This is a genomic window from Gordonia sp. VNK1, assembly GCF_040049135.1.
Taxonomy (GTDB): Bacteria; Actinomycetota; Actinomycetes; order Mycobacteriales; family Mycobacteriaceae; genus Gordonia; species Gordonia oleivorans.
Genome location: NZ_JBDZDJ010000013.1, coordinates 1 through 57,671, shown reverse-complemented (window position 1 = coordinate 57,671; position 57,671 = coordinate 1). Strand labels below are relative to the sequence as shown.

50 protein-coding genes (1 of these 50 running past the window's edge) are annotated in these 57,671 nt (G+C 67.4%); 28 read left to right on the top strand and 22 right to left on the bottom strand.

From position 1 onward, the window contains the following. Window positions 1–726, bottom strand: the 5' portion of a protein-coding gene (gene exaC, locus ABLE94_RS16550; protein ID WP_348805667.1) for an acetaldehyde dehydrogenase ExaC. The gene continues 798 nt to the left of window position 1, outside the view; the window shows 726 of its 1,524 coding nt (coding positions 1–726); the start codon lies at window positions 724–726; its stop codon lies beyond the left edge, outside the window. 483 nt (window positions 727–1,209) lie between these two features. On the opposite strand from exaC, the gene ABLE94_RS16545 reads away from it, so the two are divergent. Continuing rightward, complete coding sequence (locus ABLE94_RS16545) at window positions 1,210–1,419, top strand: hypothetical protein (RefSeq protein WP_348805668.1); 210 nt, start codon at window positions 1,210–1,212, stop codon at window positions 1,417–1,419. 4 nt (window positions 1,420–1,423) lie between these two features. Here the strand turns inward: ABLE94_RS16545 and ABLE94_RS16540 are convergent, their stop codons facing one another. Both ABLE94_RS16540 and ABLE94_RS16535 read right to left on the bottom strand, forming a co-directional pair. Beyond that, window positions 1,424–2,707, bottom strand: a complete 1,284-nt coding sequence (locus tag ABLE94_RS16540) for a GAF domain-containing protein (RefSeq protein WP_348805669.1) — start codon at window positions 2,705–2,707, stop codon at window positions 1,424–1,426. A gap of 90 nt (window positions 2,708–2,797) precedes the next feature. Further along, window positions 2,798–3,055, bottom strand: a complete 258-nt coding sequence (locus ABLE94_RS16535) for a hypothetical protein (RefSeq protein WP_348809296.1) — start codon at window positions 3,053–3,055, stop codon at window positions 2,798–2,800. Between the two features lie 115 nt (window positions 3,056–3,170). On the opposite strand from ABLE94_RS16535, the gene ABLE94_RS16530 reads away from it, so the two are divergent. From ABLE94_RS16530 to ABLE94_RS16480, 11 genes are all read left to right on the top strand, one after another. After that, entirely contained in the window at window positions 3,171–3,593 is a 423-nt protein-coding gene (locus ABLE94_RS16530; RefSeq protein ID WP_348809295.1) for a YccF domain-containing protein, read from the top strand. Between the two features lie 105 nt (window positions 3,594–3,698). Next, the gene (locus tag ABLE94_RS16525) at window positions 3,699–5,243 is read left to right on the top strand and encodes an NAD(P)/FAD-dependent oxidoreductase (protein WP_348809294.1); all 1,545 of its coding nucleotides are present in this window, start codon (window positions 3,699–3,701) and stop codon (window positions 5,241–5,243) included. After that, window positions 5,240–6,025 carry a DUF1365 domain-containing protein gene (locus ABLE94_RS16520; protein ID WP_348805673.1) on the top strand — a complete coding sequence of 262 codons (786 nt, stop codon included), beginning with the start codon at window positions 5,240–5,242 and terminating at the stop codon, window positions 6,023–6,025. The genes ABLE94_RS16525 and ABLE94_RS16520 overlap by 4 nt, the downstream gene beginning before the upstream one ends. Then, the gene (locus ABLE94_RS16515) at window positions 6,022–7,350 is read left to right on the top strand and encodes a class I SAM-dependent methyltransferase (protein WP_348809293.1); all 1,329 of its coding nucleotides are present in this window, start codon (window positions 6,022–6,024) and stop codon (window positions 7,348–7,350) included. Before ABLE94_RS16520 ends, ABLE94_RS16515 begins: the two co-directional genes overlap by 4 nt. Continuing rightward, the gene (locus ABLE94_RS16510; protein WP_348805675.1) at window positions 7,347–8,213 is read left to right on the top strand and encodes a DUF1295 domain-containing protein; all 867 of its coding nucleotides are present in this window, start codon (window positions 7,347–7,349) and stop codon (window positions 8,211–8,213) included. Before ABLE94_RS16515 ends, ABLE94_RS16510 begins: the two co-directional genes overlap by 4 nt. A gap of 158 nt (window positions 8,214–8,371) precedes the next feature. Next, window positions 8,372–8,944, top strand: coding sequence for an ECF RNA polymerase sigma factor SigK (sigK, locus tag ABLE94_RS16505; RefSeq protein ID WP_348809292.1), 573 nt, complete (start codon window positions 8,372–8,374; stop codon window positions 8,942–8,944). After that, window positions 8,937–9,707 carry an anti-sigma factor gene (locus ABLE94_RS16500; RefSeq protein ID WP_348809291.1) on the top strand — a complete coding sequence of 257 codons (771 nt, stop codon included), beginning with the start codon at window positions 8,937–8,939 and terminating at the stop codon, window positions 9,705–9,707. Before sigK ends, ABLE94_RS16500 begins: the two co-directional genes overlap by 8 nt. 401 nt (window positions 9,708–10,108) lie before the next feature. Beyond that, entirely contained in the window at window positions 10,109–11,608 is a 1,500-nt protein-coding gene (locus tag ABLE94_RS16495; protein ID WP_348809352.1) for an aldehyde dehydrogenase family protein, read from the top strand. Beyond that, a complete protein-coding gene (locus ABLE94_RS16490; RefSeq protein ID WP_348809290.1) occupies window positions 11,605–13,209 on the top strand; it encodes an APC family permease in 1,605 nt (534 codons plus the stop codon). The genes ABLE94_RS16495 and ABLE94_RS16490 overlap by 4 nt, the downstream gene beginning before the upstream one ends. 9 nt (window positions 13,210–13,218) lie before the next feature. Further along, entirely contained in the window at window positions 13,219–14,784 is a 1,566-nt protein-coding gene (locus tag ABLE94_RS16485; protein ID WP_348809289.1) for a GMC family oxidoreductase, read from the top strand. Window positions 14,785–14,788: 4 nt separating this feature from the next. Continuing rightward, window positions 14,789–16,654 carry a putative nucleotidyltransferase substrate binding domain-containing protein gene (locus ABLE94_RS16480; RefSeq protein WP_348809288.1) on the top strand — a complete coding sequence of 622 codons (1,866 nt, stop codon included), beginning with the start codon at window positions 14,789–14,791 and terminating at the stop codon, window positions 16,652–16,654. A gap of 8 nt (window positions 16,655–16,662) precedes the next feature. Here the strand turns inward: ABLE94_RS16480 and ABLE94_RS16475 are convergent, their stop codons facing one another. Together ABLE94_RS16475 and ABLE94_RS16470 are read right to left on the bottom strand one after the other, a co-directional pair. Further along, window positions 16,663–18,189, bottom strand: a complete 1,527-nt coding sequence (locus ABLE94_RS16475; RefSeq protein ID WP_348809287.1) for an ATP-dependent DNA ligase — start codon at window positions 18,187–18,189, stop codon at window positions 16,663–16,665. Continuing rightward, window positions 18,186–19,940, bottom strand: a complete 1,755-nt coding sequence (locus ABLE94_RS16470; protein WP_348809286.1) for a SulP family inorganic anion transporter — start codon at window positions 19,938–19,940, stop codon at window positions 18,186–18,188. The genes ABLE94_RS16475 and ABLE94_RS16470 overlap by 4 nt, the downstream gene beginning before the upstream one ends. 508 nt (window positions 19,941–20,448) lie before the next feature. Between ABLE94_RS16470 and ABLE94_RS16465 the strand changes: the two genes are divergently transcribed. Continuing rightward, window positions 20,449–21,711 carry an HNH endonuclease gene (locus ABLE94_RS16465; RefSeq protein ID WP_348805683.1) on the top strand — a complete coding sequence of 421 codons (1,263 nt, stop codon included), beginning with the start codon at window positions 20,449–20,451 and terminating at the stop codon, window positions 21,709–21,711. 355 nt (window positions 21,712–22,066) lie between these two features. On the opposite strand, the gene ABLE94_RS16460 is transcribed toward ABLE94_RS16465, so the two are convergent. Continuing rightward, window positions 22,067–23,449 (bottom strand): L-serine ammonia-lyase, encoded by a 1,383-nt coding sequence (locus ABLE94_RS16460; protein WP_348805684.1) that lies wholly within the window; start codon window positions 23,447–23,449, stop codon window positions 22,067–22,069. 424 nt (window positions 23,450–23,873) lie between these two features. Between ABLE94_RS16460 and ABLE94_RS16455 the strand changes: the two genes are divergently transcribed. From ABLE94_RS16455 to ABLE94_RS16410, 10 genes are all read left to right on the top strand, one after another. Beyond that, window positions 23,874–25,205 (top strand): aromatic ring-hydroxylating oxygenase subunit alpha, encoded by a 1,332-nt coding sequence (locus tag ABLE94_RS16455; protein WP_348805685.1) that lies wholly within the window; start codon window positions 23,874–23,876, stop codon window positions 25,203–25,205. Further along, window positions 25,202–26,248: an FAD-binding oxidoreductase gene (locus ABLE94_RS16450; protein WP_348805770.1), complete on the top strand. Its 1,047-nt coding sequence runs from the start codon at window positions 25,202–25,204 to the stop codon at window positions 26,246–26,248. The genes ABLE94_RS16455 and ABLE94_RS16450 overlap by 4 nt, the downstream gene beginning before the upstream one ends. A gap of 10 nt (window positions 26,249–26,258) precedes the next feature. After that, entirely contained in the window at window positions 26,259–27,593 is a 1,335-nt protein-coding gene (locus ABLE94_RS16445) for a sarcosine oxidase subunit beta family protein (RefSeq protein WP_348805686.1), read from the top strand. Between the two features lie 36 nt (window positions 27,594–27,629). Further along, on the top strand, window positions 27,630–27,911 hold the full coding sequence (locus ABLE94_RS16440; RefSeq protein WP_348805687.1) for a sarcosine oxidase subunit delta: 282 nt from the start codon (window positions 27,630–27,632) through the stop codon (window positions 27,909–27,911). Continuing rightward, a complete protein-coding gene (locus ABLE94_RS16435; protein ID WP_348805688.1) occupies window positions 27,908–30,724 on the top strand; it encodes an FAD-dependent oxidoreductase in 2,817 nt (938 codons plus the stop codon). The genes ABLE94_RS16440 and ABLE94_RS16435 overlap by 4 nt, the downstream gene beginning before the upstream one ends. After that, a complete protein-coding gene (locus ABLE94_RS16430) occupies window positions 30,717–31,322 on the top strand; it encodes a sarcosine oxidase subunit gamma (protein ID WP_348805689.1) in 606 nt (201 codons plus the stop codon). Before ABLE94_RS16435 ends, ABLE94_RS16430 begins: the two co-directional genes overlap by 8 nt. Further along, window positions 31,319–32,167 (top strand): formyltetrahydrofolate deformylase, encoded by an 849-nt coding sequence (purU, locus tag ABLE94_RS16425; protein WP_348805690.1) that lies wholly within the window; start codon window positions 31,319–31,321, stop codon window positions 32,165–32,167. Before ABLE94_RS16430 ends, purU begins: the two co-directional genes overlap by 4 nt. A gap of 235 nt (window positions 32,168–32,402) precedes the next feature. Beyond that, on the top strand, window positions 32,403–34,859 hold the full coding sequence (locus ABLE94_RS16420; protein WP_348805691.1) for a GcvT family protein: 2,457 nt from the start codon (window positions 32,403–32,405) through the stop codon (window positions 34,857–34,859). An 8-nt stretch (window positions 34,860–34,867) separates the two neighbouring features. Next, window positions 34,868–36,565, top strand: a complete 1,698-nt coding sequence (locus ABLE94_RS16415; RefSeq protein ID WP_348805692.1) for a BCCT family transporter — start codon at window positions 34,868–34,870, stop codon at window positions 36,563–36,565. 83 nt (window positions 36,566–36,648) lie between these two features. Continuing rightward, window positions 36,649–37,464, top strand: coding sequence for an IclR family transcriptional regulator (locus tag ABLE94_RS16410; RefSeq protein WP_425476224.1), 816 nt, complete (start codon window positions 36,649–36,651; stop codon window positions 37,462–37,464). A gap of 170 nt (window positions 37,465–37,634) precedes the next feature. Here the strand turns inward: ABLE94_RS16410 and ABLE94_RS16405 are convergent, their stop codons facing one another. The 7 genes from ABLE94_RS16405 to ABLE94_RS16375 form a co-directional block, all read right to left on the bottom strand. Further along, window positions 37,635–38,090 carry a DoxX family protein gene (locus ABLE94_RS16405; protein WP_348805694.1) on the bottom strand — a complete coding sequence of 152 codons (456 nt, stop codon included), beginning with the start codon at window positions 38,088–38,090 and terminating at the stop codon, window positions 37,635–37,637. A gap of 85 nt (window positions 38,091–38,175) precedes the next feature. Then, complete coding sequence (locus ABLE94_RS16400; protein WP_348805695.1) at window positions 38,176–38,805, bottom strand: MBL fold metallo-hydrolase; 630 nt, start codon at window positions 38,803–38,805, stop codon at window positions 38,176–38,178. Next, entirely contained in the window at window positions 38,802–39,896 is a 1,095-nt protein-coding gene (locus ABLE94_RS16395; RefSeq protein ID WP_348805696.1) for an S-(hydroxymethyl)mycothiol dehydrogenase, read from the bottom strand. The genes ABLE94_RS16400 and ABLE94_RS16395 overlap by 4 nt, the downstream gene beginning before the upstream one ends. Window positions 39,897–40,073: 177 nt before the next feature. Continuing rightward, window positions 40,074–41,342 carry a helix-turn-helix transcriptional regulator gene (locus ABLE94_RS16390; RefSeq protein ID WP_425476223.1) on the bottom strand — a complete coding sequence of 423 codons (1,269 nt, stop codon included), beginning with the start codon at window positions 41,340–41,342 and terminating at the stop codon, window positions 40,074–40,076. Between the two features lie 74 nt (window positions 41,343–41,416). Further along, a complete protein-coding gene (locus ABLE94_RS16385) occupies window positions 41,417–42,286 on the bottom strand; it encodes a Rho termination factor N-terminal domain-containing protein (RefSeq protein WP_348809285.1) in 870 nt (289 codons plus the stop codon). Then, window positions 42,264–43,388, bottom strand: a complete 1,125-nt coding sequence (locus ABLE94_RS16380; RefSeq protein ID WP_348809284.1) for an ABC transporter permease — start codon at window positions 43,386–43,388, stop codon at window positions 42,264–42,266. The genes ABLE94_RS16385 and ABLE94_RS16380 overlap by 23 nt, the downstream gene beginning before the upstream one ends. Further along, window positions 43,381–43,674 (bottom strand): DUF2218 domain-containing protein, encoded by a 294-nt coding sequence (locus tag ABLE94_RS16375; RefSeq protein WP_348809283.1) that lies wholly within the window; start codon window positions 43,672–43,674, stop codon window positions 43,381–43,383. Before ABLE94_RS16375 ends, ABLE94_RS16380 begins: the two co-directional genes overlap by 8 nt. A gap of 324 nt (window positions 43,675–43,998) precedes the next feature. Between ABLE94_RS16375 and ABLE94_RS16370 the strand changes: the two genes are divergently transcribed. Next, window positions 43,999–44,283, top strand: coding sequence for a DUF7218 family protein (locus ABLE94_RS16370; RefSeq protein WP_348809282.1), 285 nt, complete (start codon window positions 43,999–44,001; stop codon window positions 44,281–44,283). Here ABLE94_RS16370 and ABLE94_RS16365 read toward each other — a convergent pair. The 3 genes from ABLE94_RS16365 to ABLE94_RS16355 are packed head-to-tail and all read right to left on the bottom strand — an operon-like array spanning window position 44,258 to window position 46,278. After that, complete coding sequence (locus ABLE94_RS16365) at window positions 44,258–44,584, bottom strand: hypothetical protein (RefSeq protein ID WP_348809281.1); 327 nt, start codon at window positions 44,582–44,584, stop codon at window positions 44,258–44,260. The two genes, ABLE94_RS16370 and ABLE94_RS16365, sit on opposite strands and share 26 nt — an antisense overlap. Beyond that, window positions 44,581–45,078: a flavin reductase family protein gene (locus tag ABLE94_RS16360; RefSeq protein WP_348805705.1), complete on the bottom strand. Its 498-nt coding sequence runs from the start codon at window positions 45,076–45,078 to the stop codon at window positions 44,581–44,583. The genes ABLE94_RS16365 and ABLE94_RS16360 overlap by 4 nt, the downstream gene beginning before the upstream one ends. 33 nt (window positions 45,079–45,111) lie before the next feature. Further along, the gene (locus ABLE94_RS16355; RefSeq protein ID WP_348809280.1) at window positions 45,112–46,278 is read right to left on the bottom strand and encodes an LLM class flavin-dependent oxidoreductase; all 1,167 of its coding nucleotides are present in this window, start codon (window positions 46,276–46,278) and stop codon (window positions 45,112–45,114) included. Window positions 46,279–46,359: 81 nt separating this feature from the next. On the opposite strand from ABLE94_RS16355, the gene ABLE94_RS16350 reads away from it, so the two are divergent. Further along, window positions 46,360–47,229: a helix-turn-helix transcriptional regulator gene (locus ABLE94_RS16350; protein WP_348809279.1), complete on the top strand. Its 870-nt coding sequence runs from the start codon at window positions 46,360–46,362 to the stop codon at window positions 47,227–47,229. A 145-nt stretch (window positions 47,230–47,374) separates the two neighbouring features. Here the strand turns inward: ABLE94_RS16350 and ABLE94_RS16345 are convergent, their stop codons facing one another. Both ABLE94_RS16345 and ABLE94_RS16340 read right to left on the bottom strand, forming a co-directional pair. After that, window positions 47,375–48,181: a helix-turn-helix transcriptional regulator gene (locus ABLE94_RS16345; protein ID WP_348809278.1), complete on the bottom strand. Its 807-nt coding sequence runs from the start codon at window positions 48,179–48,181 to the stop codon at window positions 47,375–47,377. A 355-nt stretch (window positions 48,182–48,536) separates the two neighbouring features. Continuing rightward, window positions 48,537–49,187: a pyridoxamine 5'-phosphate oxidase family protein gene (locus tag ABLE94_RS16340; protein ID WP_348809277.1), complete on the bottom strand. Its 651-nt coding sequence runs from the start codon at window positions 49,185–49,187 to the stop codon at window positions 48,537–48,539. A gap of 142 nt (window positions 49,188–49,329) precedes the next feature. Here ABLE94_RS16340 and ABLE94_RS16335 point away from each other — a divergent pair, with 142 nt between their 5' ends. Together ABLE94_RS16335 and ABLE94_RS16330 are read left to right on the top strand one after the other, a co-directional pair. After that, window positions 49,330–49,881, top strand: coding sequence for a DinB family protein (locus ABLE94_RS16335; RefSeq protein WP_348809276.1), 552 nt, complete (start codon window positions 49,330–49,332; stop codon window positions 49,879–49,881). Window positions 49,882–50,107: 226 nt separating this feature from the next. Then, window positions 50,108–51,745: a DUF6777 domain-containing protein gene (locus ABLE94_RS16330; RefSeq protein ID WP_348809275.1), complete on the top strand. Its 1,638-nt coding sequence runs from the start codon at window positions 50,108–50,110 to the stop codon at window positions 51,743–51,745. Window positions 51,746–51,808: 63 nt separating this feature from the next. Here the strand turns inward: ABLE94_RS16330 and ABLE94_RS16325 are convergent, their stop codons facing one another. The 4 genes from ABLE94_RS16325 to ABLE94_RS16310 form a co-directional block, all read right to left on the bottom strand. Next, on the bottom strand, window positions 51,809–52,960 hold the full coding sequence (locus tag ABLE94_RS16325; RefSeq protein ID WP_348805771.1) for an N-acetylglucosamine-6-phosphate deacetylase: 1,152 nt from the start codon (window positions 52,958–52,960) through the stop codon (window positions 51,809–51,811). 26 nt (window positions 52,961–52,986) lie between these two features. Next, the gene (locus tag ABLE94_RS16320; protein WP_348805772.1) at window positions 52,987–54,006 is read right to left on the bottom strand and encodes an SIS domain-containing protein; all 1,020 of its coding nucleotides are present in this window, start codon (window positions 54,004–54,006) and stop codon (window positions 52,987–52,989) included. 118 nt (window positions 54,007–54,124) lie between these two features. Next, window positions 54,125–55,072 (bottom strand): N-acetylglucosamine kinase, encoded by a 948-nt coding sequence (locus ABLE94_RS16315; RefSeq protein ID WP_348805712.1) that lies wholly within the window; start codon window positions 55,070–55,072, stop codon window positions 54,125–54,127. Then, window positions 55,069–56,487: a sugar porter family MFS transporter gene (locus tag ABLE94_RS16310; protein WP_348809274.1), complete on the bottom strand. Its 1,419-nt coding sequence runs from the start codon at window positions 56,485–56,487 to the stop codon at window positions 55,069–55,071. The genes ABLE94_RS16315 and ABLE94_RS16310 overlap by 4 nt, the downstream gene beginning before the upstream one ends. A gap of 106 nt (window positions 56,488–56,593) precedes the next feature. Here ABLE94_RS16310 and ABLE94_RS16305 point away from each other — a divergent pair, with 106 nt between their 5' ends. Next, window positions 56,594–57,334, top strand: a complete 741-nt coding sequence (locus ABLE94_RS16305; RefSeq protein ID WP_348809273.1) for a GntR family transcriptional regulator — start codon at window positions 56,594–56,596, stop codon at window positions 57,332–57,334. The last annotated feature ends 337 nt before the right edge of the window (window positions 57,335–57,671 follow it).

Here is a 57,671-nt window from a genome sequence, read left to right as displayed (position 1 = left end):
CTCACCGGTGAAGGCGATCTTGCGGATGCGGTTGCTCGAGGCGAGCGGCTTGCCGGCCTCGACGCCGAAGCCGTTGACGATGTTGATGACACCGGCGGGCAGCAGGTCGGCGATGAGGCTCATCAGGTAGAGGATCGACGCCGGGGTCTGCTCGGCGGGCTTGAGGACGACGGCGTTGCCTGCGGCCAGCGCCGGGGCCAGCTTCCACACGGCCATCAGGATCGGGAAGTTCCACGGGATGATCTGGCCGACGACGCCGAGCGGCTCGTGGAAGTGGTAGGCGACGGTGTCCTCGTCGACCTCGGAGATCGAGCCCTCCTGGGCGCGCAGGGCGCCGGCGAAGTAGCGGAAGTGATCGATGGCCAGCGGGATGTCGGCGGCCAGGGTCTCACGGACGGCCTTGCCGTTGTCCCAGGTCTCGGCGACGGCGATCTTCTCGAGGTTCTCCTCGAGGCGGTCGGCGATGCGCAGCAGCACCAGCGAACGCTCGGCCACCGACACCTTGCCCCACTGCGGGGCGGCCTTGTGGGCGGCGTCGAGCGCGAGGTCGATGTCCTCGGCGGTGGAGCGGGCGACCTCGCAGAAGACCTTGCCGTCGACCGGTGAGGGATTCTCGAAGTACTGACCCTTGACCGGCGGGGTCCACTGGCCGCCGATCCAGTTGTCGTAGCGCGACTCAAAGCTCATCACCGATCCATCGGTTCCCGGCTTCGCGTAAACAGTCATGTGTCTCCAGCTCCTCAGTGCCAGTGTCGGGGTGTCACACGGCCGCTTGCCGCGGTGTGTGTGATCTGTTGCACACAGTAGGAGGCCTGTGGTTGCAGCCACGTTGCAGCGGCGTTCGCAACGTTGCATACCCTCATTTCCGCTGTTCACAGCCACCGCCGGAGGGCAATCCCGGGGTGTGGTCGCCGGCGTCGGCGACGACGTTGCAACGTTGCGGCACGAAGAATCGATCGGACGGGGCCGCGGGCCGGGCATGGCATGCGCGGCGGGTGGCGAACGGGGGACGACGACGTCCCCTGAGGAACTGAAATCCCTCTACCGAAGAGATGAACTTTCCGGTCCGGACAACTACTCCATCGCCGTGAGCTGCAACGATGGCAGCAATCACCCCAGAGCTGTTCGCGATGGCGCATGTTCTTGCGTCAGATGAAAGATGTCCGTGTACGAGAACATCCGCGTCAGGTATCCCGAGAGGTTTCCGCCATGAGCACCCCCCGCTCGTCGACCGATCGATCCGCGTCGCCGCTCGTCGGCGTACTGCTCGTTCTCGCATGCGTGGTGGCGGCGACGCTGATGGCCGTCATGCTGATCACCGCGGTCGACACGGAGATGACCCCCGACCGGCCGATCGTCCCGACGATGAATGCCGATCCGCAGCAGCCGGGTGACCCGGCGGCGACTCAGACCCCGTGACGACTCAGGCCCCGTAGCGCCGATCCAGCAGCCGGATCCGGCCGCCGACCACCGCGCGATCCGGGTGTCCCACCGGAAGCCGGTGCTCGAGCCGACGCCACGCGACCAGATCATCGCGACCATGCGTCGACGACGTCCACGTCCGCAGCGCACCCACCTCGCCCTCGGCGATCACCCGCGAACGCACGTCCTCGCGGATCTCCTCGAAGATCTCGGTGATGCCGGGGGCGGTCGATTCGACGAGCAGTCCGCCGCGGCCGAGGGCCTCGACGACGGCGCTCAGATCCCCACCGTCGGCGATCCGCCGGCGGATGTCACCGATGTCGGAGGTCATGTCGACGGTCAGACGGTACGGCCGCGACGACACCACATCGGTGCCCAGGTCACGCCGCAGCCGGGAGATCTCCGCGCGCACCGTCACCGGGTCGATCCCGTCACCGGCCAGCTGTATGGCCAGTTGTTCGGTGTTGAGCCCCTCCGGGTAGGCCTGCAGCAGGATCAGGATCTCGGCATGGCGTCGTGACAGGGTGCGCTCACCGGCGGCGTCGCCGTCCCGTCGCCATCGGTAGGTGTTGTCGCCGAGGACGGTCAGCCGCGCGCCCCCGCTCTCGGCCGGTGCGGCAAAGGTCGCCGGGTCGGCCAGGTTCACCGCACGCGACTGCAGTTCACGCTCCACCGCGGCGACGACGGAACGCACCGCCGCCAGCGCGAACGGTGCGGCCACCTCCCGGCCGCCGGTCACGTCGATGACGCCGATCACGTGCCCGGTCAGCGGGTCGTGCACCGGGGCCGCCGCACAGCTGTAGTCCTGCACCGCATCGGAGAAGTGTTCCGGCCCGATCACCTGCACACCCTTGTCGACGGCCAGGGCCAGACCGGGCGCGTTGGTCCCCACCACGTCCTCGCTCCACACCGAACCCTCGACGAAGTTGATCGTGGCGGCCCGGTCGCGGGCCTCGGTGCTGCCCTCCACCCACAGCAAGCGGCCGACCTGGTCGGTCAACGCCACCACGACGCCGGAATCGGCGATGTCGTCGAGCATCAGGTTCTGCACGAGCGGACGCACCGAGGTGATCGGATGGTCCTGGCGGTAGCGGGAGAACTCAGCCATCGTCATGGTGGCGCTGTCGTCGTCCTCGGGGAGAGGATCGACCGGATCGATGCCGCGATCACGGGACCGCGACCAGGATTCACGCACCACCGAACGCACCGCGTCCGTGGGCGGCGTGATCCCCGACAGAAAATCCTCGTAGGCACGCCGGATACGCGACGTCCCGAGTTCCGTCATAGTTCTTCTCTCGCTAGCACCTCTGTCGCCCCGATTATGCCAACTTCACTGTGAGGTGGGCTACACACCACGGTTTCGGCCGCCGATAAGTCACGGCAACCACCCGTTCCGGCGCGGATATCGGGCCCGGAGATGACTGTAAAGATAGGTGCTGACCAGCAATGCGGCAGCACATCCGACCGCGGGCCAGAGAAAACCGTTGTTCATCGACGACGATCCCATGGCCGCGACGGCCCAGCCGATCACCAGCACGATGGTCGCGATGGTGGCCAGCAGACGCACGACGAGCACGAAGGTCGTGATGATCCACCAGAGCGTGACACGGGCGGACTCCGCGGCGGGTGCCATGGCAGCAGCGTACCGAGGTCGAGGTACGCAGCCCCCTCTCTCGGGGAACCCGCGGCCCGCCCCGGCCCGGGTTCGAGGCTGCCCGATATGCCCTCTTGTCGAGCACAATGGAGGTATGCGCACCCTCCTGAACATCATCTGGCTGCTCTTCTGCGGTATCTGGATGGCCCTCGGCTACGTCGTCGCCGGCATCATCTGCTGCATCCTCATCATCACGATCCCCTTCGGAATCGCGTCCTTCCGCATCGCCAACTACGCCCTGTGGCCGTTCGGCCGCACCGTGGTCCGCAAGCCGACCGCCGGCGCGGCGTCGACGATCGGCAACATCATCTGGATCGTGTTCGCCGGACTGTGGCTGGCCATCGGCCACATCACCAGCGGTATCGCCATGTGCCTGACCATCATCGGCATCCCACTGGGCCTCGCCAGCTTCAAGATGGTGCCCGTCTCACTGCTGCCGCTCGGCGCCGAGATCGTCCCCGCCGACCAGGCGACACCCGGCTACATCGCACCACCCCCGCCGCCGGTCCGATACTGACCCGGGCGGTTGCCCGCCGAACCCTCCCACTCGACAGCACCGACCGCCAGGCACCGACCGCCCATCACGACCCATCCGAACGCGCTCCGGGTCCGAACATCGGGCATGACCTCCTTCGGTTCCGACGGGTCCCCGACGCCCCGCGTCCCACACCACCGGCCACGCGTCGCCGTGGTGGGCAGCGGCGTCGCCGGACTCACCGCCGCCTACCGACTGTCCGCGCACGCCTCGGTCACCCTGTTCGAGGCCGATGACCGGCTCGGCGGGCACGCCCACACCCATCTCGTCGACGTCCCGGCCACCGACGGGAGCCCGGCCACCACCCTGGCCGTCGACTCCGGATTCATCGTCCACAACGACCGCACCTACCCCACGCTGCAGGCGATGTTCGCCGAACTCGGTGTGCCGACCCAGGACACCGACATGTCGATGTCGGTGCACTCGGAGCTCACCGGCCTCGAATATGCGGGCGCATTGGGCGTATCGGGCCTGTTCCCCACCATGCGGACCCTCACCCGCGGCCGCTACCTGCGAATGCTCGGCGAGGTGGTCCGCTTTCATCGGGCGGCCCGCAAACTCCTCGACGATTCCGCTGCCGACGATTCCGCTGCCGACGGTTCGGCGGACGTGGCGCTCGCGGATTTCGTACGCCGCGAACGCTTCTCCGACTACTTCGTCGAGAACTTCCTGCTGCCGCTGGTCGCCGCGGTGTGGTCGTGTGATGCGCAGACCGCGGCGGAGTACCCGGCACGCTACCTGTTCACCTTCCTCGACCACCACGGCATGCTGACGGTGTTCGGCTCACCCACCTGGCGCACCGTCGTCGGCGGATCGGTCACCTACGTGAACGCGATCGCCGACCGGGTCGTCGCCCGTGGCGGACAGATCCGGCTCAACACCCCGGTGCGACGCATCGACGACCTCGCCGCGTCGATCGCCATCGCCACCGACGACGGCGAGTTGGAGATGTTCGACGCCGCCGTCGTCGCCACACATCCGCATCAGGCCCTGCGCGCTCTCGCCGCTCCCACACAGGACCAGCACAGCGTCCTCTCGGCGATCACCTACGACCCCAAACCGGCCGTGCTGCACACCGACATCTCGCTGCTTCCGCGCGCCCGGCGTGCGTGGGCGTCCTGGAACTACCAGATCCGCCCAGACTCGGTCAGCCCAGACTCGAGCAACCGAGACTCGAGCAACCCGGGCTCGAGCAACGCCGACTCGATCAGCGCTGCCCCGAACCCCACCCCGGACACCGTCGAACGCGCCGCGACCACCGTCCACGGCGACGCGCTCGATGGGTCCGGGGTGGCCGTCACCTACGATCTGACCCGGCTGATGCGGTTGCCGACCACCGCGCCGCGCATGCTGGTGACCCTCGGCCGCACCGATCTCGTCGACCCGGCGTCGGTGATCGCGGAGATGACGTACGAGCATCCGGTGTACACCACCGAATCGGTTGCCGCGCAGCGTCGTCTGGCGCAGATCAACACCGACCGGCTCGTGTTCGCCGGCGCCTACCACGGGTGGGGTTTCCACGAGGACGGTGCCGCATCCGGCGCGGGCGCCGCCGAACTCCTCATCGCCACGCTCGGCGAGAATGACCGTCGGGAAGCGAATCATCGCATGCTGCAACAGGACCCGACGTGAACGCCTATGCGGCCGCGCACGGGGCCCGGATCGTGGAAACCCGGATCACCCACACCCGCCGATCACCCCTGCACCATTCCTTCACCTATCGATCCTCGTCCTGGCTCATCGACGTCGACCGGCCACCCCGGTTCGACGGCCCCGGGGCATGGTTCGCCGAGTTCCGTCCGGCCGACCACTTTCCCGAACCGGTCGCCGACGGAGAATCGTTGCGCGAGAGGCTCAATGGTCATCTGTCCGGCGCCGGGGTCACCCCCGCCGACGGATCGGTGCTCGCACTGTTGTCGCCGCGGGTGGCGGGCTACGTGTTCAACCCGTTGAGCGTGTTCTGGTGTCACCGCGGCGACGGCAGCCTCGCGTATGTGGTGGCCGAGGTGCACAACACCTACGGCGAACGGCACTGCTACGTCGTCACACCCGACGACCACGGACGAGCCATGGTGGACAAGGAGTTCTATGTCTCACCGTTCCACGACGTGTCGGGCCACTACCGACTGCGGCTCCCCGAGCCCGATCCGTCCGGCCGGGTCGCCGTCTCGATCACGCTCGACCGCCCCGGCGCCGAGCCCTTCGTCGCCTCGTTGACCGGCCACGCCGTCCCGGTGACGCGGCGGACATTCCTTGCCGCACAACTGCGCACACCGTTGTCCCCGCTGGTGGTCTCGGCGCGGATCCGGTGGCAGGGCATCCGGCTCTGGGCGCGACGCCTGCCGATCAGGCCACGACCCGACCATGACCACACTTCGACCATCGCATCGACCGTGACGGAAGGACGCCGATGAGCACGCACATCCCGAACACCGATCACACCCACACTCACGATCTGACCCCCGAGGACGCCCACCGCTGGCCCGATGTGGCAGCGGTTCCGACCGGACGGGCGGCCCGCCTGCGCGGGCTGGCCGCGGGCCGGTTGTTCCGTTACGCCGCAGCCGATCTCGATGTCCGGATCGAGTATCCGGATGGCAGCCGCAACGGACGGTCCGCCCGTTCGGTGCAGCCCCGCATGATCCTGCGCCGACCCGACGATTTCGCGCGCCGGGTGGGCAGCGGCGGACTCATCGGTTTCGGTGAATCATTCATGGCCGGCGACTGGAGCACCGACGACCTCGTCGGCGTACTGACCCCCTTCGCGTCGCGGGTCGCGCGCCTGGTGCCGCGCCCACTGCAGGCCCTGCGGCCGCTGGTGCTGCCGAAACACCCTGCCGAGGAAGAGAACACGACGGCCAACACTCGGTCCAACATCGCCCGGCACTATGACCTGTCCAACGAGTTGTTCGCCACCTTCCTCGACGAGACGATGACGTACTCGAGTGCCCTGTTCGCCGATCCTGCAACCACCGATATCGACGATCTGCCCGCACCGGATTGGGCCGATCTGGCCGACGCCCAACGCCGCAAGGTGGACCGTCTCCTCGATCTCGCCGGCGTGGGAGAGGGCACCCGGCTCCTCGAGATCGGCACCGGCTGGGGCGAATTGTGCCTGCGCGCCGCCGCCCGCGGCGCCACCGTACGTTCGGTGACGCTGTCCTCCGAGCAACGCGATCTCGCGCTGCGTCGCGTCGCCGACGCCGGACTGGCCGACCGGGTACAGATCGATCTGCTCGACTACCGCCTCGTCGAGGGCACCTACGACGCGGTCGTGTCGGTGGAGATGATCGAAGCGGTCGGCGAAAAGTATTGGCCGACATATTTTTCCACCATCGACCGGCTGCTCGCACCGGGCGGGCGGGTGGCCATCCAGGCGATCACCATGCCACACGACCGCATGCGCGCCTCACGCCACACCTACACATGGGTGCACAAGTACATCTTCCCGGGCGGACAACTGACCTCCCTGAAGGCGTTGCGGTCGGTGACCGCCCAGCACACGTCGTTGCGGCTGACCGACACCATGGCGATGGGCACGCACTACGCGGAGACATTGCGGCTGTGGCGGGAACGCTTCACCGCCCGGCGACGTGAGGTCGCCGAACTCGGCTTCGACGCCACCTTCATGCGGATGTGGCAGTTCTATCTCGCCTACTCCGAGGCCGGTTTTCGGGCCGGGTATCTCGATGTGCATCAGCTGGTCTTCGCCCGGCCGGACCGGGGTGAACCGCGGTGACCGGCTGGGCGGGCTTCGGGATTCTCACCGCCTGTGCGCTGCTGCTCGTGGTGGTCCTGCAGGCGGTGACCTTCGCCATCGGCCATCGGATCGGGCGGTTCAACGTCGTCGACGTCACGTGGGGCCTCGGTTTCGTCGGGGTGGCCTGGCTGTCGCTGATCCTCGGTGGCGGCGACCCGGTCCGCCGATGGTTGCTGGCCGTCGGCGTGAGCGTATGGGGTCTGCGCCTGGCCTGGCACATGGTGGGCAAGTCCAAGGGCAAGGGGGAGGATCCCCGGTACCAGGAGATGCTGGAACGCTCCGGCGGCAACGGGCTGTGGGTGGTCGCCCGCAAGATCTTCGCCACCCAGGGTGCGGCGCAATGGTTTGTCTCCCTACCCATTCAGGTGTCGGCCGTCGCAGGTCCCACACCCGCCCCGGCCTGGATCGTGGCGGCGCTGGGCATCGTGGTCTTCCTCGTCGGACTGGGCTTCGAGGCGGTCGGCGACGCCCAGCTGCGGGCCTTCAAGGCCGATCCCGCCAACAAGGGCGCGATCATGGATCGCGGTCTGTGGGCGTGGACCCGTCACCCCAACTACTTCGGCGACGCATCGGTGTGGTGGGGCATCTGGCTGGTCGCCGCGAGTTCGGGTGCCATGACCACCGGAGCGACGGTGATCGGATGCCCGGGTGTGCTCACCGTGTTGTCACCGGTGGTGATGACCTACTTCCTGGTGTACGCGACCGGCGCCCGGCTCCTGGAGAAGTCGATGAGCCGCCGGCCCGGCTATCCCGAGTATCAAGCCCGCACGTCGTACTTCCTTCCCCGCCCACCGAGATCGCGGGGCGACGCATCCACCACGGCGACCCGGCCACGGCCATGATCTTCGGGGTACCGGCCACCGCGCCCGGACTGTGGGCGCCGAGCGGACCGGATTCGTTGAGGCGGCGACGGACACCCACTAGGGTGAGCCTCGATGAGCACAGACGCGAACGGCACCGGCGCGCGCTGCACCGGAGTCAACGGCCCCGGGGCACGGATGTGACCGCCCGCGACACCGACGGTGTGGCCGTGCTGTCGGATCTGCTGGCGCGCATCGCCGACGGTGACACCGCCGCCTTCGCCGAGTTCTACGACCTCACCGCGCGGCGGGTCTACGGCATGGTGCGGCGGGTGCTCCGGGATGCGGGATACAGCGAGGAGACCACGCAGGAGGTCTATCTGCAGGTGTGGCGTTCCGCGCACACCTTCGATCCCGCCGCCGGGTCGGCATTGAGCTGGCTGATCACCCTGGCCCATCGGCGGGCGGTCGACCGGGTCCGGTCGGAGACCGCCGCCACCCGACGCGACACCGACTACTCCGCGGCGGACTTCGTGCGGTCCTTCGACGTCGTCAGCGACGAGGTCGAAGGCCGGGAGGCGCGTGAACGCGTGCAGGGTTGCCTGGACGGCCTAACCGACCGCCAGCGGGAATCCGTGGCCCTGGCCTATTACAACGGTCTGACCTACCGCGAGGTGGCGGAGCTTCTTTCTGTGGCCCTGCCGACCATCAAGAGTCGTATCCGCGACGGCTTGACGCGTCTCCGCAACTGCTTGGGGGACAACGATGTCTGACGACGAACTCCTCGATCTGGCGCCGCTACTCGGCCTCGACGCGCTTTCGCCCGCCGAGGTCGACTCGGTACATCGACGCCGCGCGCGCGCCGATGCCGCCACCCGCGCCGAATTCGACCGTCGTGTCCGCGACACCAGGGAGGCGATGGCCTCGGTCAGTTCGGTCACCGAGACCGCCCCGCCCGCGGCGTTGCGCGAGCAGATCCTGGCCGCGACGCGGGCCGAGATGACCGTCGTGCGTCGCCCTGCCGAACCGGTCGCGGCCGAGGACACCGCGGACGTGCCGGCGTCCGAGGCGCGGGTGTACCCACTGACCCGGCGCCGCTGGGCATATGCGGCCGCCGCCGCTGCGGTGGCCGTCGCGGTCGGTGGGCTCGGATGGGCGATCGGCTCGGGCCTGTCCTCGGATACCACCCCGCAAACACCCACGGCCGAAAAGGTCTTCACCTCCGAGGACGTCCGCACCTCCTCGGGAGCGGTCGCCGGGGGACGGGCAACACTCACGTTCTCCGAATCCGCAGACGCCGGAGTTCTCGTGATGAACGATGTTCCACCGCCCCAGCCGGGTACGGTGTACCAGATGTGGCTGTTGAGTCCGGACGGTGCCACGTCGGCGGGCACCATGACGCAGGCCGACGTCGCGCCGTCGACCACCGCCGTGATCCCACACCTCGGCGACGCCACCTCGCTGGCCTTCACCGTGTCCCCACCCGGCGGCTCCACCGCGCCCGGCGACATCGTCGCCCAGTTGCCGCTGGGCTGAGGCGTGCCCGGCGCGCAGGTGTTCCCACTGGTCGAGTCGGCCCGGAACGCTGGCTGCCGCGTCGATCTCCGTCGAAACGGAGGACCGAGTCGAGACCCGGCGAGGTCGGGCCGGTACGCCACCCCACGTCCCGCCGATCACGGCCCCACGCTTGACAGGTCACCGCCCATTCCGCACACTTGTTGCAATAGATGCAGCTGGTTGCACAATACGCAACAGCCCATCGGGGGCAGCCCCGCATCCCGCACGACAGCACGACGCAGCGTCGCGTCATCTCTCTCCATCGCCAGTTATCCCCATCCCCAGTCCCGTTCCGCGCCGGGCCCACCGCCGGCGCAGAGATCAGGTGCCCTGTGACCGCATTCGGCTCGACGCCCCTTCCCACCGCCTTCGACTCACCGCTGCTGCCCGACGCCCACCTCCACATCGCCGGCCGATGGCGACACGCCGCCGACGCCGGCACCCGCGACGTCATCAATCCGGCCACCGGATCGGTGTTCACCCGTGTCGACGAGGCGACCCCCGCCGACGCCACCGCCGCGATCGCTTCCGCCCGAGCCACTTTCGACGACGGGGCGTGGCCGAACACACCGGTCACCGAACGAGCGGCCCTGTTGCGTCGCATTGCCGACCTGCTCGTAATCAACAAGGCCGAGATGGCCCGCATCGAAACCCTCGACACCGGGAAGACGCTGGTGGAGAGCGAGATCGACATGGACGACGTCGAGTCCGTGCTCCGCTACTACGCCGCACTCATCGAAACCGAATCCGACCGCGTCGTCGATGTCGGCGTCCCCGGCGTCATCAGCCGCGTCGTGCGCGAACCCATCGGCGTCTGCGTGATGATCGCACCCTGGAATTACCCACTGCTGCAGATCTCCTGGAAGATCGCACCCGCGCTGGCCGCCGGTGCCACCATGGTTGCCAAACCCAGTGAGGTGACCCCGCTGAGCACCATCGCCTTCGTGGAACTGTGTTCGCGCGCCGGGGTCCCACCCGGGGTGCTCAACCTCGTTCAGGGCGCGGGCTCCACGCTCGGCGACGCCCTCACCGACACCGACGACGTCGACTTCATCTCCTTCACCGGTGGACTGGCCACCGGCCGCATCATCTCCGAGGTCGCCGCCCGCCACGTCACCAAGGTGGCCGTCGAACTCGGCGGCAAGAATCCGCATATCGTCTTCCCCGACGCCGACTGGGAATCCTCCGTCGATCAGGTGCTGACCGGGGTGTTCCTGCACTCTGGCCAGGTGTGCTCGTCGGGCACCCGACTCATCGTCCACGCCTCGATCGCCGACGACTTCGTCGACGCACTCGTCGCCGGCGCCGAGCAGATCGTCATAGGTGACGGTCTCGACCCGGCCAGCAAGACCGGCCCGCTCGTGTCGGCCGCACAGCTGGCCAAGATGGAAGAGTTCGTCGAATCCGCGAAAGCCGAAGGTGCCGTGCTCCGTACCGGCGGCGGGCGACCCGACCGCGACGGGCTCGACCCGGCCGGATACTACTTCGCGCCCACCATCTTCGATCACTGCAACCGGACGATGCGCATCGTCCGCAACGAGACCTTCGGACCGATCCTCACCGTCGAGCGATTCGACACCGAGGAGCAGGCCCTGGCACTCGGCAACGACACCGACTACGGCCTGGCAGCCGGGGTGCGCACCTCCGATGCAGCGCTCGGCGAACGCATGGTGCGGGGTCTGCGCCATGGCACGGTGTGGCTCAACGACTTCGGCTACTACACCCCCGCCGCAGAATGGGGCGGCTTCGGCAAATCCGGCAACGGACGTGAACTCGGACCCACCGGGCTCGCGGAATATCAAGAAACCAAACACATCTGGCACAACACCGCGCCGGCGCCGTCGCGGTGGTTCACTTCGACCGAGGACGGCGTCCAATGAGCACCTCCCCAACCACCCCCGGTTCCAGCGGCCTCGAGGACTTCGGCTACAAGGAATCCCTCGACCGCAGCATCGGCAAGTTCGCCAGCTTCGCCGCCGGCGTCAGCTACATCTCCATCCTGACCGGCACCTTCCAGCTGTTCTACTTCGGTTTCGGCACCGCCGGCCCCGCCTACCTATGGTCGTGGCCGATGGTCTTCGTCGGACAGTTATGTGTCGCTTTGTGTTTCATGGAACTTGCGGCCAAGTACCCGGTCGCCGGCTCGGTCTACAACTGGGCCAAACGTCTCGGCAGCCAAGGAGTCGGCTGGAGTTCGGGATGGCTGATGTTCACCGCGTCGGTCGTCACCCTCGCCGCCGTCGTCCTGGCCCTGCAACTCAACCTGCCGCGACTGTGGAGCGGCTTCCAGATCTACGGCAGCGGAGACGATCCCACCGACTACGCGGTGAACGCCGTCATCCTCGGCGCCATCATGATCGGCATCACCACCGCCATCAACGCGTGGAGCGTGCGGTTGATGTCGTTGATCAACAGCGTCGGCGTGTTCGTCGAGTTGATCGCCGCGGTCCTCATCGCGATCATCCTCGCCTTCAACATCACCCGCGGACCACAGGTCTTCTTCTCCACCAACGGATACGGGGCCGGTGAGAGTGGCGGCTATCTCGGCGCATTCCTGGTCGCGTCCCTCGCGTCGGGCTATGTGATGTACGGCTTCGACACCGCCAGCTCGCTCGGCGAGGAGACCGTCGAACCCCGCCGCACCGCACCCAAGGCGATCCTGCGGGCCATTCTCGCCTCCTTCGTCATCGGCGGCGCCATCCTGGTGTTCGCCATCATGAGCGCCCCCGACCTCGACGATGCGAAACTCGGTGAACCCGAGGGCGGTCTGCAGTACATCGTCGAGCAGGTCATGTGGGGCCCGGCGGGCAAGGTGTTCCTGTGCGCCATCGTCGTCGCGGTCATCGTCTGCTCACTGGCCGTACACACCGCCGCCATCCGGCTGATGTTCGCGATGGCCCGCGACAACGCACTACCCTTCGGTGAGCGCCTGGCCACCGTCAACCCCAAACGACAGACGCCGGTGGTGCCGGCCATCGTCATCGGCATCGTCGCGATCGCGATCCTGGTGATCAACATCGGTCAGGCACAGATCTTCACGGTGCTCACCTCGATCGCGATCATCATGATCTACCTGGCCTACCTGCTGGTGACCGGACCGTTGCTGCTCAAGCGATTCCGCGGTGAGTGGCCGCCGGCCGACCTCGCCGAGGGCGGCTACTTCACCATGGGCCGCTGGGGCATGCTCGTCAACATCGTCGCCGTCGTCTGGGGGATCGGCATGGCGATCAACCTGGCCTGGCCGCGGTCGGAGGTGTACGGCACACCCTGGTACAACACCTGGGGTGCCTTCGTCTACATCGGCATCATCTTCGGCGCCGGCTTCCTGTGGTACCTGACCATCGGACACCGCAGTGTGGGTGTGCTGCAATCGCATTCGAGCACACCGGGCGATCCCCCGCTCCCCGACACCCTGGTCCCCGATACCCCGGCCACCGACACGCCTCCGACCACCGACCCCACTTCGACCGAGAAAGCGTGACCCACCGCCATGCCAACGTTCGACTATGTGATCGCCGGCGGCGGCACCGCCGGTTGTGTTCTGGCAGCGCGACTGTCGGAGAACCCGGACACCACGGTGTGTCTCATCGAGGCCGGACCGTCCGACGTGGACGACCCGAACATCCTGGTGCTCAAGGAGTGGATGCACCTGCTGGACTCCGGATATGACTGGGACTACCCGGTGGAACCGCAGGCCAGCGGCAACAGTCTCTTGCGGCACGCCCGCGCCAAGGTCCTCGGCGGCTGTTCATCGCACAACTCGTGCATCGCGTTCTGGCCACTGGCCCAAGGACTTCGGGATTGGGAGGCGATGGGAGCCACCGGCTGGGGACCCGAGGGTGTGCTGCCCTTCGTGTCGCGGGTGGAGAACAATGTTGCCGACGGCGACTACCAGGGGTATCCCCACGGCCACGCCGGACCGGTCCGGTTGCGCGATGTGCCACCGGCCGATCCGTGCGGGCAGGCGGTTCTCGACGCGGCTGCCGCCGTGGGCTTGCCGACCGTCGCATTCAACCGTGGCGACTGGCATCTCAACGGCGCCGGATGGTTGCAGATCAATGCCAACGAGGCCGGCGAACGTATGTCATCGTCGCACGCCTACCTGCATCCGATTCTCGGCCGACGCGAGAACCTGACCGTCCTCACCGACAGCTGGATCTCGGAGATCCTCATCGACGACGAGTTACGCGCCACCGGCGTCCGATTCCTGCGGCCGGATCTGACCGGCTACGACGAGGTCACCGCCGCCCGCGAGGTGATCGTCACCGCCGGCGCCATCGACACCCCGAAGCTGTTGATGCTCAGCGGCATCGGACCGGCCGACCATCTACGGGAGATGGGAGTGGCGGTCCGGGTGGACTCACCGGGGGTCGGTGAGAATCTCGACGATCATGTCGAAGGCCTGGTGTTCTGGGAGGCGAACCGACCGATGGTCACCGACTCCACCCAATGGTGGGAAATCGGCCTGTTCGCCACCACCGTCGACGGACTGGATCATTCGGACCTGATGATGCACTACGGCAGTGTCCCGTTCGACATGAACACACTTCGGTGGGGCTACCCGACCACCGAGAACGGCTTCTGTCTGACCCCCAATGTGACACAGGGACTTTCCCGCGGGACGGTGCGGTTGCGGTCACGCGACTTCCGGGACCGGCCCAGGGTCGACCCACGCTACTTCACCGATCCGGACGGTCACGACGAGCAGGTGATGCTCGCCGGGGTGAAACTCGCGCGCCGCATCGCCGACCAGCAACCCCTGAAGGACTGGGTGGCCCGTGAACTCGCCCCCGGTCCCGACGCCGTCACCGACGACGACCTCATCGACTACATTCACAAGACCCACAACACCGTCTACCACCCTGCCGGAACCGCCCGGATGGGTGCCGTCGACGACCCGCTCGCCGTCCTCGATCCGACGCTGAAGGTCAAAGGTGTTCGGGGACTGCGGGTCGTGGACGCCTCCGCGATGCCGAAGCTGCCGGTGGTCAACCCGAATATCACCGTCATGACCATGGCGGAGAAGTGTGCCGACCTGATCGCCTCCGGGACGTGAGGTGATGGCCGATGCCGGCGACGTCGACATCGCGGCGTTCCTGGCCGATCGGTCGCCGTTTCAGGAATTGACCGAATCCGAGGTGGCGCGGATCGCCGCGCACGCACGGGTGGTGGCGGTGGCGGCCGGTGAGGTCGTCGCGGAGTACGGCGACCACGCCGCCGACGCGATGTGGATGGTGGTGACCGGCCGGGTGGATCTGTCTGCGCCGGAAGGTGATCCGGTCGGATCGTTCGAGACCGTCGGCGCCGGTGACCTGTTCGGGTACATCCCGCTGATCATCGGTCCCGGGGTCCGGTTCATCGCCCGCGCCGCCGGCCCCGCGACGCTGATCCGGCTGCCCGCCGATCAGGTGCGCGACATCTTCGAGAAGCGGGCCGGAGTGGCGTTCGTCGCCGAATCCGCGTGGCAGACCATCTCCGGTCACTCGGTCACCGGTCGTCCACCGCGCAAACCGGTGTGGTCGGCCGCCACCCGAGTGGGCGAACTCGTCGTGGCGCCCCCGGTTGTCGTCGATGCGGACACCGCGGTGGCGGATGCGGTGCGGGCGATGTCGGACGCCGGACAGTCGTGTGTGCTGATCCACATGATTGATGGTTCCCTCGGTATCGTCACCGAAAGCGATGTGGCGCACCGGGTTGTGGGTGCCGGGTTGGGTGGCGACGTGCCGGTGTCCGCGGTGATGACGGTACCGGCCCGCGCCGTCGACGCCGATCGGTATGCGTTGACCACCTGGCTGGAGATGCTGGAGGCCGGTGTCCGCCACATGCCGGTACTCTCCACCCGCGGCCGTGCCATCGGCGTCCTCACCGAGACCGATCTGCTGGTGGCCGCGAGTCGGGGCGGCTCGGCGCAACGGGCCATCGCCGAGGCCACCGACATCTCCGCCCTGCGCACCGCCACCGCGGCTCTGCCGCGTCTGGCCGACGAGCTGTTCGGTTCCGGCCTGGACGCCGAATCCACCTGCGGTGTCCTGTCTCTGGTGGTGGACACGACCGCACGACGCGCGGTGGAGCTCGCCGCGCAGAAGGTTCCCGGCGCCCACCTCACCGGCGGCGATTTCTCATGGATCTCGCTGGGCAGCGTCGCACGTCGTGAGGCGATGCCCTCCTCCGACGTGGACTCGGCGCTGAGCTGGTCGGTCGACAACGACGGTGACGCCGACACCTACCGTGCACTGGCACGGGACACCCACGCCATTCTCGACGCCTGCGGCCTTCCGGGCGACAGCAACGGCGCCCTTGCCTACACGACCCGATTCTCGCGCTCGGCCGACGACTGGCGGCGCGCGGCGCGGCAGTGGCTCGACACACCTCTCGACGATCACGGACTGATCATGTCGTCGCTGCTCATCGACGGTCGGGTCATCATCGGGCCGGCGTCACTGCACACCGCACCGGCCGTCTATGCAGCCATGCGCGCGGAGCATCCCGAAGCGCTGCGCCTACAACTCCTCGACGCGTTGTCCCGACGGCCCCGCATCCGCGGTCTGCGTGACATCCTGTCGCGGCGAGGCGGCACCGTCGATCTCAAAAAGCACGTCGTGACACCCATCGTGAATCTGGCCCGGTGGGCCGGCCTCACCGCCGGAATCACCTGCGCCCCCACTCCGGCCCGGCTGCACAGTGCCGTGGACGTGGGCACCCTCAGCGCCGCCGACGCCACCATCCTGCACGACGTCTTCGCCCTCACCCAGCGTCTGCGCCTGCGCCATCAGATCGAGCAGATCCGTGCCGGCCACTCCCCCACCGACGTCATCGTGATGAGCGATCTGAGCCCTCTCGATCGCAGCATGCTCGCCGAGGGGGTCCGGGAGGTGGTCGGCATTCAACGACGGGTGCGTACGCACGAAAGCCTGACCAATGGTTGATGTTTTCCCTACCGCAGCAGTCCGCGCACCGTATCGATGTCGTCGGCCTCGGCCGCCGTCTTGTCCGGCCGATAGCGCAGAACGCGTGCGAACCGCAACGCCACACCGCCCGGGTATCGCGAACTGCGTTGTACCCCATCGAGTTCGATTTCCACGACGATCTCCGGCCGCAGGTACACGGTGCGCGAATCCCGGTGCGCCTCATGTCTGGGGAACTCCTCGGTCTGCCACCGCAGCAACGCGTCGGTGAGTCCCTTGAAGGTCTTGCCGACCATCACCGGGTCGCCACCGTCCGGATCACGGGCTCCCAGATGCAGATTGGACAGGTACCCGGCGCGTCGCCCCGATCCCCATTCGGCGCCGAGTACGACGAGGTCCATCGTGTGTACGGGTTTGACCTTCTGCCAGGACTTTCCGCGTCGGCCGGCGGCGTACGGTCCGGTCAGCGATTTCACCATCACCCCCTCGTGGCCCGCCGCCAGTGCCGCGTCCAGGACCGCCTTGGCCTCGTCCGGCGTCGGACGTCGCTGTGAGGTGATACGGAGCTGGGCCGCAACCGAATCCAGGGCGTCGAGTCGATGGGCGAGTGGCTCGTCGATCAGGTCATCGCCGTCGAGGTGCAGGCAATCGAAGAAGAACGGACGCAGCAGTCGGGGTTCGTCGGCGACGTCCGGATCGGTGTGGACCATCGATCCGAATCGGCTCATTGTCTCCTGGAACGGTCGCGGCCGACCGTCGTCGTGCAGGGTCAGTGTCTCTCCGTCGAGGATGACTGTGGTCAGGGGCAGTTCACGCACCACCGCAACGAGATCCGGCACTCGTGACGTCACGTCGTTGAGGGTGCGGGTGAACACCGCGACGTCGTCGCCGTCCCGGTGAACCTGGATGCGCGCCCCGTCCAGCTTGTGGTCGACGACGAGATCCGGCCCGAGGTCGGCCAGTGCGGCATCCAGGCTGTCTGCGGGGGTTGCCAGCATCGGCGACACCGCACGGCCGACCTGCAGGCCGACGTCGCCGAGCGCCTGCGCACCGCCGTCGATGGCCAGCGTGGCCGTGTCGGGGAGTGATCCGGTGAGCATGTGGGCGCGTCGGACCAGTGCCGCCGGCTGACCGGACACCGCGATGATCGCCTCGACCATCACGCCGGTCAACGCACCCTGGCGCAGTTCGCCAGTCAGTAGCCGGAAGAGAAATCCCTGCTCGTCGTCGGTGGCGCGACCGAACAGTCCGCGCAGCAGTTCCGCGCGTGCGGCCACCGATCCGGTGCCGGTGGTCGCGGCCAATCGGGTGAGGGCGGCGTCGACTTCCTCGACCGTCAGGATCGACGCCGCCACCGGCGGCACCTGCAGATCGCGCAGGGTCCGCCAACCGATCCCCAGACGTCCCTGGGGTATGTCGCCCGACAGCCATGCGACCACCAGCGGGACCTCGGGTCCCGCCGCCGACAACAACTCTCGCAATGCGGCGGACTTGGCGTTGCGTGATCGGGTCGCGCCCACCGTCGCCGAGGTGGCCACCACATCGGCGAACCTCACGCCGGTTCCTCGGGGTGATCACTGTCCAGGTGCGGCAGTACACCGTCGGGTGGTGCGGCGTCCGGGAACTTGGCCACGTAGGCGCGCAACGCCGCCCCGACAGTCGAGAAGACGTGGTCGGGGTTGAGGACGGCGAGGATGCCCTCCGCCTGCAGCGTCTCCTGCAACTCGGGATCGACGCCGGCGAGGACGAAATGTGCCCCGTCGGAGTGGATGTACCGGATCAGGTCCTCCAGGACGGTGGATGCCGAGTAGTCGACGTCGGTCATCACCGTCGTGTCGAGCACCAGCCACCGAACGGGTTCCGGCGCGCCTTTCACCAGTGCCATCACGTCGTCGGCGAATCGTCCGGCGTTGGCGTAGAACAGGTCCGCGTCGTACCGGAAGACGATGAGGCCGGGCAGCGACTGGCGGCCGGGTTCGGCGGTCTCGTAGCGTCGGCTGCCGCGCGCCCCGACCCCGATGACGAAACGCTGCGGACTGTACTGACGTCGAACGAGTTCGAGCAGCGACACCGCCATGGCCGCCACGATACCGACCTGAACACCGAAGACGATAACGATCACCGCGGTCAGGATCGCGATGCCGAACTCGATACGGCGGACATGCCAGACCCGTCGGAACCGGTGCACGTCGATCAACCGGAGCGCGATGAGAAACACGATCGCCGACAGCACGGCGTGCGGTAGGTCGGCGAGTGCACCGTCGAAGAACACCACCACAGCCAAGGTGATGGCGGCCATGGTCAGGTTCGCCACCTGGGTGCGGCCATGCTGCTCGTCGAGCAGTTGGGTCTTGGTGGGACTTCCGTTGACGACGAACGTCCCACTGAATCCCGCGATCAGATTGGCACCCGAGAGCCCGAGGATGTCCCGGTTGATGTCGGCGTTCTGACCGTGACGTTGCGCGAAACTTCGCGCGGTGGCCGCGCTTTGGGTGAGGACGACGAGCGCGCACCCCAGGGCCACCGTCGTCGCCGTGACCACGTCGCCCAGCCCCATCCCGTGGGGCCACCCGAAGCTCGGCAATCCCGCATGCACCGTGCCCATCACCGGGATGTGTTCCGACCACCCGAACACGGCCACCGCCACGATGGAACAGATGACGACCACAACCGCCACCGGAAAGCGCGGCACGAGTCGCACACCACCGATGAGGAGCGCGAGGGTGATGCCCGCGAATGCCGCAGCACCCCAGTTGATGTCACCGAGATGGCGAACAATGTTCCACCAGCGCTGCCAGATTCGGTCGCCGTACCCCTCGAATCCCAGCATCCCGGGGATCTGACCGGTCATGACCGTGATCCCGGTTCCGGCGAGGAATCCGATGAGCACCGCGGTCGACAGGAAGTCGCCGAGGAAGCCGAGCCTCAGCAACCGCGCGATGGCGAGCAGGGCCCCGGTCACGATGGCGATCAGACACGCCCACTGCAGCCACGCCGTCGAGTTCGGCACGAGGCCCACCACACCGATTCCCGCGATACCGGACGCCAGCAGGGCGGCGGTCGCCGAGTCCGCACCGACCACCAGGAGCCGCGACGATCCGACGAAGGCGAACACGACCGCCGGCAGGATGATCGTATAGAGCCCCGCCACCACCGGTACCTGCGCAATCGAGCTGTAGCCCATGCACTCCGGAATGGCGATCGCCGCGAGGGTGATCCCCGCCAGGATGTCGGCGCGGAGCCACTGTCGCCGATACCCGGCAAACGCAGGCGGCGCCAGCCGCGACAGGACAGTCCTTCCGCTCATTGTCACAGGCTATCCCCAACGAGTCCCTTCTCAGCGCAAACAGCGCCACCACCTCACCGCCCGGTTGACAGCGCTCTCGGCACCGTTGACAGCGCCCGCCACCTCACTGACAGCGCCCTGTTCTACGTTGACAGCGCTCGCCGCACCGTTGACAGCGCCCGCCACCTCACTGACAGCGCTCTGCACCTCATTGACAGCGCTTTGGATTCCGTTGACATAACTTCGATTTCGCTCGCGTCGACCTCTTCCCGCCGGTCGAGCCGACCCATCCCCCGCCGGTCGAGCCGACCCGGAGCGCCAGCGGAGGGTCGTGTCGAGACCACGCAACACGACGCTGGAACACCCACCACCACAACATCTCCCGACAGAACCGCAGCGCATACCACACCCCACCGACAAGAAGATTCCGCCACGAACAAGTTATCCACAGGCGAAACGTTATGCACAGCAACAGGATTCACGAAATCTGCCCTTGCGCCGACCGCCAACCGGGCGTACTGTGGTGGACATGACATCGGGGGAACTTGACACCACCATCGACTTCTTATCCGAACTCGACTACACCAACAGCAGCCTCACCCGCGACGACGCAAAGAGCGCACTGCACGCCATCCTGCTCATCCGCAACCTCGTCGATCACCACGCCAGCATCCTTGTCGGACTCTGTGATCACCTCAAGGTCGCAGAGAACGAAGGCCGCAAACTGCAAGAGCTCCTGCACGAGTTTGGTGTCGCGCCCGCGTCCGCATCTCGCATGATCCGTCTGGGCACCACCGCCGACATCGAGCGAGTGCACCGCCACACCTCACTGGGCACACTGTCCGCCGAACACGCCGACGCCATTGTCCGAGGAGTGACGCACATCGAGAAACGTTCCGGCGAGCCTGTCGCCGCTGAAGAACGCGACGCACACAGCATCGCCCTCCTCGGCCACGCCACCGCCGGATTCACCCCCGCCGAAATCCGTGACTACGCAAAAAGCCGAGGAAATCAGCAGGCCGACGACACCGACGGTCTACCCGCCGCTGAGGACCGTTCCATCAACACCCTGGACTTCCACGATTCCGATGACGGACGCCTCACCGTCACCGGCGACCTCCATGCCGTACTCGGGGAGAAACTGAGGACCGCGATCGAAGTACTGTCAGCGCCACGACCCCAACCCGACGGATCCCGCGATCCGCGCACCGCAGGTCAGATGCGAGCCGACGCTTTGGAGATCATCCTCGACACCGCCGCCCGCGCTGCCGCAGGCGAACACAGCGACGACGGACCACGCATGCCCACCGAACTGGTCAACCTCACCATCCCCACCGGCACACCATCATTGGCGTCGCTGCAGTTCATGGGATCGGTCACCGAAGCCACCGCCCGAAAACTCTGCTGCGACGCCACCGTCGGCGTCATGATCGTCAGCACAGACGAAGTACCACTGTCACTCGGACGCACCATCCGACTGTTCAACCGGGCCCAACGACGAGCCCTGGCGCACCGCGACAAAGGGTGCATCAAGTGTGGAGCGCCGCCCTCACGAACCCAGGCGCACCACATCGTCCACTGGATCGACGGCGGCGAAACCTGTTTGGAGAACGGCGCTTTGCTCTGCACGGCATGTCATGACGACGTCCACCATAACGGATGGGACGTCGTCATGGGAGCCGACCACCACCCCTGGTTGATCCCACCGGAAACGGTTGACCCGCAACGACGATGGTTGCGGTCCTATCACCGCAGGACCATGACGTTGGATGGATTGCCGGGTGCGGCATGATAATTCGGGTTCCAGCGTCGGCGAAAGAGGTCTCGACACGGACTTCGTTTCGACGGAGCTCAACGCGGCGGCTAGCGCTCCGTCCGGCTCGACCGGCGGATGGGGACACGACCGGCGGGGTAGGCCGCGGGGCAAGGGATCGACCGGCGAGATAGGGGCTCGCATCGAGCAGCTGGATAAGGGAACTACCAGCGCCCGATCAAGCCCACAGATAGATAACAGACCAACCAACCCGCACCCGGCTCTGGCCGGGACCGCATCTGTTCCTTGACAACTCCACAGTGAACTCTTTACGGCACCAACAGGTGTCGCATGTTCGACGGCTGCCTCATCGGCGGTGCGGAACGTGCGGCACCTAGCATTCGACCACACTCAACGGCACGTGGATGGCCAATCCGCCCGTGGCGGTTTCCTTGTACTTGGCATGCATGTCGTGACCGGTGGCGCGCATGGTGGCGATCACCTGGTCCAGGCTGACGTGATGACTGCCGTTTCCGCGCAACGCCATTCGCGCCGCACTGATCGCCTTTCCGGCGGAGATCGCATTGCGTTCGATGCACGGGATCTGCACCAAACCACCGATCGGATCGCAGGTCAGGCCGAGGCTGTGTTCCATCGCGATCTCGGCCGCGTTCTCCACCTGGGCGGGCGTGCCACCGAGCACTTCGGCGAGCCCGGCGGCGGCCATGGCGGCCGCCGACCCGACCTCCCCCTGACAGCCCACGTCGGCTCCGGATATCGAGGCCCGCTCCTTGATCAGCCCACCGATCGCCCCGGCCGTCAGCAGAAATCGAACGGTCACATCGTCACGATCGCCTCGTCCGGCCTTCGTGTAGTTGCGCGCATAGTGCAGGACCGCCGGAATGATCCCGGCCGCACCGTTCGTCGGCGCGGTGACCACCCGCCCACCGGCCGCATTCTCCTCGTTCACGGCAAGCGCCACCAGGTTCACCCAGTCCTCGGCGAACTCGGCCGATCTGCATGGATCGTCGGCGACGAGCCGATCGTGCCAGTGCCGCGCACGTCGTGCCACACGAAGTCCGCCGGGCAACGTTCCGTGCGTGCGCATTCCACGTTCGACGCAGTCGTCCATCACCGCAGCGATATCCAGGAGGCCCGCGTACACATCGTCGGCGGAACGGTCCCGTGCCTCGTTGGCCCAGACCACCTCGCTGATGGCCAGGTGCTCCCGGGTGCAGATGTCCAACAGTTCCTCGGCACTGCGGTACGCGTACTCCGGTTCGCCGGCGCCGGCGCCGATGTCCGAATCGCTCTCGGCGAGAACGAATCCACCCCCGACCGAGTAGAACACCTCCCGAGCCAACACATCGCCATCCGCACCGAGTGCCCGCAACTCCATGGCGTTGGGATGGCGTGGCAGGCATCGGTCACCGTGAAGTCCGATGTCCGCCACGGTGAACGGCAGGTCGACCGACCCCGCGACCAGCACGCGACCCGTCGCGGCGATGCGGGCCAGCGCGTGATCCTTGACCTCGGAGGTGATCGACTCGGGTCGGTGACCCTCCAACCCCAGAAGCACCGCGGTGAACGTCCCGTGGCCCGCGCCGGTCGCGGCCAACGACCCGAACAGGTCCACCTCGACATCGGCCAACTCGAGGAGCAGGCCACGCTCGGCGACCTCGGCAACAAACCGCGCCGCCGCCCGCATCGGACCCACCGTGTGCGAACTCGACGGTCCTATCCCCACCGAGTACAGATCGAAAACACTGACACACATGGACGTCACATCTCCAAACAGGGCGGATGGCGGTGGTAGGGAACTCCGACGACGCAACTCCTGCTTCGTCGGGGACCTGAACGGGACGGATAACAACGTGGGTGGTTGCTCCGTCGGCTGCGCGCGTGGCGACAGCTCCCGCGCACTCGATGGCATATGACCTCGCCTGATGCGAGGTGTCGTTGTCGTCGGGAACTCCGTCGTCGCTGCGTCGGCTCCCACCAAAAAGGTGACACACCGCGGTTGACATCGCAAGCCCCAACCCCCACACTTGTTGCATATCGTGCGCAGCGTTGCGCACTACGCAACATAGATTCTCCGCTCGAGAGTCACTCCACACATCCGGTCGCCGACGATCCGGTTGTGGCCACATCACACATCACCACATGCGAAATACGCTGGCCAAGAGAGGCTTTCCACGCCGATGACCGCACACTTCATCGCCGGCTCCGCCGACCGGGCAACACCCGCCGACTCTCTCGACCCCGACACCCGTGACCTGATCGTCGGACGTGTCGCCGACGAGAGTCTGCCCGCCGCGTTCTACACCTCACCGGAGTTCTTCGACCGCGACATCGACGAGATCTTCTCCAAACAATGGATCTTCGTCGCCGCCGAGGCAGAGATCGCCGAACCCGGCGACTACGTCACCATCAACTTCGGCCGCCGCTCGGTGATCGTGACCCGGGACGACAACGACGTGGTCCGCGCCCACCACAACGTCTGTCGCCACCGCGGTGCGCGCCTGCTCACCGACCCCAACGGCTCCACCGGAACCATCGTCTGCGCCTACCACTCGTGGACCTACGGCATGGACGGGCGGCTGATGTTCGCCGACGCCCAGGCCCCCGAGTTCGACAAGACCTGCTTCTCCCTCCGATCCGTGGCGGTCCGCGTCATCGCCGGCCTCGTCTTCATCTGCCTCGCCGAGCAACCGCCCACCGACATCGACGACGTCGCAGCCATCGTCGAGCCCTACCTCGCCCCCCACCGGATCGCCGAGGCCAAGGTCGCCGAGCAGACCGACCTCATCGAGAACGGCAACTGGAAACTCGCCATGGAGAACAACCGCGAGTGCTACCACTGCGGCGGCCACCCCGAACTGCTCAACGTCTTCTTCCCCGTCTGGGGATACAGCGACACCGACGCCGTCCCCGACCGCCTCGGACCGGTCACCGAACGCTACCGCCAGGCCACCGCCGAGATGATCCAGACATGGGACCGACTCGGACTTCCCTACCCGAGAATCCAGCAACTCGACACGCGCCCAACCGGTTTCCACATCGAACGCGAAGCGATGGACCTCGCCGGCGAATCGTTCACCCTCGACGGCACCATCGCCTGCACCCGCCCCCTCACCGACGATCTCCCGGACCGCCGGCTCGGCCGACTCTCGATGCACCTGCAGCCCAACATGTGGTTACACATCACCAGCGACCACGCACTGCTGTTCTCGGTGATCCCCGTGGCACCCGACCACACCCTCGTCCGCACCACCTGGCTGGTCCACGCTGACGCCGTCGAAGGCGTCGACTACGACCTCGACCACCTCACCAGCGTCTGGGAGATCACCAACCAGCAGGACGCCGACCTCGTCGCCCTCGCCCACCAGGGCATCGCCGACCCCGCCTACGTACCCGGCCCCTACGGACCGTCGGAGTTCCAGGTCGAAGCCTTCATCAACTGGTACATCACCACCCTGCGCACCAATCTCGGACTCCCCCAACCGGTTACCGGCATCGCGGAGAGCGCCTGATGCGTGAGCACCTGCTGATCTGCATCGACCGCGTCCCCCTGACCCGAGACATGGCCACCTTCACCTTCCGCACGGTCGAACCCCACACCTTCGTGTTCAACCCCGGCCAATTCCTGACCATCGCCGTCACCATCGACGGCCGGACCGTCCAACGCTGCTACAGCATCTCCTCACCCCCCACCCGACCCGACACCCTGTCCATCTCCGTCAAACGCAAAGCCGGCGGGCACGTGTCGAACTGGTTGCACGACAACATGACCCCCGGAATGACCATGACCGCCAGCGGCCCCGTCGGCCGGTTCAGCTACATGGGCAAAGGCGCACAACGCTACCTGTTCATCTCCGCGGGCAGCGGCATCACCCCCGTCATGTCGATGGTGCGCGCCGCCACCGACCCCACCACCGATCACCCCTACCGCTCCGGCGACGAAACCGACATCGTCTTCATCCACAGCGCCCGCACCCTCGACGACATCCCGTTCCGCGCCGAACTCGAAGAACTGTCCATCGCCCACCCCGGCCTCGACGTCGCCTTCGCCCTCACCCGCCTCTCCAACGACGACACCACCGCCGCCTGGTCCGGGCACCGCGGCCGACTCGACGCCGACACCCTCCTGCGGATGTGCCCCGACCTCGCCGCCCGCGAGGTCTTCCTCTGCGGCCCTGGGCAATTCCGCAGCGGCGTACGCTCCGCACTCGTCGCCTCCGGGGCGAGTCTCGCCCACATCCACGAGGAGAGTTTCGGCTTCGTCCTCCCCACCCCCGGCGCCGACGACGCCGACGGAGTCACCGTCGACTTCACCCGACGCGCCCGCCGCGTCACCGTCACCGCCGGAAGCACCATCCTGGCCGCCGCGGCCGCCGCAGGCGTCACCCTTCCCTCCTCCTGCGGCGTCGGCCTCTGCGGCTCCTGCAAGGTCACCAAGGTCTCCGGCGACGTCGTCATGAACCACCAGGGCGGCATCCGCCGACGCGAAATCGAACAGGGGAAGATCCTGCTCTGCTGCTCCGAACCCATCTCCCCCGTCGTGATCGACTACTGAGGACCACACCATGAACACCCAGCAGACCCAGCAGACCCGGCCCGCTCGCTCCGCTCCCGGCGCCGCACCCATCCGGCCCGCTCGCTCCGCTCCCGGCGCCGCACCCACCCGGCCCGCTCGCTCCGCTCCCGGCGCCGACCTCCCCGAGCACCCCGACTTCCTCTGGCGCAACCCCGATCCCCGACCCAGCTACGACGTCGTCATCGTCGGTGGCGGCGGACACGGCCTGGCCACCGCCCACTACCTGGCCCGCAATCACGGCATCACCAATGTCGCCGTGCTGGAACGTGGTTGGCTGGCCGGCGGCAACATGGCCCGCAACACCACCCTCATCCGGTCCAACTACCTGTGGGACGAGAGCGCCGGGATCTACGAGCACTCCCTGAAACTGTGGGAGGGACTCGAGAACGAACTCGGCTACCCGATCCTGTTCAGCCAGCGCGGCGTACTCAACCTCGCCCACACCGAACAGGACGTCCGCGACTCCATCCGTCGCGTCGAGGCCAACCGGCTCAACGGAATCGACGCCGAATGGCTCGATCCCAAACAGGTCGCCGAGGTCTGCCCCATCGTCAACACCGCCGACAGCATCCGCTACCCGGTGATGGGTGCCACCTTCCAGCCCCGCGGCGGGATCGCCAAACACGACTGGGTCGCCTGGGGTTTCGCCCGCAGCGCCAGTGACGCCGGCATCGACATCATCCAGAACTGCGAGGTCACCGGCTTCGAAACCACCGACGGCACCGTCACCGCCGTCAACACCACCCGCGGACGCATCGGCGCGGGCACCGTCGCACTCTGCGCCGCCGGCCACACCTCCACCCTCACCGACCAACTCGGCTTCGGCCTCCCCCTGCAAAGTCACCCGCTGCAGGCCCTTGTCTCCGAACTCCTCGAGCCCATCCACCCGACGGTCGTCATGTCGAATGCGGTGCACGTCTACGTGTCCCAGGCCCACAAGGGTGAGCTGGTGATGGGCGCAGGCGTCGACTCCTACAACGGTTACGGCCAGCGCGGCGCCTTCCACATCATCGAACGGCAGATGGCCGCGGCCGTGGAACTCTTCCCGATCTTCGCCCGCGCCCGACTGCTCCGCACCTGGGGCGGCATCGTCGACGTCACCCCCGACGCCTCCCCCATCCTCGGCGCCACCCCGTACGACAACCTGTTCGTCAACTGTGGCTGGGGCACCGGAGGTTTCAAGGCCACACCGGCGGTCGGCTGGTGCCTGGCCCACACCATCGCCACCGGCACGCCGCATCCGATCAACGCCCCGTTCACCATCGAACGGTTCACCACCGGCGAACTCATCGACGAACACGGCGCCGCAGCGGTCGCCCACTAGCCAACTCCCTCAGCCCATCCCAGCCCGGAGAACCTCATGCAAATGATCCCCTGCCCCCACTGCGGGCCGCGTGAAGAGACCGAATTCCACTACGGTGCCGCCGCCGGTATCGCCTACCCGGCACAGCCGGAGTCCCTCGACGACACCGACTGGGGTGCCTACCTCTTCTACCGCCCCAACCCGAAAGGTGCACTCGCCGAACGCTGGTGCCACAGTGCCGGATGCCGCCAATGGTTCACCATCACCCGCGACACCGTGACCTACGCCTTCACCAGCAGCCCCACCGCATCAGCCACCAGCCCCGAGGCCCACTCATGACCCGCTCACTCACCGGCATGCGCACCCCCACCGGCGGGCGCATCGACCGCACCCGGCCGATCGACTTCGTCTTCGACGGCGTCACCTACTCCGGATACGCCGGCGACACCCTCGCCTCCGCGTTGCTCGCCAACGGTATTCACACCATCACCAGCAGCGTCAACCTCGGACGCGTCCGCGGCGTCACCGGTTCCTGGTCCGAGGACGCCACCGCACAGGTCGGCATCGACGCCCCGTACAGCGAACCGATGGTGCCCGCCACCACCGTCGAACTGTGCCCCGGACTGGTGGCGCACGGTGTCCCCGGATGGGGCAAGCTCTCCGCCGACATCGACACCGCCCGTTACGATTCCCTGCACCACCATCCGGACGTGCTCGTCGTCGGCGCGGGTGCCGCCGGTCTGATGGCGGCACTCATGGCCGGCCGCGCCGGAGCACGCGTCATGCTCGTCGACGAACGCCCCGAGGCCGGCGGCGTGACCCCCGCCGCACCGTGGGTGGCCGACGCTCTCGCCGAACTCGATGCACTACCCACCGTCACCCGCCTGCAGCGCACCACCGCCTTCGGCGCCTACGACGACGGTTTCATCCTCGCGGTCGAGCGCCGCACCGACCACCTGCAGCGTGCCGACGACGCCCCGCAGATATCCCGCCAACGCATCCACCGCATCCGGGCCCGCCGCATCGTCGTCGCTGCCGGTGCCCATGAACGTCCGATCGTGTTCGCCGACAACGATCTTCCCGGCGTCATGCTCGCCGGCGCCGCCGCCGACTATCTGCACCGCCACGGCGTGCTGGTCGGACACCGCGCCGTCGTGTTCACCGCGGGCGACGCCGCCTACGCGGACGCCTTCGCACTGGCCGAGGCGGGCGCCACCATCGCCGCCATCGTCGACGTCCGGGCCCAGGTGTCCGATGATCTGCACGACACCGCTTCCCGCCTCGGCATCACCATCCGCACCGGCGACGCCGTGACCTCCGCGCTGGGTACCGACCATGTCAGCGGTGTCGAACTCCGCGACGGCACCCGCCTCGACTGCGACACCGTGTTGGTCTCCGGCGGCTGGAATCCGGCCGCTCACCTGTGGAGTCAGCTGCGCGGAACCATCGCCTTCGACGACGCCGCGGCCGCCTTCCTGCCGACGGGCTCGGTGCCCGGCGTCGAGATCGCGGGTGCTGCAGCCGGTTTGCTCACGATCGGGTCGTGCCTCACCGACGGTCGTCGCGCCGGCCTCGCCGCCCTACGCTCGCTTCGGATTCCGCTTCCGGAGTTGCGGGTCGTTCCCCGTACCGTCGACCGCACCCCCGCGGCCACGGCCACCTACTGGCGTGTCCCCGAGGCCGACCCCACGATCTCGTTCGTCGATCTGCAACGCGACGCCACCGTCGCCGACGTCGAACGCGCCGTCGGGGCCGGGATGGCCTCGGTCGAACATGTCAAGCGCTACACCACCATTGGTACCGCCCACGATCAGGGGAAGACCTCCGGCATCGTGGCCTCCGGCATCGTCGCCGAACTCCTCGGCATCGACGTCTCCGACGCCCGCACCACCACGTTCCGCCCGCCCTACACGCCGGTGTCCTTCGCCCCGCTGGCCGGCCGCGACCGCGGTGACCTCTACGATCCGATCCGGCGCACGCCGCTGCACGAGTGGCATGTGGACCGCGGCGCGGTCTTCGAGGACGTCGGAGCGTGGAAGCGGCCCCGCTTCTATCCGCGCGGGGGCGAGGACATGGACACCGCCGTGCTGCGTGAATGTGCCGCCGTCCGTTCCGGTGTCGGCATCCTCGACGGTTCCACCCTCGGCGTCATCGACGTCGCCGGCCCCGACGCACCCGCCTTCCTCGACATGCTCTACACCAACCTGATGAGCAGCCTGAAGGTCGGCAAGATCCGCTACGGCGTGATGTGCGGACCCGACGGCATGGTGAAGGACGACGGCACCGTGATGCGGATCGCCGAGGACCGCTACACCGTCTACACCACGACCGGCAACGCCGCGGCCATCCTGGACTGGATGGAGGAGTGGCATCAGACCGAATGGCCGCATCTGCAGGTGTTCACCACCTCGCTGACCGATCATGTCGCGACCTTCCCCGTCGTCGGGCCACGTTCCCGCGACGTCGTCGGCGCGGTCTTCGACGACCTCGACGTCACCAACGAGGCCTTCGCCTTCATGGACTGGCGCGACACCACATACCGGGGCGTCCCGGTACGGATCGGCCGGGTCAGCTTCTCCGGTGAACTCGCCTACGAGGTCAACGTCGCCGCCGAGTACGCCGAGGTGCTCTGGCGTGCCCTGATCGACGCAGGCGAACCGCACGGCATCACCCCGTACGGCACCGAGACCATGCACGTGCTGCGCGCGGAGAAGGGCTATCCGATCATCGGGCAGGACACCGACGGCACGGTCACTCCCCACGATCTGGGTATGGGGTGGGTGGTGTCGAAGAAGAAGCCCGACTTCATCGGCAAACGCTCCTTCTCCCGGCCGTCCAATCAGGACCCATTGCGCAAGCACCTGATCGGACTGCTCCCCGTGGACGGACAGACGAAGCTCCCCGAGGGATCGCAGATCATCGCGCACTGCGCCGACCGCCTCCTGCCGCCACCGCCGGTACCCATGCTCGGCCACGTCACCTCCGGTTACCTCAGCGCCGAGCTTGGCCGGCCGTTCGCCCTCGCCCTCGTCAAGGGAGGTCGCGACGTGATCGGCACCCGCCTCGACGTTCCCGTCGGGGACCGCCTGATCGAGGTCGAGGTCACCTCACCAGTTTTCGTCGATCCCGAAGGAGCCCGACGCGATGGCTGACGCCACTTCTGCACCCCTGCAACCGGTTTCGCCACTCACACGGTGGCGCGACAGATTCTCCGCCCTTGCCCCGGCCATCCTCCTCGCGGAATCGCCGGTCGCGCAGGTCATCGTGCGGACCACCGACGTCACCGCGATCGCCCAGCTCGACCTTCCCGCCGCATGCCAGGTACGTCGCGCCGACGACGAGAGCGCGATCTGGCTCGGACCGGACGAATGGTTGCTGTGTCGTCCCGGCGTCACCGGCCACGACTACCTCGCCGAGGTCGCGTCGAGGCTCACCGACGCCACCGGCGTGTACCTGATGGACGCCACCGGCCAGCGCACCCGGCTCCTCCTGGGCGGCCCGTTCGCCACCACCATCCTCGCCCACGGCTGCGCCATCGATCTGCATCCGCAGTCCTTCGGACCGGACGAGGCCGCGCAGACGCTCCTCGCGCAGGCCGGAATCATTCTGCACCGCAACGGCACCGGCGACGAGGAGACCGATCCGCAGTTCGCGGTGTTCGTCCGCTCGTCGTTCGCCGACTACCTCGCGCACTGGCTCGTCGACGCGTCGGTGGAGTACGTGACCAGCCCGGAAAGCGCACGCTCATGACCACCACCTTCACCCTCACCCTGCGTTGCCCGTCGCGCAGCGGCATCATGCACGCCGTCTCGTCGTTCCTCTACAGTCACGGGTGCGAAGTCCTCGATCACCGGCAGTACGACGACCCGGTCACCCACACCCTGTTCGTCCGAACGGAATTCGCCTCCGCCCGGGAGTCCAGCGCGGCGGACATGACCCGCGCCTTCGATCACCTCGCCGCCGGCATCGACGCCGAGTTCGAGATCAACGACCAGTCACCGCAACGTATCCTGGTGATGGTCTCCAAGCTCGGTCACTGCCTCAACGACCTCATCTTCCGGTGGCGGGCCGGCACCCTCGGCGGTGACCTCGTCGCCGTGGTCTCCAATCACACCGACCTCGAACCGATGGCCACCTCGGCCGGCCTTCCGTTCCATCATGTGCCGGTCACCCCGGACACCAAGGCGCAGGCCGAGTCCCGGCTCCTGGAACTCACCGACACCCACGACGCCGACCTGGTGGTACTCGCCCGCTACATGCAGATCCTCTCCGACGAGACCTGCACCGCCCTGCGTGGCCGCGCCATCAACATCCACCACTCCTTCCTCCCAGGGTTCAAGGGCGCCAAGCCGTATCACCAGGCACATCAGCGCGGCGTCAAATACGTCGGCGCCACAGCGCATTACGTGACGCCCGACCTCGACGAGGGACCCATCATCGAGCAGGAGGTGATCCGCATCGATCACACCCACGATCCCCGGCGCCTCGCCACCGTCGGCAGCGACGCCGAAGCCCTGGCGCTGTCCCGGGCGGTGCGCTGGCACAGCGAGAACCGGGTCCTCATGAACGGCACCAGCACGGTGGTGTTCAGTTGAACGGCATGAATGGGGCGTGGCGGGTTCCAGCCTCACCTCACCGGGTCTCGACACGGCTCGTCGCTAGCGCTCCTCACCGGCTCGACCGGCGGAAGGGGGTCTCGACACGGCTCGTCGCTTGCGCTCCTCACCGGCTCGACCGGCGGTTGGGGCGAGCGGCGAGTCGTTTCGACGGAGCTCAACGCGGCGGAGACCACCGCAACACGACCACCCCACCCCACCAGAAAGCCCTCCCATGAGCACACCGAAAGTCGTGATCGTCGGCGCCGGCATCGTCGGTACCTCCCTCGCCGACGAACTCACCGCGCGCGGCTGGACCGACGTCACCGTCCTCGACCGCGGCCCCCTCTTCGCCACCGGCGGATCGACCTCGCACGCACCGGGTCTCGTCTTCGCCACCAACCCGTCGAAGACGATGACCGAACTCGCCTCCTACACCTGCGAGAAGTTCTCCGCGCTCGAACACCCCGACGGGTGGTGTTTCAACCACGTCGGCGGACTCGAGGTCGCCACCACCGACGTCCGGTGGGGCGACCTGCACCGCAAGGCGGGTTGGGCCGCCTCCCGCGGCGTCGACCACGAACTGCTCACGCCCGAGCAGTGCGCCGCGAAGTACCCGCTCCTCGACCCCGACCTGATCGTCGGCGGCCTGTTCACCCCGCGTGACGGCCTGGCCAAGGCGATGCGCGCCGTCGAGGCCCAGGCCACCCGCGCCGCAAGCCGCGGTGCCCGCTTCGTCGGGCATCAGGAGGTCATCGACGTCGTCGAGGAGAACGGCGAGGTGCGGGGCGTGCGTACCGCCACCGGCGTCGTCGGCGCCGACATCGTGGTGTGCTGCACCGGATTCTGGGGCAAGGAGTTCGGGCGGCGTGTCGGTTTGACGATCCCGCTGGTACCGATGGCCCACCAGTACGCCTACACCACACCGCTGGAATCCCGTGCGGGCGTCAACTCCGCACTCGCCGAGGCGTCCCTGCCCATCCTGCGTCACCAGGATCACGACCTCTACTACCGCGAACACGGCGACCGCCTCGGCATCGGCTACTACGGTCATCGTCCGATGCCGTCGGATGTGACTGCCCTCGACTACGATTCGACGATCTCCCTCGACGAGATGCCGTCGAAGCTGATGTTCACCCCCGACGACTTCGCCGAGGCGTGGGAGCAGACCACCCGCCTCATCCCGGAACTGGCCACCGGCAAGGTCGACGAGGGTTTCAACGGCATCTTCTCCTTCACACCCGACGGGCACTCGGTGGTCGGTGAGCACCGCGACCTGTCCGGATTCTGGGTCGCCGAAGCCGTGTGGGTCACCCACTCCGCAGGCATCGCCCGCACCCTGGCCGAGACGCTGGTCGACGGCACCCCCTCGGTCGACACCCACGAGTTCGACCTGTACCGCTTCGAAACGGCCGCCCTCACCGACGATTTCATCCTCACCACCAGCTCCCAGTCCTTCGTCGAGGTCTACGACGTCATCCACCCGCACGACCAGCGCAAGGCACCCCGGCAGGTCCGCACCAGCCCGTTCTACGATCGCCAGGCCGCGCTCGGCGCCGAGTTCTGGGAGGCCGGCCTGTGGGAGCGTCCGGCCTGGTTCGAGTCGAACCGGCATGTGCTGGACGCGCTCGTCGCCGACGGAGTGACGATCCCGCAACGGGATTCGTGGTCGGCGCGGCACTGGTCGCCGATCTCGGTCGCCGAGGCACTGCACACCCGCAGTCACGTCGCCCTGTACGACATGACACCGCTGACGCGCTACGAACTCGCCGGGCCCGGTGCGCTGGAACTGTTGCAGCGGCTGACCACCAACAACCTCGCGAAGTCGGTCGGATCGGCCACCTACACCCTGATGCTCGACGAGAATGGCGGTGTGCGTTCGGATCTCACCGTCGCGCGCCTCGCCGAGGACGTGTTCCAGATCGGCGCCAACGGCCCCATCGACTTCGACTGGATCAGCCGGCACCTCCCCGCCGACGGCACCGTCACCCTGCGCGACATCACCGGCGCCACCTGCTGTCTGGGTCTGTGGGGACCACTCGCCCGCGACGTCCTGGCACCACACACCCCCACCGACCTCACCAATGACGGACTGAAGTACTTCCGCTGCGTGGCCACGACCATCGGATCGATCCCGGTGACGCTGATGCGCGTGTCCTACGTCGGCGAATTGGGTTGGGAGATCTACACCGACGCCGAGTACGGACGCGGCCTGTGGGATCTGCTGATGACCGCCGGCGCCGACCAGCAGATCATCCCGGCCGGCCGTATCGCGTTCAACGCGCTGCGCATCGAGAAGGGTTACCGGTCGGCGGGCACCGACATGACCACCGAGCACACCCCCGACGCCGCCGGTCTGGGCTTCGCGGTGCGGATGACCAAGGACGACTTCATCGGCAAAGAAGCACTCGCCGAACGGCAATCGTCGGTTACCCTGCGTACCATCGCGTTCACCGACCCCGCCGCCGTGGTCCTCGGCAAGGAACCGGTCAGCGTCGACGGCACCGTCCGCGGCTACGTCACCAGCGCGGGCTGGTCACCCACCGTCGGCGCATGCCTGGCCTACGCGTGGCTGCCCACCGACACCGCCGACGGCACCACCGTCCGGGTCGCCTACCTACAGCACACCTACGAGGCCGTCGTCACCGCCGACCCGGTCGTCGATCCCCAGATGAATCGAATCCGGAAGTAGGACAACCCATGACGAAACCCGTCGGCACCGACCAACCGATCACCGGGCGATTCCGGTCGATCACCCGACCACAACTGGACCCGACCGTCTTCGGTGTCACCGCCGCCCTCGTCGTCGGATTCCTCATCTGGGGTCTGCTCGCACCGGACAACCTGGCGTCGGTCGGCGCCACCGTGCTGGCCTGGATCACCGCCAACCTGGGGTGGCTATTCGTCCTCGCCGCAACCGGTTTCGTGATCTTCGCGGTCTGGTTGGCCGTCAGCAGGTACGGCCGCATCCCGCTCGGGAAGGACGGCGAGAAACCCGAGTACCGCACCATCAGCTGGATCGCGATGATGTTCAGCGCCGGAATGGGCATCGGCCTGATGTTCTTCGGCGCCTACGAACCGCTGTTCCACTACGTCGAGGCGCCACCCAACACCGACGTCAACGACATCGGCGTGGCGATGGCGACCACGATGTTCCACTGGGGATTTCACCCGTGGGCGATGTACGCCGTCGTCGGCCTGGCCATCGCCTACAGCACCTACCGCCTCGGCCGCACCCAACTGATGAGCGCGGTGTTCGCCCCGCTGCTCGGCGGTTCCACCAACGGGCCGGTCGGCAAACTCATCGACATCCTGGCGATCTTCGCGACCCTGTTCGGCACCGTCGCGTCGTTGGGACTCGGTGCCCTGCAGATCGGCTCGGGCCTGAGCAAGATCGGCTGGGTCGACGAGCCGTCGACGATGCTGCTGGTGGCGATCATCGCCATCCTCACCGCCTGCTTCGTCGCCTCGGCCGTCTCCGGCATCTCCAAAGGCATTCAGTGGCTGTCGAATACGAACATGGTCCTCGCGGTGATCCTGGCCGTCTTCGTCTTCGTCGTCGGCCCGACCGTCTTCATCCTCAACGTGCTGCCCACCACCCTGGGCGCCTACGCCAACGACATCACCGCGTTCTCGGCACGATCGTCGGCCACCGTGGACGCCGACGGTGCGGCCTGGTTGTCGAGCTGGACGATCTTCTACTGGGCGTGGTGGGTGTCATGGACCCCGTTCGTCGGGATGTTCCTGGCGAAGATCTCCAAGGGCCGCACCATCCGCGAGTTCGTCGTCGGCGTGATGGTGGTGCCGACGGCGGTCTCTCTGGTGTGGTTCGCGATCTTCGGTGGCACCGCCATCCGTGAACAGATGACCGGCGTCCTGGGATTCAACGCCGCCACCGCCGCCAGCGAGGACACCCTCTTCGACGTGCTGTCGCACCTGCCGTGGACCGGGATCGCCTCGGCGTTGGTGATGATCCTCGTCGCGATCTTCTTCGTCTCCGGCGCCGACTCCGCGTCTCTGGTGATGGGGACACTGAGCGAACGCGGGGCGCACGAGCCGACCCGCGCGGTCACCATCTTCTGGGGCACGGTGACCGGCGCGGTGGCCGCCCTGCTGCTGGCGATCAGCGGCGACGACGGCCTCAACGGCATCAAACAGATGGCGATCATCGCGGCGTTGCCGTTCCTCATCGTGATGATCGGGATGTGTGTGTCGCTCTACCTCGACCTGCGGCGCGACCCGCTGATCGTGGCCCGGACCCAACTCACCGAGCAGGTCGACGAGCACGTCCGCCGGCAGGCCGAGTCGATCGCCACCGGCGAGATGGACGTGGTGACCGTCGTCGACGACGAGGTCGTCGCCGTGGCGGAGACCGTGACGTCCGCGGAGACCCCATGACGCTGGCCCACCCACCACGCACCCGCAACGGCGCGGGCGCGTTCCCGGGGGTGCCGCCGCGGTCGTCTACAGTGGGCACCATCATGGCCACGCAGGAGAACAGGACCGGCGACGAGGCCGCCCCCGCCCCGTCCGGAGCCACCCCGTCCGGAGCCGTCCAATCCGTCGACCGTGCGCTGGCCGTTCTGGAACTCATCGGTGCGATGGGGTCGGCGGGCATCACCGAACTCGCCGCCGAACTCGGGGTCCACAAGTCGACGGTGTCACGCATCGTGGGATCCCTGGAGTCCCGCGGCTTCGTCGAACCCGAACCCGGTAGCCGCAAGTACCGCATCGGTTTCACCGTGGTACGCCTGGCCAGTTCGACCAACGCCTCACTCGATCTGTCCAAGCAGGGGCAGGAGATCTGCGAGAAGCTGGCCGGCGAGTTCGGCGAGACCACCAACCTCGCCGTCCTCGGCGGCAATCAGGCGGTCAACATCGTTGAGGCACAGGGCACCTCGAGTGTCGCCCTGCAGACGTGGGTGGGTCAGACCTCGCCGGCGCATGCCACGTCGTCGGGCAAGGTGCTACTGAGTGCCCTGTCCGACAACGAGATCCGCGAACTGTTCGCCGGCGGCCTCACCCGCTACACCGATCACACGATCACCGACATCGAGGCACTCCTGACCGATCTGGCGCAGGTCCGCGAGCGCGGGTGGGCCATCGCCGACGAGGAACTCGAGGTCGGCCTGGTCGCGATCGCCGCGCCGATCCGTGATCAGACCGGTGCGGTGATCTCGGCGTTGAGCGTGTCCGGGCCGCGGTACCGTGTCGACCCCGACCATGCCGCGGACATCGCCGCCCAGGTCACCGCCGCGGCGTCAGAACTGAACTCGCGCTTCGGTTTTCGGGGTTGACACCAACCTCGCGGCAGTTCGCCACACCATTAACCGGAATCGATGACAGACGGCGGACCCGACCACCCCTCGCCCGTCCTCAGTCATTCGGCACAGTAGACCGGACCGAAAATCCCAGGTCAGCGAATGTCGGTACTCGGTGCCATGACTGAGGACGGGCGAGCAGATCGTCAGTTCGCGACCGACGGCACCTGCTGCACCGACGAACCCGGCACTCGATCACCGGCATTGCGGAACAGCACCGATTCCAGCGCCAACCGACCGGAACCGAGGAAGACGAGCAGCAGCAGCGACCAGCAGAACAGCGCCGCCGAGTCGCCGTCGTTCTGAATCGGGAGCATCCCGTCGCCGAGATGCTTCCAGAAGTAGGCCACGGCCATCGACCCGGAACCGATGAATGCGGCGATCCGTGTTCCGACGCCCAGCATGATCGCCAACCCGCCGACGAGTTGAATCGCCGCCGCCCACCAGGACGGCCACGCCCCGAACGCGGCGGTGGAACCGCCGTAGGGCGCGACCGGCCAGGCGAACAGCGTCGACGTGCCGTGGCAGAAGAACAGGAAGCCGACGACGATCCGGAAGATCCCGATCGCGCAGGGCGCAGCCTTATCAAGTGAGGTAAGCATTGCCTAACTATTGCAATGCTTGCGGGATCAACCAATAGCTGTGAGGTAACTGTGAGCCACCTCACGGGGAGCGGATCGACCGCCGTCAGCTCCCCCGCTTGATCCATTCCTCCAGGTGCGGAGCCTCCTCCGCGATCGTGGTGCCGTCTCCGTGCCCGGTGTAGACCTTGGTTTCGGGATCGAGGACGAAGATCTTGTCGCGGATCGATTCGATGATCGTCGGGAAGCTCGAGAACGACCGACCCGTCGCCCCGGGTCCACCCTGGAACAGGGTGTCACCGCTGAACAGCACACCGGCCTCGGGGACGTAAATCACCGACGACCCCGGCGAATGCCCGGGCGTGTTGATCACCGTCAACGTCGTCCCCGCGACCTCGATCTGCTGCCCGTCGGACAGGTCCTCGTGCTCGACGTCGGGATGGGTGTCGTTCCACAGCATGTCGTCACCGGGATGCAGCAGGATCGGCGCGCCGGTCTCCTTGGACAGTTCCGGTGCCACGGTCACGTGGTCGTTGTGGCCGTGGGTGAGTACGATCGCCTTGACCGTGCGGTCGCCGACCGCCGCCAGGATCGGCGCAGCCGAATGCGCGGCGTCGATGATGACGACCTCGTCGTCGTTGCCGACGAGCCAGATGTTGTTGTCGACATCCCAGGTTCCGCCGTCGAGCGAGAAGGTCCCCGACGTGACGACATTGTCGATACGCAGATCGCTCACTGCTTGACCTCGACCACCGAGCGCAGCACCTTGCCGGCCTCCATCGCCGAGAACGCGGCCTCGACGTCGCCGAGTCCGACCCGTTCGGTGACGAACTTCTCCAGCGGCAGCCGACCCTGCTCGTAGAGGTCGATGAGCATCGGGAAGTCACGCTCGGGCAGGCAGTCGCCGTACCACGACGACTTCAGCGAGCCGCCGCGGGAGAAGAAGTCGACCAGCGGCATCTCCAGGGTCATCTCCGGGGTCGGCACCCCGACCAGGACCACGGTTCCGGCCAGATCCCGCAGGTAGAACGCCTGCTTCCAGGTCTCCGGGCGGCCCACCGCGTCGACGACCACGTCAACGCCGAAGCCATCGGTGAGGTCCTGCACGGCGGTGACGACATCGTCGACCTCGGCGCCGTTGACCGTGTGAGTGGCACCGAGATCCTTGGCCCACTCCAACTTCGAGGCGTCCCGGTCGATGGCGATGATCGTGGTGGCACCGGCAAGTCGTGCGCCGGCGATCGCCGCGTCACCGACACCACCACAGCCGATGACGGCCACCGAGTCGCCGCGGCCGACGTTGCCGGTGTTCATCGCGGCGCCGAGGCCGGCCATCACACCGCAGCCGAGGAGCCCGGCAACGGCCGGGTCGGTGTCGGGGTTGACCTTGGTGCACTGACCTTCGTGGATGAGGGTCTTCTCGATGAAGGCCCCGATGCCCAGGGCGGGGGTGAGTTCGGTGCCGTCGGTCAGCGTCATCGCCTTGCTGGCGTTGTGGGTGTTGAAGCAGTACCACGGGCGTCCACGCTTGCAGGCCCGACATTCGCCGCAGACGGCTCGCCAGTTGAGGACGACGAAGTCGCCGACCTCGACGTGGGTGACGTCGGAACCGATCGCCTCCACGACGCCGGCCGCCTCATGGCCGAGGAGGAAGGGGTACTCGTCGTTGATGCCGCCCTGCTTGTAGGCGAGGTCGGTGTGGCAGACGCCGCAGGCCGCGATCTTGACGATCACATCGTGCGCACCCGGGTCGGGAACCACCACGTCCACCAGTTCGGTCGGCGCATTCTTGCTGCGCGAAATGACTCCCTTGACCGTCTGCGACATATCCGCTTCTCAATCCTCTCGATGACAGAAACCGTTGACACCTGCGACATGCACGTGCCTTAACCCAGTGTTGTCGGCGTCGGGAACACATGCATCCATCCGAATGGATGGTTCTACCTAGACGAAAGTACAGCCCGCCCCGACCGTGTTCCTTCGGCCCGCTGTCATGGCCCGCTGTTATTCGGCGACGATGCCTGCACTCGCCGCGAGCAGGCCCGCCTCCCCACGGTTGGACACCTTGAGCTTCTGCAGGATCGCCGTGACGTGGAACTTCACCGTGCTCTCCGACACCCCGAGCGCCGCGGCGATCGCCTTGTTGCGGCGGCCGAGTGCGAGGTGCCCGAGCACCTCCACCTCACGCGGGTTCAGTGCCGAGAGCCGATCCTCGTCGGGCCGGGCGGCCGACGCCGCGAGCGGAATCCGCGCCGACACCCGCGTCCCCCACCCGGGGATCGACTCCACCTCGAGCTCCCCGTTGAGCGCCTGCAGCCGACCGGCCAGCTGCCGGGCGAGCAACTCACCGTCGAGCTCACCCGGTCCCTGATCACGGATGTCGACGACGAGGTCATCGCCACTGCTGTCCCATTCGATGCGCACCCGTGCCAGCCCCGGTTGGGCGGCGACGGCCACCGCCGCCGCGCGCACGATGGCCCGCGCACCGTGTGCGATCTCCCCGGGCAGCGGACTGCCGTCGACCGACGGGCCGACGTAGTCGACGTCGGCGGCGAGATGACGCAAGGCCGGTTCGAGTTCGGCCTGCAGCCGGCGAAACGCCGTGGTCACCGCTTCGGTGGCGAGCTTGCGGTCGGTGTCACCGACCGCGCGCAGGGTGATCAGCGCCGACGATGCCGTCTCCGCGGCCGTCGACCGCGCGGTCCGATCGTCGAGGTCGCGGGAACGCAGGGTGCCCAGCACGGACGCCAGGGTGTCCTCGTGTGCCTCGGTGAGCTGCGCGATCGTCCGGGCGCGCTCACTGGACGCGGCCCGGGACTCCGCAAGGTAATCGGGACTGGCCTGGGCGACCTGCTGACGGATCGACACCGCGACGATCGCGAACCAGGCCGCCAGCAACTCCTTCGACGTCCCCGTCCCCGATCTGCTCCGTTTGGGGACCAGCACCAACAGGGTGTCGCTCGCGTCGCGAACGGCACGGATCGGCCGGGACGCTCCACCGAGGACGGCGTCGAGTTCACTCACCTCGCCGACGCCGACGGTGTTCTTGATCTGATCGAGTTCGTCGATGGTGGCGCGCTCGACGATGTCCGGGGTCCCGGCCACCTTGCGCGGTCGTCCGGTGCATTCGCGGGTGAAGATGATCAACGCCTCGTGGGCATCCGTCGGCGCGAGGAATCGCGAGAATCGCACCGCGATCTCGGGCAACGGACCGTCGAGGACGGCGCACAATTGCTGCCACTGCCCGATGGGCGGGGCGAGACGCGGTTCGATGCTCACCGGTCCATTGCACCCCGCCGGCGGGCCGGGTGCCAAACGTCGGGCTACCGCGGCATCGCCTCAGCGGGTCACTTCAGTGCGGCGATCAACTGCGCCTTCGTCATCGACGAGTACCCCTTGATGCCCTTGGCCTTGGCCTGCGCACGCAACTCGGCGACGGTGGGACCACTCCGCGACACGCGCTGTGTGGCCTTGGCGGGGGCGGGCTTCGCGGGGGTCTGCTTGGCGGGGGTCTGCTTGGCGGGGGCGGGTTTGGCGGGTGCAGGTTTGGCGGGAGCAGCCTTCGCCGGAGCGGGTTTGACGGGCGCAGGCTTGGCCGGATCGGGTGTCGCCGGGGCGGGCTTCTTCTCACCCGGTGCCGCCACACCCCATGCGGCGGTGGCCTTCTGCGCCGGACTCTTACCGTCCGACGACGGTGGGGTGGACAGTGTCGACGACGCCGGTGGGGTGGACGGCGCCGCTGTCGGCGGAGTCGCGGGGGTCGACTTCGGTTGCGCTGCAGGCTTCGTGGCAGGCTTTGGCTCCGCCGGTTTCTCGGCGGCGAGTTTCTTCTCGGCAGGCTTGGACTCGGCCGGTTTCGACTCGGCGGCCTTCTTCTCGGCCGGCTTCGTTTCGGCCGGTGTCGCGTCCGCCTTCGGCTCAGCAGACGTCAGCCTCGGGCCCTTGTCGGATCCCAGTCCAACGACCTTCAGCAGTTCGGTGCGCAGATTCGCGACGTCACGTTCGGAGCGTTTGATGCGTTTGCGGGCCGCCTTCTCCACTCGTGCCAGTTCGGTGGTCAGTCGACCGATCTCGGACTCCAGCCGCGCAATGGCCTTGTCCTTCTTGCTCTCACCGGTCTTCTTGGGTTCACCGGTCTTCTTGGGTTCATCGGTCTTCTTGGGTTCATCGGTCTTCTTGGGTTCGCCGGCCTTCTTACCCGCATCCTTCTTGCCCACGCCCACATTCCTCCCATACCCGCCTACCTCGGCCGGGTCTCAGGGTAGTACCCTTCGTGCGCACGAGGCAGGTGTCTGCGGCGTTCGGCGTGTTCGCCCGACGCACCCCCCTACCTCGCCGGCCTCGATCTCCACAGGTACACCGCGCAACCGACCATCCGGCGAGCACCAGGAACGGCCAAACATATTGGTGATCCGGGAAATACACGGCGGTGTGCTGCGCGTTGACCGATGCTCCGGGCGGTAACCATCCGCCGATGGTGGCCAACAGGCGCGGAAGCAACGGCCACGACACCGCCCCTCCGGAGGACGGATTGCCCAGCAGCACCATCACCAGCCAGGTCGGGATCATCGCCCACCGACCGAACAAAGAACTGAACATCGTGAACACCATGCCGCAGGTGAACAGCGTCAACGTGAGGATGAACCACGACTCCACGAACGGCAGGTCCAGCGCTCCGAGAAGCCAGTCGGCGACCGCGGCCATCCCGAATCCACCGAGTATCGAGTACGCCGCGGTGAATCCGATTCTCTCCCAAGGTCGTAACGACCTGGCGTGCACTCCGAGTTGTACGGCGCCGACGAATCCGACGATCACCGACGCGAGCGTCATGTAGAAGATGTTGAGCCCGTGCGGATCTCCGTGCTGCAGCGGCTTGATGTCGGTGACGGTGACGGTGAATCCGGCCTTCTCCAGAACCGGCGGCATCGACTCCTCCAGCAGGGTGGCCACCGTCTGACCGGAGGCGCCGCTCACGTCGAGAGCGAGATGCGTCGACCCCGACCGCGTCTCGATGATCGCGAACACCTTCTGGTCATCGATCAGCTCCAGAGCCTCCGACCGCTCGTCCACATGCCGCACCTGGAGCGAACTTTCTAGTGCGACTTCGAGTTCGGGCTCCAGCGCCGCAGCGGTCGACGGCGCCAGGGTGCCGACGACGACGATCGGGATGTTCTCCGGTTTGGGGTTGGCCGTCGCGTACGTGTAGGACGCGACGAACAGTGTTGCCGCGCAACCCAGGATCAGCACCAGCACGGTCGCCGGCAGAAACCGGGAGCCACGGAATTCGTCCCATGCCCGACGCACTCGGGTGTCAGTCATCGTCAGCCGAGTCGGCGCGCGATTCGAGGCCGTGACTCACGGCGCGCCCGATGACGTCCTCGTACAGATCGGCGTTGTCCGGTGCGGTGGACAGGGTGAACACCAGCGCTTGCGGTGTGCTCACGAATTCGGCGTGGGCGGCGCCGTCACCCATCTCGAGCGTGCCGGTGCCGGTGGACGCCTCCCACCGGGTGACCGACCGCCGACTCAGATGCGAGGCGAGTTGGTTGTCGTAGCGGGCCGCGCGATCGGTGGCCACCGTCGCGATGCTGGTGATGGTGTTCAACGTGAATTCCTCTCTCACCGTGCGGCGGTCGGCACCTGCGCCGACATCCACGGGTACACCGTCCGGGCGTTGCCTTCGCCGATCGCGCGTCGTCGTCGGCTGTGGCAGTGGCGGTCTCGATGCCGCGGCGGGTGTCACGTTACTCGTAGGGATGACATCGAGGAGCGGATCGACGGTGCGACGTGACGGCGCTCTCCCCACCACTGACGGCGCTCACCTGAGCGCTGTCAACGTCATGGCAAGCGCCGTCAACGGAGAACGGGATACCTCGATCGGACCGCCTTGCCGACCACTCGGCGTAGCGTGGTGCCAGAAGGAGGCACCATGGCCGCAGACAACAAGCCCGCCGACGATCCCGGACCGTCGGTCAAGGACGACGAACTGTACGAGAAGCTCCGCGATGAGGGGAACTCCAAGGAGAAGTCCGCCCGCATCGCGAATGCCGCAGCCGCCCAGGGCCGTTCGAAGGTGGGCGCGCGTGGCGGACACTCCGGCTCCTACGAGGACTGGACCGTCGACGAGCTGCGCTCGCGCGCAAAGGAACTCGACCTGACCGGGTACTCGTCGATGAAGAAGGACGAACTCATCGAGGCGCTGCGAGAGCACTGACCTCGACGTCGCCCGCGGCACCGACCAATTCGTCACCGCACCGTTCCCACCCCCACAGGGTCGCGCACGCCAGGGGCACCGGAAACCATCGGCCGCTGAACGCGTGCACGCCACGCAGTTCGGCGGCCAACGCCCGGGTGTTGATCCGCACCCGACCGCCGTCGTCGACGCGGCCGAATGCTCTACGCCGCAGTCCCATTCGGGTATCGGACGATCCCGCCGCACCGCCCCCCACCCGCAGACAGGTGTAGTCGTGGGGATCGTGCAGCGTCAGTCCTTCGGCGTCGACGACGATGATCATCGGTGTCCCCGGTGGGTGCCGAACACCCGGCGGTGATAGGTCAGCGGTTCGGCGACCGCGTGATCCGCGCCGATCACCTCACCGAAGATCACCGTGTGATCGCCACCGACAGCGAAATCCGTTGCGGTGCAGGCAACCCAGCCCGAGATTCCGTCGAGGGCAGGCAGGTCGTCACGTCGCCGCCAGCCGACACCGTTGAACTTGTCACGGCCCTTGCGAGCAAACGCCAGCGCCACATCCGATTGAGCCGACGCCAGCACGTTGACCCCGAATCGTTCCGATTCCCGGATCAGTGCCAGCAGTTCGGAATCACCGTCGAGCGCGACCGCCACCATCGGCGGCCCCATCGACAGCGACATGAACGCACTGACCGTGGTGCCGTGCGGCCGGTCACCGTCGAAGGTCGTGATGACGGTGACCGGCGTGCACACATGAGCCATCGCCTCACGGAAACCCAGCGCGACCGAATCAGGTTGCGTAAGTTGCGGACTCATCCACTCAATTCCTCTGACTCCGAGTCTGCCGCGTCAGCCCTTGGCCGACACTTCCTGCTCATACTTGCGGGTCATGTGGTCGACGGCCTCCATCTGTTTCTTCGCATGACCCTCGCGCACCGACCGCGCCAGCGCAGCGGCATCGAGGGTGGGCTGGGCCTGCTCCTGGAAGTGCGGGAACACCTCGTCGGCGAACAGTTCCGCCGACCTCCTGGTGTCCTCGGGATTGGCCCAGTCATGACCCATCTGCAGCATGCAGCCGAAGCCGCCGGATTGATCCCACAGCCGCTGCACCTGCGCCCGCGCCTGCTCTGGTGTGCCGATGACGCCGATGCCGGCCTCGTTGATGAAGTCGATCATCTCCGTCAGCCGACTGCCCGACACCGCCATCTGCGGGAATGCGGCCACATGCTGGAAGTAGTCGAACCATTCCTCGATGCCGTACTCCACCTGCTTGCGGGCCTGCGCCTCGGTTTCGGCGATGTGGAACGGCCCGGCCAGACGCCACTGCGACCGGTCGACGCTGGTGCCGTGGGTCTGCGCCCGCTCCTCCATCACATTCCAGTGGTGGGCGAGCGCGTCGAACCCGTCGGCCGACAGGGTGGCGCCGATGGAGATCAGCCCCAGTCCGTAGCGACCGGCCAGACGCGGCCCCGTCGGCGAGGCGACCGCGGCGAGGGCGATCTCGATGCCGCCCGGCGAATACGGCGCGAGCTGCAGCTTCGCGTCGAACAACTCATGAGTGCGGGTCTTGGCGCTCACCGTCTCACCCCGCATCAACCGGACGACGATGTCGAGGTTCTCCGACAGCAGTTCACGCGTGTCGGTCGGGTCGAGACCGATCATCGCCGAGTCCGTCGGCAACGAGCCCGGCCCGATCCCGAACACCGTACGGCCCCGCGTGAGGTGATCGAGTTGCATGATCCGATCGGCCGCCCACAGCGGATTGTGATAGGACAGCGACGTCACGCCGGTCCCGAAGGTGATCCGCGGCGCCCGCTGGGCGGCGGCGGCGATCATGATCTCCGGCGACGCGATGATCTCGCTGCCCGCGGAGTGATGCTCGCCGTACCAGACCTCGTCGTAGCCGAGTTTGTCCAGGTGGACGGCCATCTCCAGATCACGCTCGAGAGCCGCGGTCGGATTGCGTCCGGGAACGTGGAACGGGGCCATGAAGTAGCCGAAGCGAAGTCTGCTCATCGTGTGTTTCTCCTGGTCATGCGGTAATGCGAGGGTGTCGTACCGGAGTCCGGTGCGCGCTGAGATCACCGTAGACGCGCTGTGACCGACACCACAGTGCACCAAAGTGGACACTCCTCCTTGCACCTGAATCCCGCGTCGAGTTTCATGGGTTCGGGGCACCTGTGGCATGGATCACAGGAGGCGCACCTGATGCACGACGTCGACACCCGCGAGTCACTGCCGAGCGCGGAGTACGAGCGGATCTTCGCGGTGCTCGACATGTGCGAACAGGCGGCCACCCTCGAGCACTTCAAACACACCCTGATGGACGCGCTGCACACGCAGTACGGGTTCCCCAACACCACATTCCTGGCGGGGCCGACATTTCGCAGCGCGTTCGCCGACTCGGACCCGGTCACCACGGGCAGGATCACGCCGATCATCGACGAGTACCAGACGGGCTGGTATCGCACCGACATGTTCGCATCGGCCGAATCCTTTGCCGCCCTGCAGGGTCCGCGCGCCATCTCGCACCGTCAACTGCGGCGCTTGCCATCGACTGCGGTCGAGTACCTCGAGGGCTTCCTCTACCGACGACGCCTGCACAGCGCCGCCGTCCTGCACCTGGGACTCGCCGCCGATTGCCATGGACTGATCGGCATCTTCGACTCCGAGGGCAAGGACCTGCCGCCGACTCGTGTACACGCACTGGGGTTGTTGGCGGGGCAGTTGTCGGCACAGGCCAAGTCGATGCCCGGGAACCCGGTGCCCGACTGGCGCACCCACCTCACCCCACGCCAGCAGGAGATCGGCGCTCTGGTCTCCGACGGTCTCACCAATGAGGAGATCGCCGCCGTGCTGCGCCTGGAGGTCGACACCGTCAAGAAGTACGTCAGCCGGATCTTCGCTCTGACCCACGTCCGCAATCGGGCCGAGTTCGTCAAGCTGGTCTACACAACACCGGCCTGACCTCGCATAACGCCGACGCGGCTGATCCTCGTCGGCGCGGCGCCCTCACGTTCACGCGGTCTGTGCAATGACCGCTCCTGGCGCGGGCACCGCGCGGACACGAAACACCCGCGCCGACACCGTGTTTGATGGCCTCAGGGCGGGGTCACGGCAACAGCCCGGACCGGCGCGCCACGACGACCGCTTCCAACCGGCTCGCCGCACCCAGTTTCCGCATCGCATCCTTCATGTAGCCCTTGGCGGTCTGCACGCCGATTCCCAACGACTCGGCGATCCGCGCATTGGGGTACCCCAGTGCGGCCAACGCCACCACGTCCTGCTCCCGCGCGGTCAATTCGACGGCGTCGGTGTCGGGACCGGCGTCGAGTAAGCCGTCGGTGATGCGGGCGATCGCGTCGGCGATGTCGGCGTCGTCGACCGACCTCGCGAGTTCCCGTAACTGCGTGTACGCCTGCGTCATCCGGATGCGGAGGGCATCGGCGTCGGGGTCGGCGGCCGCGGTCTCCACCGAGGTCCGCGACGCCACGATCTGTTGTTCCAGGGTGCGGGCCTCCAGGGCCAACGCATCCAGCGCCCGGCCACCGATCGGGTCGTCGGTGTGCAGTGCCCCGTAGATCACCGCGACGGGTTCGCGGTCGACGATGACCGGCGCCGCCGCCATCGCACGCAGACCCTCGGTTTCGATGACGGCGTTGTAGCGGTGCGTGATCCGCGGGGTCCGCAGGTAGTCGTCGACGACGAGCGGCCGGTTGGTGGCCACGACCTTGCCGCCCAGCCCGTGCCCGATGTCGACGGCCACGCCGTTGAGGGCACCGACGGTCGGCCCGACGAACTGGCTCAGCCGCAGCGCCCGACCCCTCTGCACGATGCCGCCGAAGGCGAGCGAAACCCCACTGACCCGACGCAGACGACGCAACGCATCGGTGACCGGCGCAGCCAACGACTCGGGCATACGTCACCTCCTGTGCTGTCTGCCGACCCTCTCCGGGATTGACGCCCTGTGCCCGCGCGGCCAGACCACGGCCGGCAAGTGTGACTCAGCTTACTCGGGCCCACCACCACCATTTCGCCCGCCGGACACCGATATGAACGCGGCGTGAGAGGTCTCCCGTGTCGATATACGACGCGAGTGCCCTCTGACACCGCGTTTGTATCGCCGCTCGGCCGGACCATGCGATATAGACGGGACGGCCGGGCCGGACGGAAGCAATAATCTCCTCCGATGCCCTGAGCCATCCCGGTTATATCGCCACTCGGATCAGTGCACGGCCGGCGAGACGAAATCCGTTGGGGCCACATGCCTCACGTCAGCCACCAACCAGCCGCCGGACCGACTCGGGAACCCGATGTCCGGTGGCGGTGATCGGATCGTCGAAGACGGTGCGTGTCGGCACCACACCGGTCCAGTTCTCGGTCTCGACGCCGGGACCACCGATGCGCGCCTTCGCGATCCACTGCCCGTCGACGATCGGGATGCGCAGGGCGATGGTTGCCGCCCGTTCCTTGCGGGTGATCTCCGGGGCCTCGGCGACGCGCCCGGGAATCAGCTTGTCCGACAGCACTTTCAGCGCCGCGACCTCGTCGTCGGCGCGCTCGGGGATGCCGCGGATGACCGCCGACCGATAGTTCGCGGAGTGATCGAACAGCGCATCGGCGACGACGATGCCGTCGAGGATGAACACGGTGAACGTGGACGGAACGCCTTCGGCGACATGACGCAGGGCGCCGGCGGCGATGGATCCGTGCAGCAGGAGCGCGTCGCCGTCGCGGGCGAACAGCATCGGCACCGACCACGGCCAGCCATCGATCACCGTCGACAAGGTGCCGACCAGCGTGGAGTCGAGGACCTCGTCGAGCAGCGCCCGATCACCGCCGCGATGCGGTTTGCGGCGCAGACCGCCGAGCGCCGCGGGTTCGTCGGCGTGGCGGTCCGCAGCTGATGTCGGGTCGGAGGTCATGCACGCATCGTCGCCCTGCAGCCAGGACGCCGCAACCGAATTCCCACCAGAACCGCCGGACTATCGCGGACCGAAGTTGTCCGCAATCACCCTTACAGTCGACAGCGTCAGTTCACTTCACCCCACACCAGAAGGACTCACCATGGCCGGCACCTACACCCCCGTCACCCTGTCCGTCGATGTCACCGGCGAGAAGGAGGAACTGCTCACGCTCCTCGACGACCAACGTCAGGTCTTCCTCGTGACACTCCGCGACCTCGACGACGCCCAGGCACGGACGCGCACCACCGTCAGCGAACTCACCCTCGGCGGACTGCTCAAACACCTGACGCTGGTCGAGCGCGGTGCCACCGAGACGATGACGGTCCGCGACGAGGAGGCCACCTTCGACATGTCACTGATGGAGCACGCCTACGAACTCACCGACGACGAGACCCTCGACGACTGGCTCACCGCCTACCGCGAGGCGGCGGCCGCCTACGACCGCGCCGTGGCCGGGCTCGATCTGGACGACCAGATCCCCCAGGAGACCGCGCCGTGGCAGCCCGAACGCGAATGGTGGTCGGCGCGCAAGATGGTGCTGCACATGCTGCGGGAGACCGCCCATCACAGCGGCCACGCCGACATCATCCGCGAGGCACTCGACGGCCAGACGACGATGTCGGCGTTGTTCGACTTCGGCGACGCGTTCTGAGAAGGGACTCCGGCGCAAGGGCCGGTGCGTATACATCGCACCGGCCAATCCCGGCGTTACTTTCCTGTAGTCCGATCGGGTGGAATTGTCGGACGGTCAGCCGAATACCCCTATTCTTGGTTGCCCCTGCTGAGAGCGGCTCCCGATACTGATGGCTCGGGGATCACCACAACGCCGTTCATTCGTGTTCATCCCACCGTGAACGCGAGCCGACGCAGGAGACCAGATGTCGTATTACCCGCCCGGGCCACCCACATACCCGCCGTCAGTGCCGTTCGGGGCCGTGCCGCCGGAACCGCAACCTCGCAATCGCCGCAACCTCACGATCATCCTGGCGGCCATCGTGGCGGTGCTCGCCTTGGTGTTCTCCGGCGTCGTCTTCTACGTCTACAAGCACAACAAGGACGGCTTCGAGCTTCCGTTCCTGTCCTTGACGTCGGCGGACGCACCGGGCGACCAGCCGTTCATGGCGCAGCCGAACCTGACCAACCGGCCGATCGACAACGGCCTACGGCTCTCGGCGAACACCGGCGCGCAGGATCAGGGCACCCGGACGGTCAGCGGCACCACGCCGGGTCTGTACATGGGCGGCTCCACCACCTGTGATCCGGCGGCGCTGGGCAACTATCTCGCGCAGAACCCGAGCCAGGCGTCGGCGTGGGCGAGCGTCTACGGCATCAGCCCGTCGGCGATCCCCTACTACCTCGACACGTTGACCCCGGTCGTGCTGACCGCGGACACCTGGGTGACCAACTACAGCTACGCCGGTGGTTCGGCGGTGCCGTTCCAGGATGTGCTGCAGGCGGGCACCTCGGTGCTGGTCGACAGTTCCGGTGTGCCGCGGGTGCGCTGCCAGTGCGGTAACCCGCTCGCACCGCCGGCGTCGGTGCCGATCGGTGGGTACCGCGTGCGTGACACCGCGTGGCCCGGCTACCAGGTCAACTACATCACCCGCGTCGCCTACAACACGCAGAACGTCACGGTCATCAACAACACGACGACCATCGTGACCCAGGCCCCGACGCAGGCATCGGCTCCCGCCGGAACGTCGCCGTTGCTGACCCTGCTCAACCCGGACACTCGCCAGCTCGTCGAGCGGACCGTCGGCGGACTGCTGGATCTGTCGGGTCAGCCGCCGCTGGCCGAGCCGCTGCCCACCCCGGCCGCGCTCAACGTGCCGTTGCAGGTGAACAACGACGAGGGCGCCCGCGCTCAGGGTCTGGCCGGCGCAAACGAAACCGCCGCCGCGCCGCGCGCACTGTCGATGGCCGAGAGCAACGGCAACGTCCCGTCGGTCGAGAGTGAGACCACCGACGAGAACGGTTCGACCAACGCCGCGGGCGAGACCACCACTCCCGGTGAGTCCTCGGAGTCGTCGAGCTCGTCGTCGACGGAGTCGAGTTCGTCGAGTTCGAGCAGCAGTTCGTCCTCGTCGGCAGCGCCGTCGCCGACCAGCTTCAGCGGCAGTGGTGACTCGATCGGCTACTTCACCTTCGAGGAGGATGGTTCGACGGTCAGTTGCTCGGCACCGTCGGAGGAGACGACCGGTTCGGTCAGCCTCAGCTGTAACGACGGGGTGTCCCGGACGGTCTATCAAAGTTCGCTGTCGCAGTCGTCGGTCAGCTCGGCCACCGATTCGACCGGCGTGTGGCATGTGTCCCTGTCGGGCGGTTCGACGTCATCGGCGGCGGTCATCTCGGCCTCGTGGCAGACGCTCATCACGCTGACCACCACGACCGAGACCACCGAGGAGACGACGACGTACGAGACGCCGGAGACCACCACGGAGACGACCACCGAGGAGGAAACCACCACGGAGGAGACGACCACCGAGGAGTTGCCGGAGACCTCGCCGGCGGGCTGACCCCGGGCAAGACCGAAAAACAGCAACGTCCCCGTGAGCCACGCTCGCGGGGACGTTCTGCTGCTATCGGCGGGCGGTGGTCCCGACCTGCACCAGCCGGGCGTGATCGTCGACGACGAGGACGTCGGCCGCCAGGCCCGGTCGGAGATCACCGACACCATCGAAGCCGAGGGTGCGTGCCGGTGTGCGCGAACACATCTCGACCGCGGCGATGAGTGCTTCTGCGGCTACGACGTCGCCTCCGGACAGGCCCTGGGCGGCGCGGCGGAACAGTAGGGCCATGGTCGCGGTGCTGCCCGCGATCGCCCCGGTGTCACGGACCCGCGCGACACCGTCGACGACGTCGACGTCGAGAACGCCGAGCCGGTAGGACCCGTCGGACATGCCGGCCGCGGCCATCGCGTCGGTCACCAGCGCCACGCGGCCCACGCCGGCGACCCGTTCGACGTAGGTGGCGAGGTCGCGGTGGATGTGGACACCGTCGCCGACGAGTTCGACGGTCACCCGCTCGTCGGACAGCAGGGCCAGCACCGGTCCGGGTTCCCTGTGGCGCAGGGGCCGCATCGCATTGAACAGGTGGGTACCGACCCGCGCGCCGGCGTCGATGGCCGCACGGGTGCGGTCATAGGTGGCCTCGGTGTGACCGAGGGCCACCACCACACCGGCGTCGGCGAACTGCCGGACGGCGTCGATGCCACCGTCGAGTTCCGGTGCCAGCGTGACCATTCGGATAGTTCCCCCGCCGACACGCAGGATGTTCGCGATCTCGGCGGGATCCGGGTCGCGCAGGGTGGCCGGGTCGTGGGCACCGCACCGCGCGTGCGACAGCCAGGGCCCCTCGAGGTGGATGCCGGCCACCACGCCCGCCTCGACCAGTGGGCGCAGCCGCCGGACGTGCGTGATGAGGTCGTCAGGGGAGGCACTGACCAGACTCGCCAATGTTGTTGTGGTTCCCCTTGATCGGTGGAAGTCGACGGCGGTGTGAACGTCGACGGCCACTCCGTCAGTGTAGCTTCCACCGCCGCCACCGTGGACGTGCATGTCGACGAAGCCGGGGACGAGCGTGGCCTCTGGAAAACCACGATCGGCTGGGCGCGGCGGGAGTCCCTCCCCGACCTCGGCGATGCGTCCGTCCTCGACGGCCAGCCACCCCGGTTCCAGGGCGCGGCCGCCGCTGATAATCCTTGCCGCCGTAACGATCTCGCGGGAAGCCATATCGCGGGAAGTCATCTCGAAGGAAGTCACAGTGTCTCCGTCACCTTGCGCAGACCGCGCGGGGTGTCGGGGTCGCCGCCCCGCGCGATGGCCAGGTGCAGGGCCAGTTGCTGGAACGGAATGATCTCCAGCAGCGGCGAGAGTTCCTCGGGAGCGCCGACGGGAAGTTCGACGCCGCCGGTCAACTCGGACACGTATTCCGTCGCGCCCACACCGAAGACATCGGCGTTACGTTCGGCGAGGCGGTCCAGGACCTGGACCATCGCCGCGCCCCCGGCGCCGTGCGGCACCACGGCGAGCACCGGGACCTGCGGGTCGACGGTGGCCAGCGGTCCGTGCAGGAGGTCGGCGCCGGAGAAGGCCGGCGCCGACAGGTACGAGGTCTCCATCAGCTTCAGTGCGGCTTCCCGCGCGGTCGGATAGGAGTAGCCGCGGCCGGTGGTCACGAGCCGTTGGGCGAACCGATAGCGTTGCGCCACAGCACGAATGCGCAGCTCACCGCCCAGTACCGTGGCCGCCAGATCGGGCAGGGCGCGCGCATCGGCCCCGTCGCGGCCGGCCATCCCTTCCGACAGCAGGTACAGCGCCAGGAGTTCGGCGGTGTAGGACTTCGTTGCGGCAACGGACTTCTCGGCTCCGGCGTGGACCCGGAGGTCGAGTTCGGCGGCATCGGCCAGCGGTGAGGAGTCGGCGTTCGTGATGGCGAGGGTCATCGCTCCCTGTTCGCGGGCCACCTGCACCGACTGCACGAGATCCGGCGATCCCCCGGATTGGCTGACGGCGATGTAGAGGACGTCGCGCAGATCGGGGCGGGCGCCGTAGACCGTCATCGTCGACGGGGAGACCAGTCCGGCGGGCAGTCCGTGCCGGATCTCGATGAGGTACTTGGCGTAGAGGGCGGCGTGATCGCTGGTGCCGCGTGCCACGAACTGGACGAAGCGGGGCTTCTTCTCGGCGATATACCGTGCGACGGACAGTATTTCGGTGGTTCCGTCGCGGAGCAGTCGTTGCCAGGCGTCGGGTTGTTCGGCGATCTCGGCGGCCATCAGGTGGCCGGGCTGGTCGGTGACGGGTGTTCGGGTGAGGGTGTTCATGAGTGTTCTCCTTCGGTGTGGGCCGACGTCCGATGCGAGACGTAGGTCGCCGGACCGGGCGGCCGGTCGGTCAGTGGCTGTCGAGAAGTGCGGCGGCGAGGCGTGCGGCGCCGTGCACCGGGTCGACGCGCAGCACCCGGATGTCGGTGATGTCGCGGGGTGTGACGAGGTCGCGGATGCGGCACTGGAGTTCGGGTTGGTGGACGACCTGCCCGCCGGCCAGGACCACCGGACCGGTGGAGCCGAGACGGTCGGCGACCTGGCCGATCAGCTCGGCCAGGGCCGCGGCCGCGGCGTCGATGATGTCGTTGCTGCGCGAATCCCCTTGGGTGGCAAGCTCGAAGACGACGTGTGCACGACGCGCCCAGTACTGGCGGTCGGCGCGGGTGTAGAAGAGGTCGTGCAGGCCGGCGACGCCGTCGACCTCGCATTCAGCGGCCAGGCGCGTCGACAGCGGGGCCGGTGATCGTCCGGTGTCGTTGTCGCGCAGGGCTCGTCGCACCACTTCGCGGGCCACCCAGTAGCCGCTGCCCTCGTCGCCGAGGAGGTGGCCCCACCCGCCGGCGCGGGCGTCGGCCTCACCGGTGCGGCCCCAGGCCACCGATCCGGTGCCGGAGATCAGGGCGATCCCCTCGTCGAGGCCGGCCGCCGCCAGGATCAAATGGGTGTCATGCACGACGCCGATGGCGGCGCCGGGGATACGTTCGGCGAGAAGCTCTTCCAGCCGTGCGACGCTGGCCGGGGTGTCGACGCCCGCGGAGCCGGCCATGGCCGCGTGGACGCCGGCGGCGCCGCCGAGTGCCTCGATGGCGTCGTCGAGTTGCCGTCCCGCCTCGGCCACGCCCATCGACGAGACGTTGGCGCTGCCGACGATGGTCTCGGCGACCACCTCACCGTCCTCGGTGCGTATCGCCTGGGTCTTGGAGCCGCCGATGTCGAAGGCGAGGGTCACGACCGCTCCACCCGCTGCCGGGATGGTGGTGGCCTTGGTGGTTTCGGTGGATGGTGCGGTCTTCATCGTGACACCTTTGTCCGAGGCGTGTTCTCGACGACGGTCGTGTCCGGCCAGCGCCCGCCGTTTTGCCAATAGTGTTGGATGTCTTCGAGTTTACGGCCCTTGGTCTCCGGGGCCAGGAAGTAGACGAAGACCATGCCGATGAGCGCGAATCCGCCGAAGACGGCGAAGGTTCCGGCGCCGCCGATCGCGTTGATGAGCGAGAGCGTGAATGCCGCGACGATGGCGTTGGCCACCAGGTCGGAGGTGAGCATCGCCGACGATCCCTGCGAGCGCAGCCGGGCCGGGAACGCCTCGCCGGCGTAGACCCAGACCAAAGCGCCGAAGCCGAAGGAGAATCCCATGGTGAACACGACGAGTCCGGTGAATCCGAGGATGTGCGCGGGGGTACCGGCGCCGTGCATCGGGCCGTAGGTGACGATGAGCATGCCGGTGGCGATCACCATCGCGCCGATGCCGCCGAGCAGGATGGGGCGTCGTCCGGCTCGGTCGACGGACAACAGCGAGATGATCACCGCGGCCAGGCCGGCCACCTGCACCAGTGCGGGCAGCATGAGGGTGCCGAAGTCGCCGGTGAAACCCATGTCCTCGAACAACTTCGGGCTGTAGTAGACCACCGCGTTGATGCCGGTGATCTGGATCAGGAAACCGAGGCCGACGACGAAGACGGTGGCGCGCAACCACGGGCGGCGGAACATCTCGGTGATGCGGCCACCGGACTCCTCGGTCAGCGCGCGCTGCATCTCGCCGATCTCGGTGTCGACGTCGGCGTCGGGGTCGATGGCCCGCAGCGTCGCCCGGGCCTCGTCGACCCGGCCCTTGGAGATATACCAGCGTGGGGTGTCGGGCATCGTGATCAGCATCAGCATGACCAGCAGGGCCGGGATGGCCGCGAGACCGAGCATCCAGCGCCACGCGCCGTGACCGGCCAGGAAGTAGCCGATGACGTAGCCGCCGATGATGCCGAGGATGGTCGCCACCTGATAGGCGACCAGCATCGCGCCGCGGGTGCGTGGGGGTGCGGATTCGGCGACGAAGACCGGTACCACCACGATGGACACGCCGACGGTCACCCCGAGCAGCAACCTCGCTCCGAGGAGGGTCGCATTGGTCGGCGCGAAAGCGCTGAACAGGGCGAACAGGCAGTAGGTGGCGCCGACCGCGACCATCGACCGCTTGCGGCCGATGCGGTTGGCGAGCCAACCGGCGAGGATGGCGCCGACGATCTCGCCGATGACGACGGCGGTGGCCAGTGCCTGTTTGCCCGCGTCGCCGAGTCCGAAGTCGGCGGCGATGAACTTGAGTGCGGCGCCGATGTTGCTGCTGTCGTAGCCGTAGATGATGCCGATGCTGGCGGCCGCGATCCCGACGAGCAGGCCCGACGACCTCGCGTGTACCGGGGGTGTGAGTGTTGCCATGTCGAGTGCCTCTCGAGCGGAGAATATTATTGGTGTAGACCAATCCAGGGGGTGCAGTCAGATTGGCATATACCAATATGGTCCGTCAATGGGTACGCTCAGATTCATGTCGACGTCCTCCGTCCGGACGGCATCCGCTTCCGGTGACCGTGCCCCGCAGCCACGCTATTTCCAGGTCAAGCTTGCGCTCGAGAAGCGCATCGCCGAGTTGGAACCGGGGATGTCGCTACCGCCCGAACGCAAACTCGCCACGGAGTTGGGAACCTCGCGCACGACATTGCGCCGAGCGCTGGCCGAACTCACCGCCGAGGGCATCCTGAGCAGCACCCAGGGCAGCGGAAACTACGTCGCCCCATCGAAACTGGTGCATGTGCGGCAACTGACCTCGTTCAGCGACGACCTCGGCGCCGCCGGTCTGACCGTGCACTCGGAGATCATCGATGCCGATCAGCCGTCCGCCGACGCCGATCTCGCCACCCACCTCGACATCGACAAAGGCGCCCCCGTCGAACGCCTGGTCCGCCTACGTATCGTCAACGACGAACCCCTGGCACTCGAAACCGCCTGCCTACCAATACCTTTGGACGGACTCGTCGACGCCGTCACCACCAGCGGTTCGCTCTATGCGACACTCCACCGGTTCGGCATCGAGATCTGCGACGTCGAGGACAGCGTGCAAACCGCGCTGGCCACCCCCGATCAGGGACGACATCTCAAGGTCGCGACCGGAACCCCACTGCTGCTGATCGAACGCACCTCGCGCGACGCCGACGGCCGCATCGTCGAGTGGACCCGTTCGTTCTACCGCGGCGACCGCGTCAGATTCGTCGCCCGCGGGACCCTCTGACCCGAGGGGCGGGGGCAACCGCTCGAACTCATTCCTCGCCAGTCGAGCCGCAGCGAGCCCCCCAGGGCGAGCCGCGAGTCGTTTCGACGGAGCTCAACGCAAGGAGACCACCGCAACCAGCGCCGGAACCCGCCCACAAGTCCCAGCCCACCCCACCAGGCCTCGCCACGGCCCTCCGTTTCGACGGAGCTCAACGCGGCGGCCATCGCTCCGAACCGGCTAATGGGGGGAACTACTGGGTCTGGTTGACGTGAGTTGGCAGACTTGGTGGTGGTAGCTGCTACTGGGTGAGCACTCTTACCGGCTGGGCCTCGAGAGAGAGTTCTGGGTCGAGACC

Bases quoted from the DNA above. Each gene is read 5' to 3' on its own strand.
- ABLE94_RS16305 (WP_348809273.1), top strand. From the start codon at position 56,594: ATGTCGACGTCCTCCGTCCGGACGGCATCCGCTTCCGGTGACCGTGCC.
- ABLE94_RS16395 (WP_348805696.1), bottom strand. From the start codon at position 39,896: ATGTCGCAGACGGTCAAGGGAGTCATTTCGCGCAGCAAGAATGCGCCG.
- ABLE94_RS16325 (WP_348805771.1), bottom strand. From the start codon at position 52,960: ATGGCTTCCCGCGAGATCGTTACGGCGGCAAGGATTATCAGCGGCGGC.
- ABLE94_RS16365 (WP_348809281.1), bottom strand. From the start codon at position 44,584: ATGATCATCGTCGTCGACGCCGAAGGACTGACGCTGCACGATCCCCAC.
- ABLE94_RS16340 (WP_348809277.1), bottom strand. From the start codon at position 49,187: ATGACCTCCGACCCGACATCAGCTGCGGACCGCCACGCCGACGAACCC.
- ABLE94_RS16480 (WP_348809288.1), top strand. From the start codon at position 14,789: ATGGCCGATGCCGGCGACGTCGACATCGCGGCGTTCCTGGCCGATCGG.
- ABLE94_RS16335 (WP_348809276.1), top strand. From the start codon at position 49,330: ATGGCCGGCACCTACACCCCCGTCACCCTGTCCGTCGATGTCACCGGC.
- ABLE94_RS16430 (WP_348805689.1), top strand. From the start codon at position 30,717: ATGGCTGACGCCACTTCTGCACCCCTGCAACCGGTTTCGCCACTCACA.
- ABLE94_RS16315 (WP_348805712.1), bottom strand. From the start codon at position 55,072: ATGAAGACCGCACCATCCACCGAAACCACCAAGGCCACCACCATCCCG.
- ABLE94_RS16380 (WP_348809284.1), bottom strand. From the start codon at position 43,388: ATGACTGACACCCGAGTGCGTCGGGCATGGGACGAATTCCGTGGCTCC.
- ABLE94_RS16310 (WP_348809274.1), bottom strand. From the start codon at position 56,487: ATGGCAACACTCACACCCCCGGTACACGCGAGGTCGTCGGGCCTGCTC.
- ABLE94_RS16435 (WP_348805688.1), top strand. From the start codon at position 27,908: ATGACCCGCTCACTCACCGGCATGCGCACCCCCACCGGCGGGCGCATC.
- ABLE94_RS16540 (WP_348805669.1), bottom strand. From the start codon at position 2,707: ATGACGGAACTCGGGACGTCGCGTATCCGGCGTGCCTACGAGGATTTT.
- ABLE94_RS16345 (WP_348809278.1), bottom strand. From the start codon at position 48,181: ATGCCCGAGTCGTTGGCTGCGCCGGTCACCGATGCGTTGCGTCGTCTG.
- ABLE94_RS16415 (WP_348805692.1), top strand. From the start codon at position 34,868: ATGACGAAACCCGTCGGCACCGACCAACCGATCACCGGGCGATTCCGG.
- ABLE94_RS16320 (WP_348805772.1), bottom strand. From the start codon at position 54,006: ATGGCCGCCGAGATCGCCGAACAACCCGACGCCTGGCAACGACTGCTC.
- ABLE94_RS16420 (WP_348805691.1), top strand. From the start codon at position 32,403: ATGAGCACACCGAAAGTCGTGATCGTCGGCGCCGGCATCGTCGGTACC.
- ABLE94_RS16470 (WP_348809286.1), bottom strand. From the start codon at position 19,940: ATGAGCGGAAGGACTGTCCTGTCGCGGCTGGCGCCGCCTGCGTTTGCC.
- ABLE94_RS16355 (WP_348809280.1), bottom strand. From the start codon at position 46,278: ATGAGCAGACTTCGCTTCGGCTACTTCATGGCCCCGTTCCACGTTCCC.
- ABLE94_RS16445 (WP_348805686.1), top strand. From the start codon at position 26,259: ATGAACACCCAGCAGACCCAGCAGACCCGGCCCGCTCGCTCCGCTCCC.
- ABLE94_RS16465 (WP_348805683.1), top strand. From the start codon at position 20,449: ATGACATCGGGGGAACTTGACACCACCATCGACTTCTTATCCGAACTC.
- ABLE94_RS16440 (WP_348805687.1), top strand. From the start codon at position 27,630: ATGCAAATGATCCCCTGCCCCCACTGCGGGCCGCGTGAAGAGACCGAA.
- ABLE94_RS16515 (WP_348809293.1), top strand. From the start codon at position 6,022: ATGAGCACGCACATCCCGAACACCGATCACACCCACACTCACGATCTG.
- ABLE94_RS16525 (WP_348809294.1), top strand. From the start codon at position 3,699: ATGACCTCCTTCGGTTCCGACGGGTCCCCGACGCCCCGCGTCCCACAC.
- ABLE94_RS16455 (WP_348805685.1), top strand. From the start codon at position 23,874: ATGACCGCACACTTCATCGCCGGCTCCGCCGACCGGGCAACACCCGCC.
- ABLE94_RS16530 (WP_348809295.1), top strand. From the start codon at position 3,171: ATGCGCACCCTCCTGAACATCATCTGGCTGCTCTTCTGCGGTATCTGG.
- ABLE94_RS16370 (WP_348809282.1), top strand. From the start codon at position 43,999: ATGGCCGCAGACAACAAGCCCGCCGACGATCCCGGACCGTCGGTCAAG.
- ABLE94_RS16490 (WP_348809290.1), top strand. From the start codon at position 11,605: ATGAGCACCTCCCCAACCACCCCCGGTTCCAGCGGCCTCGAGGACTTC.
- ABLE94_RS16485 (WP_348809289.1), top strand. From the start codon at position 13,219: ATGCCAACGTTCGACTATGTGATCGCCGGCGGCGGCACCGCCGGTTGT.
- ABLE94_RS16535 (WP_348809296.1), bottom strand. From the start codon at position 3,055: ATGGCACCCGCCGCGGAGTCCGCCCGTGTCACGCTCTGGTGGATCATC.
- ABLE94_RS16545 (WP_348805668.1), top strand. From the start codon at position 1,210: ATGAGCACCCCCCGCTCGTCGACCGATCGATCCGCGTCGCCGCTCGTC.
- ABLE94_RS16500 (WP_348809291.1), top strand. From the start codon at position 8,937: ATGTCTGACGACGAACTCCTCGATCTGGCGCCGCTACTCGGCCTCGAC.
- ABLE94_RS16360 (WP_348805705.1), bottom strand. From the start codon at position 45,078: ATGAGTCCGCAACTTACGCAACCTGATTCGGTCGCGCTGGGTTTCCGT.
- ABLE94_RS16460 (WP_348805684.1), bottom strand. From the start codon at position 23,449: ATGTGTGTCAGTGTTTTCGATCTGTACTCGGTGGGGATAGGACCGTCG.
- purU (WP_348805690.1), top strand. From the start codon at position 31,319: ATGACCACCACCTTCACCCTCACCCTGCGTTGCCCGTCGCGCAGCGGC.
- ABLE94_RS16410 (WP_425476224.1), top strand. From the start codon at position 36,649: ATGGCCACGCAGGAGAACAGGACCGGCGACGAGGCCGCCCCCGCCCCG.
- ABLE94_RS16330 (WP_348809275.1), top strand. From the start codon at position 50,108: ATGTCGTATTACCCGCCCGGGCCACCCACATACCCGCCGTCAGTGCCG.
- ABLE94_RS16405 (WP_348805694.1), bottom strand. From the start codon at position 38,090: ATGCTTACCTCACTTGATAAGGCTGCGCCCTGCGCGATCGGGATCTTC.